This window comes from Flavobacterium sp. JAS (assembly GCF_020991455.1).
Classification (GTDB): Bacteria; Bacteroidota; Bacteroidia; order Flavobacteriales; family Flavobacteriaceae; genus Flavobacterium.
Window position 1 is genome coordinate 173,014 of sequence record NZ_JAJMOX010000008.1, and the last position, 57,671, is coordinate 230,684.

General features: G+C 32.8%; 48 protein-coding genes and 2 tRNA genes (2 of these 50 only partly in view). 25 read left to right on the top strand and 25 right to left on the bottom strand.

Features of this window, described 5'->3' with window-relative positions; all coding sequences use genetic code 11:
• Positions 1-201: the end of an AraC family transcriptional regulator gene (locus tag LPB88_RS13380; protein ID WP_230716218.1), read on the top strand. It extends 636 nt beyond the left edge of the window; 201 of the gene's 837 nt are visible here — the last part of the coding sequence; its start codon lies beyond the left edge, outside the window; the stop codon is at positions 199-201.
• Positions 202-289: 88 nt separating this feature from the next.
• Positions 290-835, top strand: coding sequence for a YbhB/YbcL family Raf kinase inhibitor-like protein (locus LPB88_RS13385; protein ID WP_230716219.1), 546 nt, complete (start codon positions 290-292; stop codon positions 833-835).
• Positions 836-981: 146 nt separating this feature from the next.
• Here LPB88_RS13385 and LPB88_RS13390 read toward each other — a convergent pair whose 3' ends face one another.
• Complete coding sequence (locus LPB88_RS13390) at positions 982-1,440, bottom strand: hypothetical protein (RefSeq protein WP_230716220.1); 459 nt, start codon at positions 1,438-1,440, stop codon at positions 982-984.
• 550 nt (positions 1,441-1,990) lie between these two features.
• On the opposite strand from LPB88_RS13390, the gene LPB88_RS13395 reads away from it, so the two are divergent.
• The 4 genes from LPB88_RS13395 to LPB88_RS13410 all read left to right on the top strand — a co-directional run bounded on the left by LPB88_RS13395 (position 1,991) and on the right by LPB88_RS13410 (position 5,170).
• Complete coding sequence (locus LPB88_RS13395) at positions 1,991-3,127, top strand: helix-turn-helix domain-containing protein (RefSeq protein ID WP_230716221.1); 1,137 nt, start codon at positions 1,991-1,993, stop codon at positions 3,125-3,127.
• 88 nt (positions 3,128-3,215) lie between these two features.
• Positions 3,216-3,767, top strand: coding sequence for a porin family protein (locus LPB88_RS13400; RefSeq protein ID WP_230716222.1), 552 nt, complete (start codon positions 3,216-3,218; stop codon positions 3,765-3,767).
• A 373-nt stretch (positions 3,768-4,140) separates the two neighbouring features.
• On the top strand, positions 4,141-4,995 hold the full coding sequence (locus LPB88_RS13405) for an SPFH domain-containing protein (protein ID WP_230716223.1): 855 nt from the start codon (positions 4,141-4,143) through the stop codon (positions 4,993-4,995).
• A 4-nt stretch (positions 4,996-4,999) separates the two neighbouring features.
• Entirely contained in the window at positions 5,000-5,170 is a 171-nt protein-coding gene (locus LPB88_RS13410; RefSeq protein ID WP_082564369.1) for an Arc family DNA binding domain-containing protein, read from the top strand.
• Between the two features lie 256 nt (positions 5,171-5,426).
• On the opposite strand, the gene LPB88_RS13415 is transcribed toward LPB88_RS13410, so the two are convergent.
• Positions 5,427-5,624: a hypothetical protein gene (locus tag LPB88_RS13415; RefSeq protein WP_230716224.1), complete on the bottom strand. Its 198-nt coding sequence runs from the start codon at positions 5,622-5,624 to the stop codon at positions 5,427-5,429.
• Between the two features lie 716 nt (positions 5,625-6,340).
• Here LPB88_RS13415 and LPB88_RS13420 point away from each other — a divergent pair.
• From LPB88_RS13420 to LPB88_RS13440, 5 genes are all read left to right on the top strand, one after another.
• Positions 6,341-6,412 (top strand) — tRNA-Glu (locus tag LPB88_RS13420).
• Positions 6,413-6,721: 309 nt separating this feature from the next.
• The gene (locus LPB88_RS13425; protein WP_230716225.1) at positions 6,722-7,222 is read left to right on the top strand and encodes a GNAT family N-acetyltransferase; all 501 of its coding nucleotides are present in this window, start codon (positions 6,722-6,724) and stop codon (positions 7,220-7,222) included.
• Positions 7,223-7,656: 434 nt separating this feature from the next.
• On the top strand, positions 7,657-8,751 hold the full coding sequence (locus tag LPB88_RS13430) for an exopolyphosphatase (protein ID WP_230716226.1): 1,095 nt from the start codon (positions 7,657-7,659) through the stop codon (positions 8,749-8,751).
• A gap of 167 nt (positions 8,752-8,918) precedes the next feature.
• A complete protein-coding gene (locus LPB88_RS13435) occupies positions 8,919-9,752 on the top strand; it encodes a helix-turn-helix domain-containing protein (protein ID WP_230716227.1) in 834 nt (277 codons plus the stop codon).
• A gap of 48 nt (positions 9,753-9,800) precedes the next feature.
• On the top strand, positions 9,801-10,931 hold the full coding sequence (locus LPB88_RS13440) for an NAD(P)/FAD-dependent oxidoreductase (RefSeq protein ID WP_230716228.1): 1,131 nt from the start codon (positions 9,801-9,803) through the stop codon (positions 10,929-10,931).
• Positions 10,932-11,029: 98 nt separating this feature from the next.
• On the opposite strand, the gene LPB88_RS13445 is transcribed toward LPB88_RS13440, so the two are convergent.
• The 11 genes from LPB88_RS13445 to LPB88_RS13495 form a co-directional block, all read right to left on the bottom strand.
• Positions 11,030-12,034 carry an isoaspartyl peptidase/L-asparaginase family protein gene (locus tag LPB88_RS13445; RefSeq protein ID WP_230716229.1) on the bottom strand — a complete coding sequence of 335 codons (1,005 nt, stop codon included), beginning with the start codon at positions 12,032-12,034 and terminating at the stop codon, positions 11,030-11,032.
• Between the two features lie 188 nt (positions 12,035-12,222).
• Positions 12,223-13,125: an ROK family protein gene (locus LPB88_RS13450; RefSeq protein ID WP_230716230.1), complete on the bottom strand. Its 903-nt coding sequence runs from the start codon at positions 13,123-13,125 to the stop codon at positions 12,223-12,225.
• A gap of 102 nt (positions 13,126-13,227) precedes the next feature.
• Positions 13,228-14,688, bottom strand: a complete 1,461-nt coding sequence (locus LPB88_RS13455) for a glycoside hydrolase family 125 protein (RefSeq protein ID WP_230716231.1) — start codon at positions 14,686-14,688, stop codon at positions 13,228-13,230.
• A 4-nt stretch (positions 14,689-14,692) separates the two neighbouring features.
• A complete protein-coding gene (locus tag LPB88_RS13460; protein WP_230716232.1) occupies positions 14,693-16,978 on the bottom strand; it encodes a GH92 family glycosyl hydrolase in 2,286 nt (761 codons plus the stop codon).
• A gap of 195 nt (positions 16,979-17,173) precedes the next feature.
• Positions 17,174-19,438 carry a GH92 family glycosyl hydrolase gene (locus tag LPB88_RS13465; RefSeq protein ID WP_230716233.1) on the bottom strand — a complete coding sequence of 755 codons (2,265 nt, stop codon included), beginning with the start codon at positions 19,436-19,438 and terminating at the stop codon, positions 17,174-17,176.
• A gap of 169 nt (positions 19,439-19,607) precedes the next feature.
• Positions 19,608-21,602 (bottom strand): glycoside hydrolase family 2 protein, encoded by a 1,995-nt coding sequence (locus LPB88_RS13470; RefSeq protein WP_230716234.1) that lies wholly within the window; start codon positions 21,600-21,602, stop codon positions 19,608-19,610.
• Between the two features lie 442 nt (positions 21,603-22,044).
• Positions 22,045-23,559, bottom strand: coding sequence for a SusD/RagB family nutrient-binding outer membrane lipoprotein (locus tag LPB88_RS13475; RefSeq protein ID WP_230716235.1), 1,515 nt, complete (start codon positions 23,557-23,559; stop codon positions 22,045-22,047).
• Between the two features lie 15 nt (positions 23,560-23,574).
• A complete protein-coding gene (locus tag LPB88_RS13480; RefSeq protein ID WP_230716236.1) occupies positions 23,575-26,664 on the bottom strand; it encodes a SusC/RagA family TonB-linked outer membrane protein in 3,090 nt (1,029 codons plus the stop codon).
• A gap of 305 nt (positions 26,665-26,969) precedes the next feature.
• Positions 26,970-27,980 (bottom strand): LacI family DNA-binding transcriptional regulator, encoded by a 1,011-nt coding sequence (locus tag LPB88_RS13485; RefSeq protein WP_230716237.1) that lies wholly within the window; start codon positions 27,978-27,980, stop codon positions 26,970-26,972.
• A gap of 326 nt (positions 27,981-28,306) precedes the next feature.
• Positions 28,307-29,275 (bottom strand): type I phosphomannose isomerase catalytic subunit, encoded by a 969-nt coding sequence (locus LPB88_RS13490; RefSeq protein ID WP_230716238.1) that lies wholly within the window; start codon positions 29,273-29,275, stop codon positions 28,307-28,309.
• A 232-nt stretch (positions 29,276-29,507) separates the two neighbouring features.
• On the bottom strand, positions 29,508-31,610 hold the full coding sequence (locus LPB88_RS13495) for a glycoside hydrolase family 97 protein (protein WP_230716239.1): 2,103 nt from the start codon (positions 31,608-31,610) through the stop codon (positions 29,508-29,510).
• A gap of 307 nt (positions 31,611-31,917) precedes the next feature.
• Here LPB88_RS13495 and LPB88_RS13500 point away from each other — a divergent pair, with 307 nt between their 5' ends.
• The 4 genes from LPB88_RS13500 (at position 31,918) to LPB88_RS13515 (ending at position 34,929) form a co-directional block, all read left to right on the top strand.
• Positions 31,918-32,466: a DUF4494 domain-containing protein gene (locus LPB88_RS13500; protein WP_089354716.1), complete on the top strand. Its 549-nt coding sequence runs from the start codon at positions 31,918-31,920 to the stop codon at positions 32,464-32,466.
• A 209-nt stretch (positions 32,467-32,675) separates the two neighbouring features.
• A complete protein-coding gene (locus tag LPB88_RS13505) occupies positions 32,676-34,202 on the top strand; it encodes a glycosyltransferase family 39 protein (RefSeq protein WP_230716240.1) in 1,527 nt (508 codons plus the stop codon).
• A gap of 2 nt (positions 34,203-34,204) precedes the next feature.
• Positions 34,205-34,729, top strand: a complete 525-nt coding sequence (locus tag LPB88_RS13510; protein WP_230716241.1) for a DUF4269 domain-containing protein — start codon at positions 34,205-34,207, stop codon at positions 34,727-34,729.
• Between the two features lie 127 nt (positions 34,730-34,856).
• Positions 34,857-34,929: transfer RNA gene (locus LPB88_RS13515), tRNA-Met, on the top strand.
• Positions 34,930-35,537: 608 nt separating this feature from the next.
• Here LPB88_RS13515 and LPB88_RS13520 read toward each other — a convergent pair.
• Entirely contained in the window at positions 35,538-37,148 is a 1,611-nt protein-coding gene (locus LPB88_RS13520) for a serine hydrolase (protein WP_230716242.1), read from the bottom strand.
• 605 nt (positions 37,149-37,753) lie between these two features.
• Positions 37,754-38,233 (bottom strand): group II truncated hemoglobin, encoded by a 480-nt coding sequence (locus tag LPB88_RS13525; RefSeq protein ID WP_230716243.1) that lies wholly within the window; start codon positions 38,231-38,233, stop codon positions 37,754-37,756.
• A 568-nt stretch (positions 38,234-38,801) separates the two neighbouring features.
• Between LPB88_RS13525 and LPB88_RS13530 the strand changes: the two genes are divergently transcribed.
• The 5 genes from LPB88_RS13530 (at position 38,802) to LPB88_RS13550 (ending at position 43,167) form a co-directional block, all read left to right on the top strand.
• The gene (locus LPB88_RS13530) at positions 38,802-39,326 is read left to right on the top strand and encodes a hypothetical protein (RefSeq protein ID WP_230716244.1); all 525 of its coding nucleotides are present in this window, start codon (positions 38,802-38,804) and stop codon (positions 39,324-39,326) included.
• On the top strand, positions 39,308-39,943 hold the full coding sequence (locus tag LPB88_RS13535) for an AraC family transcriptional regulator (RefSeq protein WP_230716245.1): 636 nt from the start codon (positions 39,308-39,310) through the stop codon (positions 39,941-39,943). Before LPB88_RS13530 ends, LPB88_RS13535 begins: the two co-directional genes overlap by 19 nt.
• Positions 39,944-40,069: 126 nt before the next feature.
• Complete coding sequence (locus tag LPB88_RS13540) at positions 40,070-40,960, top strand: alpha/beta fold hydrolase (protein ID WP_230716246.1); 891 nt, start codon at positions 40,070-40,072, stop codon at positions 40,958-40,960.
• Between the two features lie 514 nt (positions 40,961-41,474).
• Positions 41,475-42,074: a hypothetical protein gene (locus LPB88_RS13545; protein WP_230716247.1), complete on the top strand. Its 600-nt coding sequence runs from the start codon at positions 41,475-41,477 to the stop codon at positions 42,072-42,074.
• 394 nt (positions 42,075-42,468) lie between these two features.
• Positions 42,469-43,167, top strand: coding sequence for a pseudouridine synthase (locus LPB88_RS13550; RefSeq protein ID WP_230716248.1), 699 nt, complete (start codon positions 42,469-42,471; stop codon positions 43,165-43,167).
• A gap of 152 nt (positions 43,168-43,319) precedes the next feature.
• Here LPB88_RS13550 and LPB88_RS13555 read toward each other — a convergent pair whose 3' ends face one another.
• The 4 genes from LPB88_RS13555 to LPB88_RS13570 all read right to left on the bottom strand — a co-directional run bounded on the left by LPB88_RS13555 (position 43,320) and on the right by LPB88_RS13570 (position 46,061).
• Positions 43,320-43,625, bottom strand: a complete 306-nt coding sequence (locus tag LPB88_RS13555) for a hypothetical protein (RefSeq protein ID WP_230716249.1) — start codon at positions 43,623-43,625, stop codon at positions 43,320-43,322.
• Positions 43,626-43,812: 187 nt separating this feature from the next.
• Positions 43,813-44,343, bottom strand: coding sequence for a hypothetical protein (locus LPB88_RS13560; RefSeq protein WP_230716250.1), 531 nt, complete (start codon positions 44,341-44,343; stop codon positions 43,813-43,815).
• A 2-nt stretch (positions 44,344-44,345) separates the two neighbouring features.
• The gene (locus LPB88_RS13565; RefSeq protein ID WP_230716251.1) at positions 44,346-44,963 is read right to left on the bottom strand and encodes an isochorismatase family cysteine hydrolase; all 618 of its coding nucleotides are present in this window, start codon (positions 44,961-44,963) and stop codon (positions 44,346-44,348) included.
• Between the two features lie 240 nt (positions 44,964-45,203).
• Positions 45,204-46,061 carry a Two component regulator three Y domain protein gene (locus LPB88_RS13570; protein ID WP_230716252.1) on the bottom strand — a complete coding sequence of 286 codons (858 nt, stop codon included), beginning with the start codon at positions 46,059-46,061 and terminating at the stop codon, positions 45,204-45,206.
• A gap of 181 nt (positions 46,062-46,242) precedes the next feature.
• Here LPB88_RS13570 and LPB88_RS13575 point away from each other — a divergent pair, with 181 nt between their 5' ends.
• On the top strand, positions 46,243-46,731 hold the full coding sequence (locus LPB88_RS13575; protein WP_230716253.1) for a DUF1761 domain-containing protein: 489 nt from the start codon (positions 46,243-46,245) through the stop codon (positions 46,729-46,731).
• 119 nt (positions 46,732-46,850) lie between these two features.
• Complete coding sequence (locus LPB88_RS13580; RefSeq protein WP_230716254.1) at positions 46,851-47,996, top strand: GNAT family N-acetyltransferase; 1,146 nt, start codon at positions 46,851-46,853, stop codon at positions 47,994-47,996.
• A 36-nt stretch (positions 47,997-48,032) separates the two neighbouring features.
• On the opposite strand, the gene LPB88_RS13585 is transcribed toward LPB88_RS13580, so the two are convergent.
• A complete protein-coding gene (locus LPB88_RS13585) occupies positions 48,033-48,902 on the bottom strand; it encodes a diacylglycerol kinase family protein (RefSeq protein ID WP_230716255.1) in 870 nt (289 codons plus the stop codon).
• Between the two features lie 62 nt (positions 48,903-48,964).
• On the opposite strand from LPB88_RS13585, the gene LPB88_RS13590 reads away from it, so the two are divergent.
• Positions 48,965-49,927 carry an App1 family protein gene (locus LPB88_RS13590; protein ID WP_230716256.1) on the top strand — a complete coding sequence of 321 codons (963 nt, stop codon included), beginning with the start codon at positions 48,965-48,967 and terminating at the stop codon, positions 49,925-49,927.
• Between the two features lie 29 nt (positions 49,928-49,956).
• Positions 49,957-50,355: an NUDIX domain-containing protein gene (locus LPB88_RS13595; RefSeq protein WP_230716257.1), complete on the top strand. Its 399-nt coding sequence runs from the start codon at positions 49,957-49,959 to the stop codon at positions 50,353-50,355.
• A gap of 412 nt (positions 50,356-50,767) precedes the next feature.
• On the opposite strand, the gene LPB88_RS13600 is transcribed toward LPB88_RS13595, so the two are convergent.
• Positions 50,768-52,681 carry an ABC-F family ATP-binding cassette domain-containing protein gene (locus LPB88_RS13600; RefSeq protein WP_230716258.1) on the bottom strand — a complete coding sequence of 638 codons (1,914 nt, stop codon included), beginning with the start codon at positions 52,679-52,681 and terminating at the stop codon, positions 50,768-50,770.
• 75 nt (positions 52,682-52,756) lie between these two features.
• On the opposite strand from LPB88_RS13600, the gene LPB88_RS13605 reads away from it, so the two are divergent.
• Positions 52,757-53,140 carry a DUF983 domain-containing protein gene (locus LPB88_RS13605; RefSeq protein ID WP_230716259.1) on the top strand — a complete coding sequence of 128 codons (384 nt, stop codon included), beginning with the start codon at positions 52,757-52,759 and terminating at the stop codon, positions 53,138-53,140.
• A gap of 5 nt (positions 53,141-53,145) precedes the next feature.
• Here the strand turns inward: LPB88_RS13605 and LPB88_RS13610 are convergent, their stop codons facing one another.
• The 4 genes from LPB88_RS13610 to gldM form a co-directional block, all read right to left on the bottom strand.
• Complete coding sequence (locus tag LPB88_RS13610; RefSeq protein ID WP_230716260.1) at positions 53,146-54,195, bottom strand: FAD-binding oxidoreductase; 1,050 nt, start codon at positions 54,193-54,195, stop codon at positions 53,146-53,148.
• Between the two features lie 76 nt (positions 54,196-54,271).
• Complete coding sequence (gene gldN / locus LPB88_RS13615; protein WP_230716354.1) at positions 54,272-55,261, bottom strand: gliding motility protein GldN; 990 nt, start codon at positions 55,259-55,261, stop codon at positions 54,272-54,274.
• A 225-nt stretch (positions 55,262-55,486) separates the two neighbouring features.
• Positions 55,487-56,476: a gliding motility protein GldN gene (gene gldN / locus LPB88_RS13620; RefSeq protein ID WP_230716261.1), complete on the bottom strand. Its 990-nt coding sequence runs from the start codon at positions 56,474-56,476 to the stop codon at positions 55,487-55,489.
• Between the two features lie 39 nt (positions 56,477-56,515).
• Positions 56,516-57,671, bottom strand: the 3' portion of a protein-coding gene (gene gldM, locus LPB88_RS13625; RefSeq protein ID WP_230716262.1) for a gliding motility protein GldM. It continues 383 nt past the right edge of the window; 1,156 of the gene's 1,539 nt are visible here — the last part of the coding sequence; its start codon lies beyond the right edge, outside the window; the stop codon is at positions 56,516-56,518.

Consider the following 57,671-nt stretch of genomic DNA (forward strand, 5'->3'; position numbering starts at 1 on the left):
GAATTTGAAAAACATTATTCAGAATCGCCTATAAAATGGTTTCAAAATAAAAGACTTGAATTTGCACAATATTTACTGCAACAGGAACAAAAAAAGCCATCTGAAGTTTATTTCGAAGTAGGTTACGAAAATTTATCAAGCTTTACACAGGCTTACAAATTAAAGTATGGCGTAACGCCAAAACACCACCAGAGAATCTGAGCTTCTAGCTATACTTTTTGAACCTTTTTCAACAGTTTCTTTCGCCTTACTAAATCTAAATTTGCTTAAAATTTTAATTCAAAATAAAATGAAAAAAGTAAATCTAATTTTGGTACTATCCTTAATTTTTACCAGCACAATTTTTGGTCAAAAAACTTTTACATTAACCAGTAAAGCCCTAGGAGGTGAAGCATCTAAAATACAGGAATTCAACGGATTTGGTTGTTCAGGCGAAAATCAATCGCCGGAATTGCTATGGAAAAATGCTCCTGAGGGAACAAAAAGTTTTGCCATAACGATGTATGATCCTGATGCACCAACTGGTAGCGGATTTTGGCATTGGGTTGTATTTGATATTCCTGCAAACGTAAATGAATTGGTAACCAATGCAGGAACGAAAAGCAATTTAATTCCTAAAGGGGCTATTCAAAGTATTACAGATTATGGTATTAAAGGATTTGGCGGACCTTGCCCACCGGTAGGTCACGGATTTCATGAGTACATAATAACGGTTTATGCGCTTAAAACGGATAAACTTGGAACCAACGAAAATACAAATCCTGCTGTTGTAGGTTTTAATCTTTGGAACCAAACAATAGCAAAGGCAAGTATTGTTGCTTATTACAAACGATAAAAATTTAAATATTATAGTTTCAGCGTAAGACACCCCTACTCTCTGAAGTTTTCCTCGATTACGCTGCGCATTCTATGATAAAAAACAAATAATCATAGAATGCGCAGCTTTTTATAAAAACTCTTCAGAGAACGAGCGAAGATTTTCTAAGGATTTATTTCTCCTATTTTTGATCTGTCTATTCCCCAAGAATTAACTAAAGATTCTCGCATTGAATGAGCGAGGTTATATGTAGCCCTCTTACTTGGCGAAATAGAGTCATTTAAATTCATCGAATCAGCAACCTGGATCATTGCTTTTTCAATATTTTTTTCTTCGATTAAACTCAATTCTCCCCAGTATAATTCGGCAAAACGTTGCTTTGCTTTTCGAACTTCCTCTTCAGTATGAAAATCTTGAGAAGCTAAAATCGATGCATTAGTAAGAGCTTCGAGATATAACTTTTGACGCAATTCAAGAAATGGCTTTGCTGCTTCAATTTTTCTTGATTCTGCTTCTTTTTCTTTGGCGATACGAAAATTTAATACACTTAGCGTTATCCCGATAATAATACTTAAAGTCGAAATTGTGTTTCCCACTAGTTTAAACATTTCTGAATTTATCATTTTAATTATTTAAACATTATTACTTAAAATTGTCATTAATTTCAAAATAATTTTGAAGCCTTGCATATAACTTTTCACATGTTTAACTACATCAAACAAATACCAATAAAACAACAACACATTAACCAACAACTACTTACAATCAAATAAACGATTAATACATATATTAAACAATACGTATTTATACTGTTTTTTAAAATCTTTAACAGACTATATTTTAAGATAGATTATAACATTAAAATTTCCCTCGTTCCAGCAGGACAATAACTTCAGAGAAATCTGGAGCTTTTTTTGTTCATTTAGATTTACAAACAACAATGTCTGATTAAGATTACAGTTGCGAAGTCAGGAGACATTTGTCAAAGCTTGCATGAGAACTCTTCGGGAAGCGGGTTATTTTAGTTAATCATTTCTTAATCCCTTAAGAAAGTCATCAGTATTAATATAAATTCGCCTTACCAATTCGTATGAAATAAGCTATGTTTTAAAAAATGACTTATTACTATGATATCCCAAAACAAATCTTAAAAACAACTTTTAAAGTAAAAAATTGATTTATACCACACTTTTAAATATTGCGATTTTTCAGGGAATAGTCTTAGGCTTAATTATTTTAAAGTCTTCCTTATTCAATAGTAATTCAAATAAATATCTTGCATATTTAATATTTACACTTTCAATTATTTTACTGAATCATGTTTTTGAGGTTGAAGATGCATTTACTCCCTATCCCTTTCTTCGTTTTATTGACCACATCGAGTGGGTATTTCTCATTCCTGCTTTTCTATTCCTGTTTATTATAAACCGGATTGATGATACTGTAAAAAGCAAACAAAAACATTATTTGTGTTTTATTCCATTTGCGTATTCCGCTGTCCTTAATATTACACAAGATCTTGATCATGTAGCAGGAATTTATACTATTCCTGAGTCAGGCAATGATATAATCGGAATACTTGGTCTGATCCATCTTGCTTTAGCTGTTACATTCATCCCATTTCTGTCGCTTTACTCTTATTTTATGATAAGGCATTTAAAAGATTCACAGGAAAAAAAATGGATAATTACCTTATTAACAATTGTTACTTCATTGTTATTCGCTTTTCTTATTATCTATCTGGCGAGCTTATTTATTCCATTTGATCTTTCTTCTACGATGAGCATTCTGGCTTTATTTGCAGCATTTGCAATTCACTGGACAGCTTATATAGGTATATACAAATACAAACTGGCCAAAAATAAAGATGCTGTTTGCAATTTTCTAAATAATGATTTAGTTGTTTCCTATAGTAATCTGCAAATTGTAGACAATAGTACGTTACAAGAATATAGGGAATCTATCACGGCAGATAATCTTTATTTTCAAAAACTGGAAATACTTTGCAAAGATCAGCACATTTATACGGACAGTACATTAAACAGAGAAAAAGTCGCTGAAAAACTAGGCATAAGCGCGGGATATGTTTCACAAATTATAAACACGATTACAGGAGATAACTTTGCCAATTATATTAATCAATACCGAGTTGAAGCTGTTAAGGAAATGATCTCAAATTCTGAATATGAAAACTACAATTTGTTGACGATGGGATTAGAATCTGGATTTACTTCTAAAACAACTTTTTATAAAGCCTTTAAAAAAGTTACTGGTCAGACACCAAATGAATATAAAAACGCCTGCAAATAAGTACCATTTTATACAGTTTTAAGCTTTTGAAACCTTTTCTAATTTTTCTTATCCGAATTTTGGACTCAAATAATTCAAATCACATTTTATGAAAAATTTTTTATTACTAGCTGTTCTTACAGTTCTAGGATTTGCTAATGTTAATGCCCAAGAAATTAAATTTGGTGCTAAAGGAGGTTTAAATTTTGCATCTGTCAGCGGAGATACCAAAGGTACTGATGTTGTAACCGCATTTAATTTTGGTGTTATGTCAGAAATTCCAATTTCTGAAAAGTTTTCTTTCCAACCCGAAGTAATGTATTCTGGTCAGGGCTATAGTTTTAATGATAATACAGTTGCCTTAAGTTACCTGAACGTTCCTTTAATGGCAAAATATTATGTAATAAAAGGATTGAGTGTTGAAGCGGGACCGCAAATAGGTTTCTTGCTTTCTGCTAAAAATGAAAAGATAAATGTAAAAGATTCATTTAAGACTGTTGATCTTGGGGTTAATTTTGGTGTAGGTTATAAACTTGACAACGGACTTAATTTTGGTGCAAGATATAACCTGGGATTAACTGATATTAATAATGTAGAGAATTCTTCAAGTAAAGTTAAAAACGGAGTATTTCAATTATCTGTTGGCTATTTCTTTTTCTAAAACTTAATAATTCTGTAAAAACATTTTACAAATTGTATCATAAGTGTATTAATTCACCAATTCTTAGAAATCTAAAAATTTTAAATTAATCATTTGCCCTTTCAATATCTTTAAATCATCCGCAAAATGGTGCGAGAATTGTGCCTTTAGGGCTACTAGGATAAAAAGCTTCAGAGAAATCTGAAGCTTTTTTGTTATAAGTTCTTTTTAGATTTTCTTTTCAAATACAAATTACAAATCGGTATTATTTATACTTTAATCCCACCTCTTCTCTTATTTTTAAAATTATAAATTATATAAAAAAATTACTTTTGCTTTAAAATATTATATACCTTTATGATATCATTTTAATATCATTTAAATATTACTCATTATGAAAACAGAAAAAGTTTTAATACCCTTTAATGGCTATTTGGTTATTGTTATGCTATTACTATCAATCGCTGTGGCATTTTATGGCTTTATCTCAAACAACATGATATTAGCAGGAGCTTCACTTCTGCTATCTATTATTTTAATAAAGGGGTTTATTGTAATAGGTCCCAATAGCTCAAAAGTTTTATTACTGTTTGGCGATTACAAAGGAAGTATTAAACAAAGTGGTTTGTTTTGGGTAAACCCTCTTTATAGTACAACGAGTTTATCTTTGCGTGCAAGAAACTTTGAAAGCGAAAAAATTAAGGTTAATGATAAAATGGGGAACCCTATTTTGATTAGTGTTATATTAGTCTGGAAAGTTAAAGATACATTTAAGTCTACGTTTGAAGTTGATAACTATGAGGGATTCATTAGAATTCAAACAGATTCGGCTGTTAGAAAACTTGCAGGTTCTTTTCCTTATGATCATTTTGAAGATGAGAGAGCAACCGTAACATTAAGTACTAATTTTGATGATGTTAACATAGCACTTGAACACGAAGTTACGCAACGATTAGAAATTGCCGGAATAGAAGTAATAGAGTCAAGAATTGGATATCTGGCTTATGCTCCCGAAATTGCTCATTCGATGTTACGACGACAACAAGCATCGGCTGTTGTTGCCGCACGTCATAAAATTGTCGAAGGTGCAGTTGGTATGGTTGAAAGTGCTTTAAAACTATTAGCAGATAAAGAAATTATAGAATTTGATGAAGATAGAAAAGCTACAATGGTAAGTAATTTAATGGTAGTACTTTGTGGAGATAGTGAAACTAAACCTGTAATAAATACCGGTACTTTAAATCAATAAAAAGATGTCTGAAAAAAAGTCATTTGCATTAAGAATTGATTCAGAAACGATGAAAGCAATTGAAAAATGGGCTAGTGATGAATTTCGTAGTGTCAATGGTCAGATTGAGTGGATGCTTAATAATAGCCTCAAGAATGCGAAAAGATTAAAGGAAAAAAATGAACAAAAGAAATAAAACATATAGTGATTATGTAAACTAGAACTAGAGTCAAGTTTTTTTTAATCATTTACTAAATATTCCGTTACTAACTAAAGCTTCAGAGAAATCCGGAGCTTTTTTACTTTAAGCTAAAACGTAAAAAATCTAAGACTTTTATAAGGTTTATAATTTACTTGAACATCAAAAAAATTACGCAAAGTCAGTCCAGAAGGCTTTCGGGATTGCCAGCTTTTCATAAGAATTCTTCGGTGAGCCAGGCATTAAAAAACAATCAATCTATTTTTCTTGCTATAATCTTTTTTTGAACCTTAACTACATTTTCTTCTTTCTCTTTTATTTTAATAGATCCAAAATCGACGTTAAGCTCTGAAGGATTATTTTTAGTTTCAACAACTTTACCTTGTATTGTTATTTGCGCAAACAAGGAAGAGATACAAAACAGGATAGCGATAATTATTATTCTTGTCATTCTACAACCTATTAATTTTTTTCTGTCTATTTTTCTGAATTCAAAACTAGAGCAGTAAACTAGGTATGACAAACTATTACTATCGGGATTCAGGAATTCAGATATGTGTTTTCGGGAATTCCGACATCAAACCCAAACTAAATAACTAAATATCAAGTTTTTACACTTTATATTAAATGCAAAAAAAATTACGCAAAGTCGGTATCGAAGGCTTCCAGGATTGCGTAGCTTTTCATTACAACTCCTCGGAGAACGGAATTTCATCTAGCTTTACAGAATGTCTTTATCTTTGCATCTTGCCAAACAAATAAAATTTAAAATCAAAAAACTCATAAAGCCTCTAACTTTAAAAGTAATTTTTTTAGAATCTAAAGCGTGATTTCTTAATTATAATAAATTCAAAACAACATTAATTAAGAATTAACCTTAAAAAAAACAAAAGAATATTCTTTCAAAACAAATAATTTCTAATAAAACTTCAAATCTTTTTTTTAAATTATCACTTTAATAAAAGAAGAAAAAAATCTACTCTCCTTCTTTTTTCATGTAAAACAACCAATTATTAATCAAATAAATACATTTTAATTAACCAGTTTTTAGTTAAGATGGATTATTTCTAAATGCGATATTTTTACAATAACTTTAAAAAAATTATTTTAAAATCATTTTGTGTATTCCAAAATTAGTTGCATTTTTGCACCCGCATTAGCAAAACAGGCCCGTTCGTCTATCGGTTAGGACGCATGGTTTTCATCCATGTAAGAGCGGTTCGATTCCGCTACGGGCTACTAAGGCAAAGCTTCAGAGAAATCTGGAGCTTTTTTGTTTATAATACTTTATCTTTTTGTTATCCTGAATAAAGTAGAAGAAACACAACGTTTGGCAAATAAAGAATTTAGACAATCTTATCATTTTACAAAATCTCTTTTTACATTCTTTAGATAAATTACGCAAACTCATGGAACACTTTAGAGAGTGGGCGGTTTGCTCTGGTTAATTATTTTCTGTAAATTGGGCTGTATTTACAAAAGAAAAATTTGGCTATCAATTTTAGCAAAAAACTTCTAAATTATTTATCTTACTATTAATTATAATCAATGTCTACTCTTTACCAAAGCCCAAGAATAATTATTCGCGAATTTTTACCTCAGGAAAAACAAACCTTTTTAGATCTTTTTAAAGACAATCAAGTTACACAATACCTTCCTGATGCTTCACAGGAAAGATATGTGGAAATGTTTAATGAATTGCTTGAAAATTATGAAAAGAAAAATCTTAGTCGATGGGCGATATTCGATGCCACAAATAATAATTTTATAGGAATGTGTGTTGCTCGTATTTTTGTACACAATACAAGCCAAATAGAAATTGGGTATGTACTTAGTAGGGAATATTGGGGAAAAGGTATTGCGACAGAAGTTTGTAAGGCTTTAACTCAATATAGTTTTGCAAATACAAATACGAAAGAAGTTGTAGCTATAACAGATCTCAACAACAGCGGATCACAAAATGTTTTGCAAAAAGCCGGATTTGAACGATTAGATAATTTAATACGAAATCAAGAAGAACTGGCTTATTTTAAAATAGAAAGATTGTAATATCCATTATCTGTAAAATGTTCGTTGCGAATGTCTCTGCCTTTTATTGGATTTACGGTTTTTAAAAGCAAAAAAATGGCGCAATCCCGAAAGCTTTCGGGACTGACTTTGCGCCATTTTTTTATAAGAACACTCTAAAAACAAGGGAAATTAATACTTATTCCTTGGTAAATTATTTCGTTTATTATTCTTTTTCAATACGTTAGAGATAAAGAATTGAACATCATTAGCTTTAAAAACTATCTTAATAATTTAATCCCATGTTTTCTTAATAACTGCGTTTATGTTAGTAAATGTTTTTATAAATTTGCAATCCTATACGGAAACCCGTTATTTTCAATTTAAAATTATGACTTTCACATAAATACCACAACAAACTACCTTGAAGTCTTTATTCAAAAATAAATAATACCCCCTAACTACAATTAAATACAATGCTTAAAAAAAACAAATCCCAAATTTTATTTTTTATTCTTTTAAATTTATTTTTTTCCATTAATTCATTTTCCCAAAAAAATGTTTATGCCGGAATCGAAATCGGACGTAGAGCAATAAAAGTCTCTGTTCTGGAAGTAAATAACATCAAGAAAGCCGACTATGAGATTCTCTACTTCGCAAATGAGAGAATTAGTCTTGCTGATCATATTGCTTCTTTCGGTGAGCTTCCTCAGGAAGATATCAACAAAACTAGTATTATAGTTTCTGATCAATTGAAAAAAATAAGAGCCGAGTTTAAACTTCGCGAAGAAAATATCTTTATAGTAGCTTCTCCAGTTTTTGCAACTGCTCGCAACATTGATCTTTTGAAAAACAAGATTGCTACTCTAACCAATAAAAATTTTGATATTATTAATGTTAACGAAGAAGCTAAAATACTCGTTAAAGGTGCTATACCGCCTGTTGATTATTCTAATGCTTTATTGCTTGACATTGGTGCCCAAACTACTAAAGGCGGATACATTGATGAGCTTGAAGATAGTAAATTAGAGTTTATACCTTTAGAACTTGATTTTGGTACAATGACACTTACCGATGCCGTAAAAAAAACGGTTGCAAATCCAAACCAGGCTAATGATATGTCAACCTATCAGGAAAAATCTTTTGATTTTAACCCGGTTCTACGCAAGAAGATTAAAGAAATGCTTGATGCAAATCCTCTTTTATTAAAAAAAGAAAAAATCTACTTATCTGGAGGAGCTGTCTGGGCTTTTGCAACGTTATATTATGATGAAAACCTTAAAGATCACTATATTCCTTTAACTCTTGAAGACGTTATCAATTACGATGCAATCCTGAAAAATAATTTCGTCAAGTTTACTAATCTTGCTAAAACCAATAAAGAGATGGCGAGAGTTTTGAGCACATACGACCAGAAATACCTTATTTCGGCAAATAATATACTTCAGAACTTACTGGAAGGTATTCCAAATTTAGAAACAAAGAAAATATACTTTGTTAAGGACGGACAAGTAACATGGCTTATGTCATACATTGCAGATCGTTCTAAAAAAGTAAATACTAATTTTTAAAGGATCTTCTTTACAACATTACTAAACAAAGCTTCAGAGAAATCTGGAGCTTTGTTTAGTTATAATAAACTCCTACTTTCTCCCATCCTTAATTCTACAAAATAGTTTTTCATAACTTTGTTTTATAATCTTACAAAAAGCCTTTATCTTCATAACTAATACAAAACATGAGATCTTTCCACACTTTACACCAAGAATTTGAAGTTCCCGAAGAATTGCAGGGTATGATAAAATGCTTTTGGTATGACAAAAGTGGCTTTGGAGAAGTCGAATCCAGTTTTGAAATAATGCCCGATGGCTATGCCGAAATTGTTTTCCATTTTGGGAATCCTTGCAGTATTTCTATTCATGGGGATTTTCAGCCGTTGCCTTCGCCTTTTATAATGGGATTACTCAATCAGCCTGCGGTTTTAAGAACAAAAGGTTATTTAGAAATTATCGGAATCAGATGTTTTCCATGGACCGTTTTTGATTTGCTTGGTTTGCCTTCTGAGAAAAATGCTTCCTCTATATTAAAACATCCAATCGCTCAACTTCAATCTACTTTAAGTGAATGCATTCGTGCCAATAAAATTGATGAAGCAATTGCTCTTGTTCAACACTATTTTTTAAATTCACAATCGCAAATTCCTCTTGACAGTACATTATTCAAGGCAGGATTTGCAATGAGAGACGCAAATGGTAATATGCCTGTAAATAAAGTTGCCGCTGCAGCGCACGCAACAGTTCGTACACTGGAAAGAAAATTTAAACAATCCTCTGCCCATACCGTCAAAGATGTTTCGGCTTTGATGCGTTTTGAGCAGGTAAGAAACCAACTGTGGATTGATCCAAATTCTAATATCTCTGCCTTGGCTCAGGATCTTGGCTATACAGATCAATCTCACTTAAGCAGAGAATTCAAACGCTACAGCGGTACTACTCCGGCAGCATTTGCACGAAAAGCAAAAAAAGAGAAACAAGCCATAAACAGTGATTTTGTCGCATTTGTACAATCCTAACATAATAGTATTCCTGAATTTTGTATTTCAATATTACAATACAAAATCATGTTACTAAAAGATAAGAAAGTAGCCATTATTGGCGCTGGACCAGTTGGACTTACAATGGCAAAATTATTACAACAAAACGGAATTGATGTCGCAGTTTACGAAAGAGACAAAAATCCTAAAACCCGAATCTCAGGCGGAACTCTTGACCTTCATAAAGGCTCTGGACAAGATGCAATGAAAAAAACAGGATTGCTTGAAAACTATTATACAAAGGCAATAGCTATGGGAAGAATCGTAGCCAATGAACAAGGAGAAATATTATTTTCTAAAGAGCTTTCGCCCGAAGAACAATATGATAATCCCGAAATAAACAGAAATGATTTAAGACAATTATTACTAGATAGTTTAGCACCGGAAACTGTTTTCTGGGATAGAAAATTCACAGAACTTGAAGAACAAAACGGGAAATGGATTTTACATTTTGAAAACAATATAACCGCAACCGCAGATTTTATTATTGGTGCAAACGGCGGAATGTCTAAAGCCAGAAAATTTGTTACCGATGCTGAAATCGAACACACAGGAACTCTTATTATACAAGGAGAAGTACTTGAACCCAAAACATCATGTCCGGAATTCTACCAACTTTGCGACAATAAAATACTTATGTCTTCCAGTAATGGTAATTTATTAGTAGCCAATTCTAAAAATGGCGATTTATTAACCTATAATGTAATTTTCAAGACGCCCCAACAATGGTCTCAGAAAAACCAATTAAATTCTCATAATAGAGAAGAAATTGCCTCTTTTCTTGAAAACAAATTCTCAAATTGGCATGAATGTTACAAAGAACTATTTCGTGCCACATCTTCTTTTATTCCTGGACCAACAAGAAAAATAACATTAGAGATTCCATGGAAAACGAATCGTCTTTTGCCTATAACTCTTATTGGAGATGCTGCACATATAATGCCTCCCTTCGCAGGTCAGGGTGCAAATACGGGACTGAAAGATGCCTTGATTTTATCCGAAAATCTAACAAACGGAAAATTTGAAACTCTCGAATCTGCTATAAGTGATTATGAAAAACAAATGTTTGTTTATGCAAAAAAAGCGCAACTTGAAACCAGCAATAATGAAATAAAAATGCATGATCCCAATTTTTCTTTTCAGATATTCTATCAATAAGAAATACTCAGCTTTTAGAAGAAAAAATGCGCAAAGCCAAAGACTATTGCGCATTAAAAAACAATTAACCCTATCGACAGGATTAACTAAAAAAATCTTTATTTCAGGAAATAATCGGCGTCGATTAATTTGTTTCCTGTATCATCATATACTGCATAATTAAAACCACCCTGAACGCAATAAGAACCGTATTCTCCTGCTTTGTTCAAGGCTATAAAACCTACCTGAATATCTTTTAAATCTTTGTTTCTGTTCTTGGTTAATTTCACAATTCTTGCAACGGCTTCTTCACAAGCTTGTTGAGGTGATTTACCTTGTCGCATTAATTCCACAACCAAATGACATCCCGAAATTCTGATCACTTCTTCGCCGTGACCGGTTGCTGTTGCTGCGCCAATTTCATTATCAACATATAAACCTGCTCCAATAATTGGGGAATCTCCCACACGTCCGTGCATTTTAAAAGCCATTCCGCTTGTAGTACACGCACCCGAAAGATTTCCTTTAGCATCTAAAGCAATCATTCCAATGGTATCGTGATTTTCAATATTCGCAATTGGTTTGTATTTACTGTCTTTCAGCCATTCTTTCCATTCTTTTTCAGACTCTTCTGTTAATAGGTTTTCTTTTTTGAAACCTTGCGCTAATGCAAATTGCAAAGCTCCATCACCAACCAACATAACGTGAGGCGTTTTTTCCATTACCGCCCTCGCAACTGATATAGGATGCATTATATATTCTAAACAAGCAACAGAACCTATATTGGCATTTTCATCCATGATACAAGCGTCTAACGTTACTCGACCATCTCTATCAGGACGTCCGCCATACCCCACACTTCTTTCTTTTGGATCGCCTTCTGGAATTTTAACTCCGGCTTCGACAGCATCAAGAGCGCTTCCATTCTTTTTTAAAACTTCCCAGGCAGCTTCATTTGCTGGGATTCCAAATCGCCAGGTAGAAAGTACAATTGGCTTTTTTCCTTTTTTAGAAACTACAACTTTTTCTTCTTCAGATGATTCCGAATTAAAAGATTGCAATGCCACAGCTACTGAAGCTATTGCTGCCGTTTTTATAAAATTTCTGCGGTTTGAATTTGTCATATTAAATTTTTTTTAAACCATATAAGTTATATAAGATCATTTAAGCTGGCTGTTTATAGCTACTCAAAATTAAATCATATAAGTAATATTTAGAACATTTCCAGTTATCTATATCTGACTAAAAAATAAAACCAAGTTATCAAAAATTCTTTTTACATGAACTTATATAACTTATATGGTAAAATAATCTAAGCTGTATAAAGCAAACTTGTAGCGCCTAATAAAGCTGCAATTTCATTATCTGTCGAAATTGAAACATCTACATTGCTTCCTGCTTCTTTTATTTTTTTGTTGAAAACAGGCAAGAAAAACTCACTGGCATTTGCAATTTTTCCTCCAATAATAAAACTGTCGGCTGAGAAATTTTCTAACCAAGGAATCACAATTGCGGCTAAATCCTCTCCCATTTTCTCAAATACTTTTATTGCCATTTCATCTTCGGCTTTAGCCAGATTAAAAAGTTCTAATCCGTTGCTTAATTTTTTTCCGCTTAAAGCGAAATAACCCGCTATAAGTCCGCGTGCCGAAACGTAATCTTCAGCAATACCTTCTTTGTATGGAAGGTCGTATATTTCTCCATCTTTTGGTACTAAATCTCCAGTACTAATTGATTCTCCTTTATCTATAAAACAAGCGCCAAGTCCTGTGCCTAATGTGATCGCCATTACTTTTTTAGAAAGGTTTTTAGCGTCTTTAAAAACTTCGCCTTTACCAAAACAAACCGCATCATTTTCGAAAAGAATCGGAAAATCATTTGAAAGCTTCAATTTATCCTGAAACAAATCCCGAACATTTAATCCGTAAAAATGCTCGTATTTAGATTGTCCTTTTATCCAGCAAACTCCATTAGTATAATCAAACGGGCCCGGCATACAAACTGCCAAACCTGTTGTATTATCTACTTTAGAATTTTCGATAGAAATCCTGATTGCTTTTTCCCAAATAGTCATCACTTCTTCCACCGGCAAATTAGAATCAAATGACTCTTTATGCAGGGAGAAGTCAATCACTTTCATGTCTATTATATCTATAATCGCTGCGGTGATATGTGTGCCTCCAATATCCAATCCAACGGCATATTCTTTATTCATTCTTTTATATTTAGAATCTATTTTGAGCCATTAAAGGATTAAGTTTTTTAAGTCTAATTACTTCATTTTTCTTAATCTCTTACTGGTTTAATATTTTTTAGTTTAAATGTTTTTGTCTTTTAAAATTTGAGGATAATGAATACTCGTTTGAACAATCATTTCTCCAAATAAGGTATTTGCCCAAGCAAACCATTTTCTGGTGAACTTAGTCACATCATCTTTATGAAATGACTCGTGCATAAATCCGGTATCGGCATTTGTTTTGATCAAATTGCTAATACAATGTTTTATTTCATTTTCATCGACACTCGTAATGGCTCTCAAAACAATACTCATTGGCCAGATGGTGTCTGCTCCTGTGTGCGGGCCTCCAACACCTTCGCCTGCTTTTCCTTTATAGAAAAACGGATTATTTTCTGAAAGTACCACTTTTCTGGTATTTAAATAAAGTGGACTGTCCGGTTCGATTGCGCCTAAATATGGTAATGATAATAACGAAGGAACATTGGCATCATCCATCATATGGAAGCTTCCGTATCCGTTTACTTCAAAAGCAATGATTTTTCCGAATTTTGGATGATCTATTACCCCGTTTTCTTCTAATCCTTTCTGAACTTGTCCTTGTAATTCTTTGGCTTTAGCTACTAAATTATCATCTTTTAATGCTGGTAAAGAGAAAATTTCCTGGAGATATCCAAGTACTTCAATCGCAAACATATTACTCGGAATTAAATATCCGAACAATGTACTGTCATCACTTGGTCTGAAAGTCGAAACGATTAATCCGCATGGTTTTACCGGATATCCGTAACCGCTTAAAGGCACGCCATCTGTAGCCCAAGCCGTTACTCTCTGGAAATTATAAGGTCCTTTATCTGTCCAGCGTTGTTGCTCTTTGAATGTTTGTAAAACCAAAAGCATCGCTTCTTTCCACTTACTGTCAAACAAACTAATATCTCCGGTTTCTTTCCAATATCCGTGCGCCAATCGTATTGGATAACACAAACTGTCAATTTCCCATTTGCGTTCGTGGATTCCAGGTTGCATTTTGGTCATGTCATTTTTCCATTCGCTTACCTGATTAAAATCTTTATAGAAAGCATTCGCATAAGGATCTAACAAAATACATTTGGTCTGACGGTTGATTACTCCTTTTACCAATTCGGCAAGTTTTTTATCTTCTTTTACAAACGGAATATAAGGCCATATTTGTGCTGTACTATCACGCAACCACATCGCATCAATATCTCCTGTAATGACATAAGTATCCGGTTTTCCGTCGATGATTTCAAAATCTACCGTTGTGTCTAATGTATTAGGAAAACAGTTTTCGAATAACCACGCCAATTCCGGATTTGCGATTTGTTTTTTGATTCTAACAATTGCGGCTTCAACGGCTTTACTCGTAAATTTTCTTTCGGCTAATGGTGGTCTTTTGGTAATAAAATCTTTTAACGCAAAATTGAAAGCGTCAGATTGCATTCCGAAAACATCGGTTTGAAGTGCCAATAATCCTGCTGAAAATATCCCTGTATTTTTTATAAATTTTCTACGTGATTGCATAGTATTATTTTGAAGTTGAATAAGAATATGGATAGGCACTTGCCGAAGTTCCTCTTTGTAAATTAGGCTTGCTGCTCATGTCAAAGTTTAATTCACCGCCTTTTAATACATCAAAATGATTGATGAAATTTTTAGTGTGAGTTGCATTATTCCATTTTAATTCCTGAACATATTTGTTGGTTTCAGAATTATTTGGTGCATTTATAACAAACTCTTTTCCGTTTTCTAACTTTAAGGTAAGTTTCTTAAATAATGGTGCTCCAAGAACATATTCGTCTGTTCCGGGACAAACCGGATAGAATCCCATTGCTGAGAAAATATACCAGGCTGATGTTTGTCCATTATCTTCGTCTCCGCAATATCCATCAGGAGTTGGTTTGTACAAACGGTTCATCACTTCTCTTGACCAATATTGTGTTTTCCAAGGTTCGCCTGCATAATTGTACAAATAAATCATGTGCTGAATTGGCTGATTTCCGTGAGCATATTGTCCCATATTCATAATTTGCATTTCGCGGATTTCATGAATAACTGATCCGTAATAACTATCATCAAAAACTGGAGGTGTTGAAAAAACAGTATCTAATTTGGCTGTAAATTTTTTCTCTCCGCCCATTAAATCAATCAAACCTTGCACGTCATGAAAAACGCTCCAGCTGTAATGCAACGCATTTCCTTCGGTAAAAGCATCTCCCCATTTAAGCGGATTGAAATTCTTCGGAAAACTTCCGTCCTTATTTCTACCACTCATAAAACCAATTTCTGGATTATAAAGTTTTTTATAATTCATCATTCGTTTTTCGAATAAACTGATTTCTTTTTTCGGACGGTTTAAGGCTTTCGCTAATTTCCAAATTGCAAAATCATCATACGCATATTCTAATGTTCTGGCTGCATTTTCGTTGATTTTTACATCATAAGGAACATATCCTAAAGTGTTGTAATACTCCACTCCTTTTCTTCCCACAGCTTCTAATGGACCTTCGTTATTGGCTCCATGCAACAAGGCTTCGTATAATTTATTGATGTCATAACCTCGTAATCCCTTCATATAAGCATCAGAAACTACAGATGCTGAGTTATTCCCAACCATTACATCTCTAAATCCTGGGCTTGACCATTCCGGCAAGAAACCACCTTCTTTGTAATCGTTGATTAATCCTTCCTGCATTTCTTTGTTGATCGAAGGATAAACTAAATTTAACATAGGATATAAGGCACGAAATGTGTCCCAAAATCCTGTTCCGGCAAACATATAACCCGGCAAAACATTCCCGTTATACGGACTGTAATGCACTGTTTCTCCTTTTGCGTTTATTTCATATTGTTTCTGCGGAAAACAAACTGTTCTGTACAAACAAGAGTAAAATGTTTTTAGTTGTTCATCACTTCCACCTTCTGCAGTTAGTTTTCCCAGAACTTTATTCCATTCTTTTTTAGATTCGCCAACGGTTTCTTTGAACGAAGCTGTTCCTAATTCGCTCTTCAAATTCAATTCGGCTTGTTCCGGACTTATAAATGACGAAGCAACTTTTACATTTACGATTTCTCCTTTTTTAGTTTTAAAACCTACTACTGCACCAACATGATTGTCTTTTAGTTCTAGTTTGTCTTTTTCTAAAACTTTGTCATGCCACGTATAATTTGTTGCAAATGGCTTATCAAATTGCAATACAAAATAGTTCTTGAAATTTTGCGGAACTCCACCACTATTGCGGGTTGTGTAACCAATAATTTTATTTTCTGAAGGAATTATTTTAATGTAAGATCCTTTGTCAAATGCATCAATTACAATTGAAGATTGTTCGTTTTCCGGAAATGTAATCTGAAAATGCGCTGCTCTTTCTGTAGTTGTAATTTCTGTCGTAACATCATAATCGGCAAGATATACGCTGTAATAATACGGTTTAGAAACCTCCGCTTTATGGCTGAACCAACTTCCTCTTTCGTCTTCTGCAAAAGTCAATTTTCCGGTTACCGGCATGATTGAAAACTGTCCGTAATCGTTCATCCAAGGCGATGGCTGATGCGTTTGTTTGAATCCTCTAATTTTATCTGCGGTGTAAATGTATGCCCATCCGTCACCCATTTTTCCAGTTTGCGGCGTCCAGAAATTCATTCCCCAAGGTCTGCAAATTGCCGGATAGGTATTTCCGTTTGAAAGACTGTGCAAAGATTGTGTTCCCATTAATGGATTCACATATTCTACCGGATCTAAAGTTTTGACTTGTGCATTTACGAAAACGCAACATTGCATTATCCCTAAAAAAATTAAACTTTTTATTTTCATGTTCTATTTTATTATCCTGCAAGGTTTTTAAAACCTTGTAGGTATTATATTTTTATTGTGACTTGCCGACTTGCAGAGCTTTGTCAAAGTTTAAAACTTTGACAAAGCTTACGTAAACCTGAAAACTTAAAATATACCTACAAGGTTTTAAAAACCTTGCAGGAAACTTAACGTTCCTACTTCTTAAATCTAAAATCAAAGAGGCCTATCTTCTTTCTTCACTCCAAAAGTTGTTGATGGTTTACTTCCCATAAACAATTTCAACTCTCCTCCTTTTACAATCATATCATGCGTAATGTATGATTTTGTATAAGGTTTTCCGTTATACTCTGCTTTTTGAATATAGATATTTGTTTTGCTATTATCGATTGCATTCAATTTAAATGAAATTCCTTCTTTATGATGAATTGTCGCTGTATTTACCAACGGACTTCCTAAAACATAAATTCCGTTTGCAGGATTAACCGAATAGAATCCCATTGAAGATAAAACATACCAAGCCGACATTTGTCCTAAATCTTCGTTTCCGCATAATCCGTCCGGTTTTGTCGAATAGAATTTATCGTCGATTTCACGGATTAGTTTTGCGGTTTTCCAAGGTTGTCCCGCGTAGGCATAAAGATATGGGATATGGTGATTTGGTTCATTTCCTTGCGCATATTGACCAATTAATCCACTGATGTCCGGTGAAATTTCTTCTCCTTCTACTTTGTCTGTGATTAAGAAAAGTGAATCTAATTTGGCTAAAAATTTATCTTCGCTTCCAAATAATTCAATTAAACCATAAGGATCTTGTGGAACCAACCAAGTATATTGCCAAGCATTTCCTTCTACATAATCGTCTTTACGATGCGCTGATGAAAGAGGATTGAAAGGTGTTCTCCAGTTTCCATCCGTCAATTTACCTCTCATGAAAGTCGTTTCTTTATCGAAATACAATTTGTATAAATTGGCTCTTTTCGTGAAGTAATTATAATCATCTGTTTTGCCTAAAGATTTTGCCATTTGAGCTACGCAATAATCATCGATCGCATATTCTAAAGCATTTCCAACAGATTCTAACATTTTATCAGCAGGAATATATTCAAGTTTCTGAACATAATCCATTCCGTCGCGGGTTTGCATTGCTGTTTTTTTAATAGCTTCGTATGCCAATGCTGTATCGTAATCTCTATAACCTTTCATGTAAGCATCTACAATAACAGCAATCGAGTGATTTCCGTTCATGGTATTGGTTTCATTACCCATTAAATGCCAAACCGGCAATCGTACTTGTTGCTCGTAAATCGCCAAAAATGTTTTTACAATATCATTGATTTTATCCGGATGTGTGATCGTGTATAAAGGATGTAATCCACGGTAAGTATCCCAAAGTGAAAAAGTAGTGTAGTTTGTAAAATTTGCTTTTTCGTAAACTTTTTTATCTGTTCCTCTATAATCTCCATTTACATCGTTGAAGATTGAAGGCGCAAACATGGTGTGATACATCGCAGTATAAAAAACTTTCATGGTTTTATCGTCTGCTTTGATCTGAATTTTATTTAATTCTTTGTTCCATTTTGAAGTCGCTTCTTTTGCTACAGCATTAAAATCCCAACCCGGAATCTCCGCTTTTATATTTGCAGAAGCGTTATCATAACTTACTGGAGAAATCCCCACTTTTACTAAAACTTGTTTATTTTTTAAGTTTTTAAAATCCAAAACAGCTTTCATTCTTACTGCTTCGCCTTCACTTCCTGAAACTGCAGTTGCATTATCATATAAAGCTATATTCGAAATTGGCTCAGAAAATTCCATCGTAAAGAAAATACGCTGATCAGCAGCCCAGCCCGCAGAATATCTATAACCAACAAGAGTCGTTTCATTAATTTTTTTGATGAACGTTTTTACCGGTTTGTCCCAACCAATTCCGTCTGCAAGGTCTAATAAAACGTGATTATCTGTCGCAGCATTAAAAGTATATTTATGAAAACCTACTCTTTCGCTGGCTGTTAACTCGGCTTTGATTTTGTATTTATCTAATAAAACACTGTAATATCCTGCTTTACTTACTTCGTTTTTATGCGAGAAATAAGAACCATAACCAGTTATCATATCTTCTTTTGTCCCTTTGGTAAGTGGCACTTTTCCTGATACCGGTAATAATAGAATATCGTTTAGATCTCCAATTCCTGTTCCGCTTAAATGCGTGTGCGTGAATCCTAAAATGGTATTACTAGCGTAGTTGTATCCGCTGCACCAATCCCAACCTTCAAAAACATTTACAGGCCCTAATTGTACGGCTCCAAACGGAACATTAGCTCCAACGAAAACGTGACCGTGACCTGCTGAACCGATATACGGATTTACATATTGAGTGTAATCTAAATTGGTTTGTTTTGCTTTCTTTTCCTGTGCGATTGCAGGCAAATTAATTAGCATAATTATGGAGAAAACAATGTGCTTGTATTTTGTAATCATTTTATTCATTTTTTATTTTATTTGCGTGATGGCACACGGATTTTTTTTAATCGCAAAGTTCGCAATCCCGATAGCTATTGGGATACGCAAAGGTCGCAAAGTAGACGCCTGCTTGCTGTGCGTCTCTACGAAAAAACCTTTATCACTTTGTTCCTTTGAACCTCTGCACCTAGTAATTGTACCTTTTAAGAACATCATAAAGAGAATAAATTCTCACTTCTGGCTTTGTTATTTTTCCTTCAAATGTAATTGTTCTTTCTTCGCCTGCTTTTAAACTGAAGTAATTATCGCTCCATTTTCCAGTATATCCTTTTATGGAAACATTGACATATTTTGCATCTTTTAAAGCTTTCAGCGTCAGTTTATTTCCTTTTAATACCCAGGTGATTTTTGGATCATCGAGTTTTAAACTTATCGGACGTGTTAAATCAATTTCCGGAGTTTTATCATCCCGATATGCTTCTTTCATGGCGTACCAAGCCGCTTTGGGCTGGCGATCATAATAATCGGTTACACTCCAACTTGCTACCGGCCAGCAATCGTTCAATTGCCAAACTAATGTTCCCATATTATATGGCGCTTTTGAACGGTGAATTCCGATAATATTTTTAAGGGAATAATATTGTAAACATTGTGTCAGATACGTATAATCCTCAACATTCATTTTCTTTATTTTGGTCGAATCAATGAAATATCGGTTCAAATACGAATCTAATTTCAGAAATCCTTTTCCGGCTTTTTGATGCGCCTGCAAAATATCCGAATATAAATATCGGTCTTCAGGTTGCGTAAATCTTTCGATGGACGAATAATTTGGCATTGCCTGCATTCCATATTCACTCACAAAACGACCTGTTTTATTCTGTACGGCTTCAACGTCTTCTAGTCCCCACCAAGTTCCCCAATAATGGCTATCTCCCTCGGTAAGGCTTTTTGCTTTTGACCAGTGAAATGAAGGTGATGAACTAATGTAAGGTCTTTTAGTATCGACTTCTTTTACCCATTTTGGGATACTATCCTGAAACAAACGAACATAATCTTTCCATAAACGAATTGAATCTTGTTTGGGCATTTTCATGCTTTTTTGCCATCCCCAATCTTTAAAGGCTTCATCGATTTCATTATTTCCGCACCATAAAACAATACTTTTATGATGACGTAAACGCTTCACCTGATACTGAACTTCTTTTTTTACATTGGCAAAAAAAGCATCATCTCCCGGTACCATTGTTCCGGCAAACATAAAATCCTGCCAAACGTAGATTCCGTTTTTATCGCACAAATCATAAAAATAATCGTCTTCATAAATACCTCCGCCCCAAACGCGCAGCATGTTCATGTTGGCATCTTTGGCCATTCCAATTACTTTTTCGTATTCTTTTTTGGTTACTCGAGATAAAAATGCATCTGACGGAATGTAATTGGCTCCCTTCATATAAACCGGTTTTCCATCTATTTTAAAATAGAATGTTTTTCCAACATTATCCGGTTCTTGTACCAATTCGATTTTTCGATCTAATACATAAGGTTTCTCTGGAGTTTTTTTATCGTAAGCTTCTAATCGTGGTGTCTTCCAAATTCCGCAAGTGGTGAATTTTGGTCCCCAATCCCATCCAAAATGATATTGCGCTTTACGCACATAAGCACGAGGATTATCCGGAATTACAAATGGTAAATCTTTTTTGGCCAATGAATCCACAACGTTTTGTGCCGATTTAAATACAATTACCAAATCGTTGTTTCCTGATTTCAAGATCTTTTTTACATCTACACGCCATTGCAAGAACATATTATCGGCTTTAAGAACCAATTGATTGTTCAAATAAACGGATGCATAGGTATCTAATCCGTCAAAAACAAGATCTGTATTTTTCTTTTTTAATGTTTCCGGAGTTACTTTAAAAGTGGTTTTATATTCCCAGTCTTTCTTTTCGATCCATTCTAATTTTTTCTCATTATCACGGTAAAATGGATCTGGAATTGCTTTGTTATTCAATAAATCGGTATGTATTTCTCCAGGAACTGTTGCAGGGTTCCACTTTTCAGTTTTTGTTTCCCGATACTGCCAACCCGTTTTTATATCTATATTTTGAGCATTTGCCGCCAATGAAAAACTGGCAATACAAATACCTACAAACCAATAAAAGCTTTTTTTACATTCCATTTTTACTGAATAATAAATTATATCAATTTTAAACTAATCGCCGGCAGTTAGAGAAGGATAATTGCTATTTCACAACTATTTCCTTCTCTTTTAGGTTTATATCATGAATAATAGGTAACTAACAAAATATTCTGAAAATCATTCCTTTTTACGGCTGCCAAGCTTAATATTAAATTTTAGATTGTTGATTTTAGATTTCTGATTGTGATTTCCTAAATCTTAAAAAAGTATCAATCATTTTATGTTCTTTCGAAAATAATTCCATCTTTTTCAGCAGAAGCAACTTTGTCTTTTGCGAAAAAAAGGGCTTAAAAACTATTGAACTCTTTTTGATAAACTCCTCTAATTTAATGAAAATCAAAATAGAAATTAAAAAATAAGCCGGGAGGTACAGGTATTCCTACCCGGCTTAATTCAACTAACTTAACCAAAAATTTAAAAATTATTTATCCCACCAAATTCTGGTTGTCATTAAATCCAACCCTTGACGAGCTACTGCTGCTTTATAATTAGCCTCATTTGTTATCAATTCTGACTGATCATAAATTAATCTTCTTGGTATTGTTCCTTTTGTTTCTCCAGTAGGATCATTAACAGGAACTAAAACCGGATATCCTGTTCTTCTGTATTCTGAGAATGCTTCAAAACCGTTGAACAACAATACAATCCATTTTTGAGTTATAATTTGTTCGATTTTTTGAGCCTCAGTTCCAGCAGCATTAAAAGGATGAGCAGTGATGTAAGTATTGTATTCAGCAAGTGAAACTGCAGGTACTTTATCACCAAAAATAACCAGAACTTCCATTGCAGCTCTTACTCCATCTTCATAGTACTTTTGAGCTGTTCCTCCAACATTCCAGCCTTTTACAGCTGCTTCTGCCAATATAAACTGAACCTCAGCATAAGACATAATCAAAGTTGGTGCATCTAAACGCAATACTGTAGAAGTATTAGGATCTGAGAACAATTTTTTGTCTCCTCCTGGGAACTCTTTTGCATCATTTGCAAGACCTTGTTGGTTTGCAGGATTGTTATCTCCAGAAGCTTCTAATTTTGCATAGATTCTTAAACGTGGATCGTTATTGTTTTTCAATTGATCAATAAACGTTTTACTGAATTTTGTATTAGCGTCTCCTCCGTTTAAGTCATTTCTAACCCAAGATGAAGTAATTGGATTTGTTTTAACTCCTTGTGGTCCTGCATCATGTTTTAAAACAAGACTGTCATCATTTGAAGTAAAAACACCTTTAGCCATAGCTTTCTCAACATATTGCTGAGCTTTTGCAGGGTTTACTTTAGACAAACGCATTGCAACTCTCAACATTAATGAGTTTGCCAATTTTTTCCATTTGGCAACATTCCCCTGATAATATAAATCGGCATTACCAACAAATGTTTTGTTAGCATCTAATGCATCACCAGCTTCGTCTAATTCTTTTAAAAGATCATTGTAGATAGCTTCTTGTGTGTCATATTTTGGAGCAAAAACATTTCCGTTATATCCTTTTCCAGCTTCGAAATAAGGAATTTCACCATAAGTATCTGTCAATTTTTGAAACATGAATACTTTCATGATTCTACAAGCCTGAATCATATTACTATTTTCAGGAGAGTCTTTTACAACAGACATTAATTGGAAAATCTGATTCAATCCTTTACCGTAAGTTTCTCCAAAAAGTGATCCTGAATATTCAGAAGAATAGGTGTATTTTGAACCTGGTCCTCCTAATGAAGAAAATTGCTGAACGATTTGTGCTGCATAAGCATTGTTTCCTCTTGTATTTGAATAATCTTGTCCGTCTACATAAATCTCAGCAAGCGTAAACATTGATTTTACAGCTGGATCTGTCAATGCATTTGGATTCGTATTCATTTCCTCGAATCCTTTATCGCATGAAGTTAATGTCATTGCACCAACAATTGCGATACAGAATATTTTGATATATTTATTTTTCATCTTTCAATTTTATTATTAAAATTTGACATTAAGACTTACACCGTAGTTTCTTGTCAAAGGCATAGATGCTCTTTCAAGTCCTTGTGCATTACTATTAGAATAGTTTGATTCTGGATCGATGTTTGGCACTTTGTCATAAATTGTCCATAAATTATGAGCAGAAAATGCTAAGCTTACCGATTGAAATGGTGTTTTTGACAAAGTTGTTTTTGGGAAATTATAACTAAAAGAAATCGCTCTTAGTTTAACAAAATCAGCATCGTATACAAAGTTTGAGGTTACATCACTATAACTTCTCCAGTAATCGTATGCAGAAACTGTTGTGTTTACAGGATTTCCGTTAACATCTTTTCCAGATACCTGAACTCCTCCTTCACGACCCGGAAGTGTTTGCTCTGACAATCCGTAACGAGTTCCTAACTGGTTTGTAGCCGAGTAGATTTCTCCTCCAAATTTAGCATCTACAAAAACTGAAAGTGTGAAATTTTTATAAGAGAAATCATTTGAAAGTCCCATTGAAGTTGGTGCAACACCTTGTCCTGCAATGATTAAATTTCCTCTCATGAATTTACCATTTGTATCAATTACAACATTTCCGTCTTTATCTCTTAAATAATCATAAGCTTTAATAACTCCAAAAGGCTGTCCTTTTTCTAAAACTACAGAAGCTCTTGAATCTCTGTTTCCTTCTAATGATTTGGTTGTAATTTTGTCTGAAAGACTAACTACTTCACTATTATTGTAAGCAAAATTATATCCTACGCTCCAAGAAAAACTTGGTGTTTTTATAGCTTTCACATTCACCGCAAATTCCACCCCTTTATTCAGGATTTCTCCCACGTTGATTTTTGTAGTTCTGTAACCAGAAGCCTGAGAAATATCAGCATCAGCAATATCGTTTGTTGTTCTTTTTTGGTAAAAAGTCAAATCTGTACTTACTCTGTTATTGAAGAATGTATTCTCAAAACCAAATTCGATTGTACTTACATTATAAGGTTTTAAAAATTTATTTGGAACCGTTTCTCCATTAACACCTAAAATTGGCTGTCCTTGAGAATCTGTTTGTCCGTCTGGTGAAGTATAAGTCAATGACAAAGCATAAGCGTCTGGCAAAGCTCCTCCTACGTTACCCCAACCTGCTCTCAATTTTCCGTAAGACATCCATTCTGGTAAATCGATGATTTGAGAATAAATGAAACTTGAACTTACAGATGGATAAAAAGTACTGTTGTTTGATGGATCTAAAGTAGAGAACCAATCTTCACGACCTGTTAAACTTAAGTATAGGAAATCTTTGTAACCTAAATCAGCTGAGTAGAAAAGAGAATTTACTTCGCTTTCTGAAAACAATTTTTCTGTTTTGTCCGGTTGTGTATTTCCGTAGAAATATTTGAACGGAACGATAAAATTGTTTCCTTTCATTTTAATACCGCTGTATCTGTTGTGTTGACGGTTAGCTCCAATGAAAGCATCTAAAGAAAAGTTTTTGGCGATATCACCTTTATACCCTAAATAAGCAGAAGCATTATATTCTGAACGGCCTTCAACTCTGTTTTCATAAGATCCTCCAGGATTGTAGTTGATTCCTGTAGGCTCAATTTCAGTGTATTCATAATTAATATCATCAATACCAATAACACCTTTAGCATAAATTTTCTCTGTAATGTTGTAGTTTACTTTTGCAGAACCAATAAAACGCTTTCTAAGGTCATCATTTAATGGAGATTGTGTAGCAAAATACGGATTAGTGTGGTACGTGTTTGCGCCAAAATAATCTGCTTCACCACCGTTTTCATCGTATCCGTTATTGATCCATCTAATGTCTGTTCCCGGTGTCAGGAAAGTAGTTGGAAAAGAAGGATTTCTAGGTGAATCATTCAAATAGGGTCTGTTATGACTTTTCTCTGTAATATATTGTGCATTAGTTTCTACACTAATTTTTTTGTTTGGTGCGGAATTCAAACTCAAAGACACGTTATTTCTTGCGAAATTTGTTCCCGGCAAAATAGACTCATCTTTAGTATTCCCGAAAGATAATCTGAAATTAGTAGTTTCATTTCCACCAGAAATTGCTAACGTATTACTGAAAGAATATCCTGTTCTGTAGAAATTCTCAACATTGTCTTTTCCGTAAGCTTGATATGGTCTGGTTTTTCCATCTAAAGAAAGAGAAGGCGTTCCGTCGTATTTATCTCCCCATGCAAAATAGTAAGAATCTCTAAGTTCTTGTAAATCTGAGAATCTTGTTGCAACACCATTTACAGGCGCTCCCGCTCCGTATTGATCTTGCCAGTGCAAAAGACTTACCGGTGTATTAAAAGTAGAATTTGTATTAAAATCTACTCCAATTCCAGTTCCGTTTTTACCTTTTTTAGTAGTAATCAAGATAACACCATTTGATCCTCTGTACCCGTAAAGAGCAGAAGCAGCACTACCTTTTAATACAGACATAGAAGCAATATCGTCTGGATTGAAAGAAGACATACCATCTCCTTTATCAGCTCCACCCCACATATTTGCATTTCCTTGTTGACTGTTATCAATCGGAATTCCGTCTACCACATATAAAGGCTGGTTAAGTCCTGAAGCTGAAGTTGCCCCACGAATTACCACACGGCTTGAACCAGAAGGTCCTGTAACCGGTGCAGAAACATTAACTCCGGCAATTTTTCCCTGAAGGGCATTTCCTAAGTTAATTTCTTTGTTTTTCGTAAGGTCCTCTCCTTTTATTTCTCCGACAGCATAACCTAAAGCTTTCTTTTGTTTTTTAACTCCAAATGAAGTTACAACAACATCCTTTAACTCCTGTGTACTTTCTATTAATACAACCGAAATTCTATTTTCATTTTCCTGAAGTACTACTGATTTTGATCCAAAACCTATTGAAGATACATTTAAAGTTACCTTCCCTGCAGGAACATTCATCCTGAATCTACCTTCAGCGTCTGTAATTGCGCTAAATGGTTTTCCTTGAACCTCAATTGATGCAGCAACAATTCCCTTGTTCTCTGCATCTGCCACTATGCCTGTTATTAATCGATTTTGCGCAACAGCACCTAAGCTGCTCAACAATACCATTCCTAACACTGCTAATATTCGTTTCATAAGCATTTTTTTTGGTTTATTTGTTTTGATTTTTGTTGATTTAACGTGATTGTTTTTAATAATTAGTAATAATTTTTGAACTCAATTTTAATATGATATCCTAAGGTCTCCACCTGTCGAATACTATGACTTAATAGCGATGTAAACATTTTCTTAATTTTAAGAAATCGATATAGTAAACAGATCAAAAAAAATAACTAAATATTACTTTTTAATCTTCTAAAACTTACTAAAACGATTTAGTAAAATGACTAAAAAAAAACGAAACGTTTCTTTTTTTAATTTTTAAATATTATCCTTTAAAATCAAACGGATTCCCGGATGATTAATTTACCCTTTTTAAGGCTTTTTTCTACTTCAAATTTTTCCATATCAGTCATCTGACTCATTAGCAACTGTATCGATTTAACCGCAATATCCTCAATAGGCTGTGCAATAACACTAATTGTTGGCGTATGCAATTTAAAACTGTCGTGATCATCAAAACTAATAACTGAAATATCTTCAGGAATTCTTATTTTCATTCTTCTAAAAGCCTGAAGACCTGCAAGTCCCATATAATTGGTTAAAAATAAAACAGCATCAATACCTTTGTTTTTTTCGAAAAAACTTAAAATATTAGCTATTTTACTTTCTTCATTGCTATTATAATCCAAATGAAGAACAAGTGATTCGTTATAAACTCCATTTTCTTTTAAAGCGTCACGATAGCCATCTTCTCTTAATTTCATCTGAACCATTTCAGACGTATTATTTACAACGGCAATTTTTTGACACCCTTTATTGATCAGAAATTTTGTAGCCGTATTAGAAGCTTCATAATTATCCATCACTACATGACTCACTCTTTGCCCCGGAAAATACCTATCGACTAATACAACAGGTTTTTTTAATTTTAAAAGAAGATCAATTTTCTCTTCAAGATTTTGCGTAGGAGTAATAATAAAACCATCTACGTTTGCCTGCAAAAGACTATTAATCAACTCTTCAGAACGTTCATTATCTCCACCGGTACTACAATAAAAAACCCGGTAATCAATGCTTTTAGCTTCATCTTCTATGACTCTGGCAAGATCCGCAAAGAACTGATTCGAAATATCTTCAACAATAAGTCCGATAGATCTTGTCTTTCCGGTTCTAAGACTCGTTGCAATCATGCTGGGCCTGTAGTGAAGCTTTTCAGCAACTTCCTGCACTTTTTTGATTACTGCAGGGCTGATCCCCATTTTTTCGCCTTTATCATTAATGACAAAAGATACAGTAGATATAGACACTTGCGCCTCTGTGGCAATATCCTTAATAGTAATCTTTTTCATCTAGCGAATTAATTTTTTATTAAGTTGTTGTTAATTGTATCACAAATATATATAAAAATAGTTACTAAAACGATTTTGTAATTATTATTTTTAAACAAATCATTATTTTAGAGTTAATTAAACATAGAATCATTAGTATTTACAGGTATTCTACGCATTAATCATTTTATTGCCCCAAAAATAAGAGTTATTCTTTTAATATGAATAATCTGCAATTAAAAAAATTTAGCAGAGTCACAAAGCTTTCATTTTTACAACTTATTTTCCTTGCGACTCTTCTATTTTATGAAAATAAACAAACTCAAAAGTTTTCTTCGATTCTATTTTTACGAAATGAATATTTCTAAAATTGATGCTGAACCATTTAAGCTATAAGTACGCATATCTGCAGGTATTAACACTGTATCACCCTTCTTATATTTATATGTTACATTCTCAAATCTAATTTCAAAAGAACCTTCAATACACATATAAACTGTAAAAGTATCTCCGTTTTTACTCACTTCAATTGTTCCGTCAAGCGGAAGGAAGTTCGTTGTAAAATAAGGACAATCTACCACTACATTTGATTGATTTGGAGTCGTTTCGTATTTCTTGTGTGTATCAACTTTATTGTAATTAATCGCATCAAGCGCCAGATCAACATGTAATTCTCTTTTATTTCCCTCAGCATCTATTCGGTCAAAATCATACAATCGATAAGTAATATCTGATGTTTGCTGAATCTCAGCTACAACCAATCCTGCTCCTATTGCATGAACTGTTCCTGTTTCCAGAAAAAATACATCACCAGCTTTGGCTTTTACATCATCTAAAATAGAAACTAGTGTATTATTGCGCAAATACTCTAAATATTCTTCTTTACTGGAATCTTCTTTAAATCCTACAATAATCCTGGCATTGGCATCAGCCTGCATAACGTACCACATTTCGGTTTTACCAAAAGAGTTATGACGTTCTTTTGCCAATTTATCATTCGGGTGAACTTGTATCGACAAATCTTCTCTTGCGTCGAGATATTTAAACAATAAAGGAAATTGATTTCCGAATCTTGTATAAACTGCTGTTCCTAAAATTTCGTTTGGTGAATCATCAATTAATTCTGTTAATGATTTTCCTTTTAATATTCCGTTTGCAACTACGCTTACATCGCCTTCAACGGTAGACAATTCCCAACTTTCTCCAGTAATTGAAGATTCAATTGTTTTATTAAGAACTGTTTTTAATTTTTCTCCGCCCCAAATTCTGTCTTTTAAAATTGGTTCAAATTGCAAAGGATAAATTTTTATGCTCATTTTTATGTTTTTAAAATTAATATCGATTTTCTTTTTTTTGCCGCGAATTACACGAATTTTCACTAATTACTTTGACTCATTTAAATAACAAACGTGCTTAATCTGTTCTCTCGCAGATTTGGCAGATTAAGCAGATTCTTTTAGGCAAATACTAGAAGAAAAAAATCCGTGTTTATCCGTGTTTTCGCGATAGCGAATCCGTGTCATCCGCGTGCTATTTCTCAAACAATATTTACTTTATAGAAATAGCAACTCCGCCACTTGCGGCAAGTTTTTGTTTCAGTTTAGTTTTATTATTTACTGTTACTTTACGAATAGAATATGATTGCGGATTAGTTTTATAATCGGCCGTTTTTCCGTCTTCGTAAATTGTTGCCGTATATGATTTTCCTGTTGGAAGAAAACTAAAATCAATTAAAGTCGTACGTGAATTTTCGTCTGTAATTCCGCCAACAAACCATTCTTGTTTTCCTTTTGTTTTTCTGGCAATTGTGATGTAATCACCTGGTTCTGCTTCGAGAATATAAGTTTCATCCCAATCCAGAGCAACATCTTTTATAAACTGAAATGCATCTGGAAAACGCATATAATTTTCCGGTAAATCGGCAGCCATTTGCAACGGACTGTACATCGTAACATAAAGCGCCAATTGCTTAACAAGTGTTGTACTTAGCTTATTCTTTTTAGCTCCGTAAACCGACAAATCTCCCTGAAAAATTCCTGGTGTATAATCCATCGGACCTCCCATTAATCGTGTAAAAGGCAAAATTGTAGTATGATCCGGATGAATTCCTTCCATAGATTCAAACTCCGTTCCACGTGCCGATTCCTGGGCAAACCAATTTGGATATGTACGATGCAAACCCGTTGGACGCACCGCTTCGTGAGAATCTACCATGATCTTGTGTTTTGCTGCTTCTTTTGCAACATACGTATAATGATTGACCATTTGCTGTCCGTCATGATGTTCGCCTCTTGGAATAATTGGTCCAACATAACCCGTTTTTACAGCATTGTAATTATTATCAACCATAAAATTTAAAGCATCGTTTAATTGTCGCTCATACTCAGCAGTTGAAGAAGTCGTTTCATGATGCATGATAATTTTCACGTTCTTCTTTGCGGCATAATCGCTTAATTCTTTTACATCAAAGTCCGGATATGCTTTTGTAAAACTATAAATACGCTCTTTCTTAAAAGCCGTATTATCCTCCCAACCTTCATTCCATCCTTCGACCAAAACAGCATCAAAACCATTTGTTGCCGCAAAGTCAATATATTCTTTTACATGTTTTGTGTTTGCGCCGTGTGTATTATTCGGTTTTAATTTAAAGAAATCAGTAGCTCCAATAACAACATCCTGATTATCTGAATAAGCCCAAGTCGAACCTCCGCCTGTAAAATATTCCCACCAAACTCCAATATATTTAGTTGGTTTAATCCATGAAGTATCTTCAAATTTGCAAGGTTCATTTAGATTCAAAATCATTTTTGACGCCAGAATATTTCTTGCATCATCACTCACGACAATCGTTCGCCAAGGTGTAAAACTTCCGGTTTGAATGTATCCTTTATTTCCAACAGCATCAGGAACAAGATGTGAACTTAGCGAAAAAGTTTTATCGTCGACATTAAGACACATTGCCGGATAATTTTTTAAAGCTGCTTCGTGAATATTAATATAAAGTCCGTCATTGGTCTTCATCATTAAAGGCGTTTGTGTTGCCAGATTTTTGATCGTGGTTTGCGCCGCTAAAGAAACATGAGTTGCATTATATACCAGAGATTGCATCTCAGATATTTTAGAAGTCGTATAACTATATTCATTGGTATCGTAATCTCCCGGAATCCAAAAAAGTTTATGATCTCCCGTTAAATTAAACTCGGTAGTTTCTTCCTGAATAATAAAATGACGCAGATCATCCTGCACCGGAAACTCGTATCTAAAACCTAAACCATCATTAAACAATCGGAAATAAATCGAAATTTTTCGTTTGCTTTTATTTTGAACAAGATCAGCTTTCAATTCATTGTATTGATTTCTAATTTCTTTTTGTTCCCCTAACACTGGTTTCCAAGTACTGTTTTCCGATTGAAATTTTGTATCTGTAATCTGAAAATCTTTATTCAGCATAATATCCGATTTCAAAATAAAGCCTAGTTTGCTTTCTTTGATCACTTCTTTTTTCTTGAAATTCAGAGTATAAACCGGCGTTCCTTCTTTGTTTATATTGAAAGTTAAAATGAGATTTCCATCAGGAGATTTTAGTTCCTGAGCATTTAGAAATACACTAGAGGTAATAACAAAAAAACAGATAAGAAATATATTTTTCATAACAGAAGGTGGTTTCAATAGTTGCTAAATCGATTTAGCAAACATAATAAAATTTATGAAACAGATGCACTTGCAAGAAAAAAAATGTGCAATTATGAAATTATCACATCCTTTCAAATGATTTATCCGAATAAAAATGCAGTGACTTTTAAATAAAATTCTGAACAAAGAAGAAGAATAACAAAATACTTAATTAATATTCAACATTATACAAAAGCACTTTTAAATTTGTGAATATCTATTTCAGGAATTAAGAGTTTTTTTTTCTGTAAAATCTATCTTTGGCATCCTTAAAAATTAAAAGAAGATGAGCGCAACTTGGTACGAATGCAAAGTAAAATATAGAAAGACAGACGAAACCGGAGGACAAAAAGTTTTAACAGAACCTTATTTGGTAGATGCTTTGTCTTATACCGAAGCCGAAAAAAGAATTAATGAAGAGATGGCGGCTTATATTAGTGAAGAATTTAAAATCACAAATATAAAAGTGGCAAACTATGCTGAGATCCATCCTTTTGAAAATGCAGATCGCTGGTTTAAATCGAAAGTTTCTTTAATGGCTTATGACGAGGAAAGCGGTAAAGAAAGAAAATCGAATATGTATTTGTTAGTTCAGGCAAATGATGTAAGAGAAGCTTATGACAATACACTTCATGTAATGCAAAGCACGATGGGAGAATATTCGATTCCAGCTGTTTCTGAATCTCCAATTATGGATGTTTTCCCTTATTTCAGCGGTGAAGAAGGAGAAACGGAACAATTAGAAAGATTCAATGCACTGAAAGCTTCTAAACCTGCACAACCTGCAGTAGAAACAATCGATCACATGGAATTTGAAACTGCTTTGGAAGAATAAATTTTCTTAAATTCCAAGAGGGAACTTTAATTCTCAATATCAAACTTTAATAAATAGCTTCAGAGAAATCTGGAGCTATTTTATTTTATAACATTTCTTAAAACTTTCATTTCCTCCAAAATCAAAATAAATTATATATTAGCTATAGATTTTAAGAACTGATATAAAATCATTTAACCAAGACCAACAACTTACCAAACCAAACCTCCATGAATAAAAAAACTTTAATTTTAATTGGGTTTATTATTTTAAAATTTGCTTTACAATATATCCTCATAAGTCCTGAATATGATTTGCAGCGTGATGAATATTTACATCTTGATCAGGCGCATCATTTGGCTTGGGGTTATTTGTCTGTTCCTCCGGTAACATCCTGGTTTTCGTATCTCATATATCTACTTGGTAATTCGGTCTTCTGGATAAAGTTTTTCCCTGCTCTTTTTGGTGCATTAACTATTTTAATTGTCTGGAAAACTATTGAAACTCTCAGAGGCAATCTCTATGCTTTGACTTTAGGTGCAACTTGTGTTCTATTTTCTGCGCTATTACGTCTCAACACACTTTATCAGCCTAATTCATTGGATGTCTTGTGTTGGACAGGATTTTATTATGTTATCATTCAATACTTCGCAACCAAAAAAACAAAATGGCTTTATATAGGAGCAATAGTTTTTGCGTTTGGTTTTCTGAATAAATACAATATTCTTTTTCTACTAATTGGTCTCTTGCCTGCTCTTTTACTTTCTAAGCAAAGACAAGTATTAGCAAAAAAGGAGCTCTATTTTGCCTTGCTTTTAGGATTAATATTGATTCTTCCGAATCTTTTGTGGCAATATAATAATCAGTTTCCAATAGTACATCACATGAAGGAATTGGCAGAAACACAATTGGTCAATGTTGATCGCATTGGATTTCTAAAAGAACAATTACTGTTTTTCATTGGTGCCTTTTTTGTTATTCTGGCTAGTTTGTATGCTTTACTATTTTACAAAGCTTTCAATAAATTCAAATTCTTTTTTGCTACTCTATTTTTCACACTTCTTGTCTTTATTTATTTCAAAGCCAAAGCTTATTATGCAATTGGTCTTTATCCTATTTATATTGCTTTTGGAGCTGTTTTTTTATCTCATATTTTAAAAACGGGCTGGAAACGTTTTCTACAACCAGTTTTCATTATCATTCCGCTTTTATTTTTTATTCCGATGTACAATTTAGCATTCCCAAACAAAAGCCCTGAATACATTGTAAAACATCATGAGAAATATAAAAAGTTTGACATGCTTCGTTGGGAAGATGGAAAAGATCATGCTTTACCACAAGATTTTGCCGATATGCTGGGATGGAAAGAACTTGCCCGCAAAACCGATTCTGCTTACGCCTCACTTCCAAACCAAGATAAAACACTTGTTCTTTGTGACAATTACGGACAAGCCGGAGCTATTAATTATTACACCAAAAAAGGCATCAAAGCAGTTTCTTTTAATGCCGATTATGTCAACTGGTTCAATCTAAATATTCAATACCAAAACCTTATCAGAGTTAAGGATTATGAAAAAGATAGTGATGAGCTAAAAGAAACAGGTCCTTATTTTAGTAATGCCAAAATTTCGGGTGAAGTCAGCAATCAATATGCCCGTGAATACGGAACTACCATCTTTGTTTTTACTGGTGCAAAAGTCAATATCAATAAAAAAATTGAGAGCGAAATAAAATCTGAAAAGGATTATAGCAAATAAAAATGATCGATTTTAGTACTATCTATTATTTAAAAACCGGAACCCCAAAACAGATCCTAGCTTTTGAAGTTTTGACTCAGAATGAGATTCTAACAAATCTCGTTGACTTTGATCCAATTTTGGTTGGCACCATTCCGATTAATATTGATATTGAAAACAGCGATCTTGATATTATCTGTTACTGGAAAAACAAATCCGATTTCGCAGAAAAACTCAATACCTTTTTTGGAAAAGAAAATGATTTTAAAATTAAAGAAACTCTTATTGACAACAAGGAAACTATTGTCGCTAATTTTAAAATAAACAATTTTGAAATTGAAATTTTCGGTCAGAACATCCCAACCAAAAATCAAAATGGTTACAAACACATGATTATAGAATACGGAATTCTGAAAGCAAAAGGAGAAAACTTTAGATTAGAAATCATCAAACTCAAACAAAACGGCTACAAAACAGAACCCGCTTTTGCTTATTTATTAGGCTTAAATGGAAATCCATATTCAGAATTATTAGAATATAAAATCTAAATCACATATTCTTAAAAACTAAACACCTAGCTATTAATTAATTACCATAAAAATAATCTTATTTTAAAATAATTCCGAAATTTCTTTGCATAACCGTATTTACTGCGTATCTTTGCACCCGAAACATCGCGGGATAGAGCAGTAGGCAGCTCGTCGGGCTCATAACCCGAAGGTCACAGGTTCGAGTCCTGTTCCCGCTACTAGTAAAAATTAAAAGCCTGATAGATTTAGATTTATCAGGCTTTTTTGTGGTTCGAAAAATCTTGTTTAATTTCAAAAAAAACACAAACTATCAGTGTTTTCAAGGAAAATTGGTTCGAATCCCGTTAGGCTATTTAGAGTGGGATTGTGCATAACGTCTTGGTAGGACAGCGGGTTTGGGACTAAATTAATCCCCTTCTTAGGATTTGCCCAATCATCCTAATTACAAAACCATTTTTCGATTAAGCCAATTGCCCAAATCCGTTGTAGCTGTTAGCAAACGATCATATAATTAGTGCCAATCATTTCCACAAAATCGGCATTATTTAGCTTTAGGTTTTCTGGCTATTTTTCCACACTTTGGGCATAAATTCAACTTGTAAAATTTAATTTTATGGTTAAGGGTAGCGGTCTAAAACTGAAGAAAAACACGGGCAAGCCAAGCAGAAACTACTTCCAAAACAAAAAGAGGCGGAATAGCCTCTTGACATTCTTATAATCATTTATCAAAAAAACCATAGTTGCGGTCTCAGCAGTTCCGTTCAACACGGGCTTCATTGTTCGTGCTACGCACGGCAACGAATCCCTAGCTGTTGTAGGCTGTTTTTTAACTTTTCTTGAAAATTTTGTATTTTGGTTTTTCGTAATCAGTTATGTCCAAAATAATATCATAAACGCCTGTTAAAATTTCAATATTATCTCCTTTTGGCATTATTCCGTCTCTCATATCTTTTCCAAAATTTAAAGTCCAATCGTCATTAAAACGAAATTTAAGCTCTCCTGTTTTTAAAGTCACATTTTTAATTGTCCAAATTCCTTTTGTTTCAGTTTCAAAAAGTTTTGCATCAGGACCTTCCCAGCCTTTTTCTGTGGCAGTTCCTACAATTCCCCAAGAAGGAAATATTTTTGTTGCTTTTTTTACTTGATTTCCTACATGAAAACTTAATGACTCTATTTGGGAAGTCTTGTCTCTTTCAAAAATTACATCACCCATTAATTCTTCAGCGAAAAATAAATTTTCTTTTACAGGATATATAATAGTTGTGGGTCCGTTTCCACTTTGCAATTTTAATTTATTGTTTTCAACTGTAAGGTAAATTACAAAATTGTTTTCAACTTGATAAGTTCCCTCATATTGCTTTAAAGCTTCTGAGCTTATGTTGGTTACAACTGGAATTTTATAATCTTTATTGTATAAATTATACAAAGTTTTCATAATAGCATAAGTGGCAGTGTCTAAACCTCTTTCTGTATTTGTAAGCAGTATAATGCAGATATCATCTTCGGGAATTTGAACAAAATTGCTACAAAAACCAGCTCCATAACCACTATGACCAACTGTCATTTTTTTAAACATTGGCATTGTAATCCAACCATAACCATAATTTTTTTTGAAAGGTGTATATGCTTTTTCTAAACTTTGTTTGGAGATAATCTTGTAATTTTTTAGTCCATTATAATATTTGTTTAAATCTTCAACAGTTGAGTATATTCCACCAGCTGCAAAAGGCATAGGTGGATCATAAACAATCGATGGTTTTTGTTCCTTTTCAGAAAAAATCTCATAGCCAATGGCTTTATTTTCACTTTTTAGATTTTTAAAAGCAAAACCACTTTGCTTCATTTTCAATGGTTTAAATATGTATTTTTCAACTGCTTTTTCGTAACTTATTCCAGTAACTTTTTGAATTACATATCCTAGAAAATAATATCCTGAGTTAGAATAACTCCAATCAGTTCCAACTGGAAAATCCAAAGGTTTTGTTTTTTGAAATTCAATAAATGATTTTTCCGTTTGGTCTTTCATATCATTTCCTCTGGTATAGTCATAAACTCCAGAGGTATGGGTTAACAAACTTTCAATTGAAATAGAACTTGCATCGGGATAATCTGGATAGAACTTTGAAAGTTTATCCTGTAATGAAAGTTTTTTTTCTTCTACTAATTTTAAAATTACCGTTGCTGTAAAAGTTTTTGTAATGGAATATATTTGAAAAATGCTGTTAGCGTTATTTTCCTTCTTTAAATCTACATTTGATAATCCATAACCTTTATTTAGTAAAGTTTCTCCTTTTTCAGAAATAAAAACAGAACCGTTAAATAGATTTTGTTGATTGTAAAATTCAAAAAGTTGTTCTAATTTTTCTTTCTTATTTTGTGCAAAACCCAATTGTGTTATAAATAATAAAATAAAAGTGATTGATTGAATTGATTTCATTTTTTTGATTTTTTATTGAATTCTAACTAACGGTTTGCCCTTTGTGACAGTTGCGTAAATTTATAATAAAAGATTACAAATAAAAATTCCTAGCTGAATTTTCAAGCAAAATCAGAGCACAAGCTAAGCTAACAAAATAACCACATGGAATTTGAAAAGTAAAAGCCAGTTCCCAACAATTATCAGATTGAGAAAATAAAACCACAAAAGTTTATTCTAAAGTGCATTTAAATATTATAAAACTTTATGTCAACCTAATTCTTGTTTAAACTCTAATTAATTCTACTTTCTGAGAATAAAAATAAGAACTAAATAATCAGACTTGTATTCCACTAATTCAATATTATAAATGACTAAGATCAAATTTAAACATGGAAATCAATATAAAATAATATTTATTTTTTTTAAGTCATCCACAAAATGGTTCGAAAATTGTCCCGTTAGGGCTACTAAGACAAAAAGCTTCAGAGAAATCTGGAGCTTTTTGTTTATATTAAAACTCTACTTGATACAGATTGCGCTTGCGAAGTCAGAGACGTTCGCCTTTACAGTCAATTAAATAAGAAACTGCATAGGCGATGGTGAAAAATTTTAGATGTTTTATATTAGTTTTCATTTGAAATGTAAGGTCCGCCTGTTTCTCCCCAACCCCATTTAGGCATAGGCTCATTTGATGCCATTGAATTTTCTGTAAGTTGTGAGTTGATAACTGCAAGCCGTGTTCCCCATTCAATGTAACCTACAAATGCAGAACGAAACTCTGGGTCGCTTTTTAAACCTACTTCATCTGCTGTTTGCAATAAAAGATGTACCCAACGCTGGCGTTTTTCTTCGGTCAGCATTTTGCCAATATGTTTGCCAATCATAATAGAATGACTTCCTTTATCTTCGGTTGTATAAAGTTTGTCACCACCAAATACTTCTGCGACAAAATGTGAAACCTGTTTTATATGCTCTTGTGACATATTCATAAAAACTTCGCCTAATAAATCATCTTTCAAGACCTTGTCATAAAACTTTGTAAACAAAGTTTCAAAGGTTTTCATATCACCTGCCCATTCATAAAGTGTCGGTATATTTTTCATTTCTTTAAAATTTTAGAGTGTCTCACTAACAATGAACGTTAACGTTCTCACGCTTTGCCATGCTTGGGAATTTTGAAACCGTGTATTTTCAACTAAACAAAAATACAAATTAAAACGATAATTCTGGCAAAACCCAAATACGGCAAAACGTATGTTATAGGCTAAAAAACAGCTCTCTATCTCATAATTTTTTTTATAGTAACCTTGATGGGATTTGAACCAAATACTTAATATTAAAATTATAAGCTTTTTTTCTTCAAGCAAAATATTACAAATCTGTAAAATCAAATTTTACGATGCACATGCTATAATTCTAATATAATCTTCGATAAACTGATTAGATATTTCAATCCTTCCCGTCAAGATTAAAGTCAAAGTTTGAAAAAAGATGGTGCTTTTTCGTTTTTAGTATTTTATATTATGGAAGAATTTGTTGTTTATATACTCTTTTTTTAGGCTACTTTTTTATTAGAATACCAATTCAAAAGAAAACACTTTGATTTGTATATATTTGTTTATTTTATCATTCTCAAAAAATATCAAACACCTATATGTATTATTTTTTTTAATGGATCAACTAATCAGCTTCTTTGTTGCGGGAACGACTTTATTACTGGCATTTTTAATTTTTACTAATGTTAATCAAGTAAACAGTAAGGTTAATCGATGGTTTGGTTCTTTTATTTTGTGTATATTCCTTATTCAGTTTAATGATTTATTAGAAAAAACTGAGTTTTTAAAAACACGAATGCCCATAAATGACTTTTTAGCATTAACAGATTATATAATAGCCCCGATTTTTTATTTTACTGTTGCTTATTTTGTTGATCCTGACAGAAAATGGCGAACGAAAGATAATTTGCATTTTGCATTTGCTTTTATAATGCTATTTTTACTTTTAGTTTCAGCCCTCATTAATGTAGAGCAACCTTCGACTGATGCCGATAAAAAAAATGCTGTTGTAATCATTACAGCTTTTAATTTAATTTTTTGTTTTCAGGTTATTACTTATGCTATTATGGCGTACAGAGAAATAACTACTTATCAAAAAAATTATTTCTGTACACTTCTAACATGGATGCTATCAACTTAAAATGGCTACAAAAAGTAGTAATATGTGTGTTGATAATTACTGGTCTGTGGTTAATTGATATATTTTTTAAATTAGCAAAAACGAGTGTTTTATTTGATAATTTTGCTGGTCTGGTTTATCTTGTCGGCGTTTTTTTTATAGCCTATTTTTCTTTAAAACAAAAAGAAATTATACCGCTTAATAAAGAAGAAAAAAAAGAAATTGACATCCTCATAAATGAAACTTCTGGATTGAAAAGCAATCAGAAAAAGTTGATTTCTGATGATGAATTAAAAGGAATGAAATCAATTTTAATTCAGGTAATGGATCATAAAAAACCTTTTTTGGATCCGAAATTAAGCTTATTTAAATTGGCTTCACAATTGAATATTTCAACTCATCTGCTGTCTTATATAATAAATAAGGGTTGTAATGAAAATTTTTATCAATTTATTAATACGTATCGAATCGAGGAAGCAAAAAAAATGATTCAGGATTCTAATATGGAGCATTTGAGTTTAATGGGAATTGCATTTGAAGTTGGTTTTAATTCTAAAACAGTCTTTAATACTACTTTTAAGAAAATGACGAATCAAACTCCATCTGAATTTAAAAAAGCAATCCTCGCTATGATGTGATTTTTTGCAAACAGGAAATTTCTAGTTGTTTTAAATAGGTTCGGATTCATAAATCAGAACTTTTTGATGGTAAATAATACTAATATTTGTATCGATTTTACTTTCAACAAAAACTAAAAATTACAAATGACCTTAAGAAAAACACACCGCGAATCAAAGCTACACAAAGCTATTATTAGATTATTATGTCTTTTAACTTTTATAATCTATACACTCTCTTTTGTCTCTTGCTCGGATGATGATAAAAAAGTTTCTCCCGAATATCCGGGAACTGTAATCGATTTAGGAACACATAAACTGATGAGCTACATTGTATCAAAAAAATCAAAATATTTAGTTGTTTTTGAATCTGGTCATGGAAACGATCATACGTCGTGGTACAGCACCGGAAAATCTTCAGAGATCTTATCCATATCTGAATTTTTAGATTCTGATGTTTTATTATATGATAGAGCTGGTTACGGAAAATCAGAATCTAACACTGAACCTAGAAATATCAGTAAATTAACAAGTGAGCTTGAAAAGGTCATAGATAAATTTGCAAACAACAGAAAGGTACTCCTGGTAGGACATTCATTAGGAGGATTGATTATTAGAGATTTTGCTATAAAAAATCCTAAAAAAGTTGCCAGCTTAGTATTTGTTGATGCTTCTCACGAAAAGTACAACCATTTTTCACAGAGTCAGATAGACTCATTTTATAATACTTATAAAGCTGATTATGGTGAAAATTCGGGAATAGCATTAGAATCTCTGCAATTAATAGAAGATTTTAAATATATGGAAGGATTCCCTAATTTGCCTGACGTTCCGGTTATCGCAATAACAAGTGTAAAAATTGATGCTGAACATGATTCAGCCGATAGACAATTATGGTACGACTCTAAGGAATCACTTAAGACAGAAGTAAAAGATTTTACACATATAAAAACAATAAAGTCAGGACATTTTATTCAACTTGATGAACCTAAACTTGTTTTAGATAACATCAGGCTATTGTTATCAAAACTACCTTAAGATCCCGTTCGACATCAAATCCTTATCCCTTTGAATCCTATTATTCAGCCTGAATATGATAACAAAAAAGACAGTGAGTTAAGAAAAGTCAAAACTTGACCTAGTTTTTTTTCTTAAACAGCTATATGATAATGTTGCTTACTTTTAAAAATTATTCAAGTCGTTGGAATTTTACGATAGTAAACCTAAGACACAAATGCAGTAATCCTGTAATAGTCTTCAAAAAACTGGTTAGATATTTCAATGCTTCCCGTCACTACAAAGAAAAAGCTTCAGAGAAATCTGAAGCTTTTTTCGTTTAATTTACACTTTGTTTAAACAAAATTACGTAAAGTTAGAGAAACTAGCTCCAGTATATAACAATATATACTTCGAGAGGGGGATTTGGTTAAACCGAAAATTAACGTTAATTTAGCTCAAACCTATTGTGTTAGAGACCCTTACTTTCAACTGCTACGTTAGACTAAAAGCACAGATCATTTTTTGAATGTCACGAACATAAATTTAAAAAAATATGATACTAGCAAAAAATCCCATCCAACTGAAATTTAACTTTATACTTAGCTGCTTTGTTTTGACTTTGTTACCAGCTTTTGTAATTGCACAACAAAACTATAATTCCACGACGGAAAGTTTTTTAAGTCAAAATGGACAAAAAGATTTTGATTTTGAACTTGGGAAGTGGAAAACAAAACTTAAAGTTCTTAAAAATCCTCTCTCCAATTCTACAACTTGGAATGAATACGAGGGGACCACTAATGTTATAGGAATTTGTGACAATCGTTCTAATGTAGTAGAACTAAACGTTAAAGGTTTAACGGGACAAATCGTAGGTATAAGTTTGCGTCTTTTCAATCCAAAAACAAACCAATGGAGCCTCAATTTTGCAAATATCAGAGACGGAAATTTAGTCACGCCATCAATTGGCAGTTTTAAAGAGGGTCGTGGAGAATTTTTTAATGAAGACACTTTTAATGGTAAGAAAATTCTTGTTCGTTTTATTATTTCAGTAATTACTCCTAATTCCTGCCATTTTGAACAAGCATTTTCGACTGATGATGGAAAAACATGGGAAATAAATTGGATTGCTGATGACACAAGAATAAAATCTTAAAAGTACTAACATATAGTCCCTGAGGACAACAGCTTGGTAAAACAACAAATTGAATTCCATTTAAAATATAAGTATATTCAATTTCTTCAAATCATCCAACAAAACGGTTCGAGAATTGTCCCGTTAGGCTCCTTAATACAAAACTTCATAGAAATCTATATTTTTTTGGTTTAAACCATCTTGTCAACCTCTCGTTGTGTTCACAAGCGGGACGCTCGCCTCAGCAGGATAATACAATCAATAGTATAAAAGAATATTGGGATGCAATTTTAATAACAGTTTTTGCAATGGCAATCTTTTATTTTATTTTTCGATCTAGAATAAAAAAAGAAAAATATAGAAACAAATAAGTCCTAAAAGTGATTTTAACCGAAATCTCTTCTATTTTTGCCAAATGTTAGAAATTCTTTACCAAGACGAATATATTATAGCAATTAATAAACCAAGTGGATTGTTGGTTCACAAATCATTTTATGCACGTGATGCAAAAGTTTATGCTATTCAAGAATTGAGAAATCAAATAGGAGGACAACACGTTTATCCTATTCATCGCTTAGATCGCAAAACATCTGGCGTCTTATTATTTGCGTTGGATAAAGAGGTTTTGAAAATTATGAATGATCGTTTTGCCACACGCGAAGTCGAAAAAAAATATTTAGCAATTTTACGTGGTTGGTCACCTGAAGAACTAACGATTGACTACGATTTAACCAATGATGATGACATTACACAAAATGCAATAACATACTTTCATCGTTTACAAAATGCCGAAGTTGAATTAGAATTTAACAATAAACCAACATCGCGATACTGTTTGGTAGAAGCGATTCCTGAAACTGGACGTATGCATCAATTACGAAAACATTTCAAACATATTTTTCATCCCATTTTAGGAAGTCGTCCACATGGCTGTAACAAACAAAATAAATTATGGTTGGAGAATTATGACCTGAAAGGAATGATGCTTCATGCACATCAATTAATTTTTAATCATCCAATAAAAAATAAACAACTAATTTTGAATGCAAAGATTAATGAAGAATTTAGTAGAGTAGGTAATATTCTTAATCTAGATTTAAGTAAGTATAAATAGAATAATAATTTCAAAATTATTATTCTATTTTGAAATTTAAAATGCGCATACCAAAATAATCCTCAAACTAAAATGGTCCGTTTAAAATAATCCATAAAAAAAGACTGTTCAGGACAACCGAACAATCTTTTTTTATTTTCTAGTATAATCGTTTAGGCCATAAACAATGCGTACTTATTGTAGTTATATAAAACTTGATCATAAGGTACCAAAAGTGGTGCAACTTTCTCTGAAGAAGCATCGAATTTGATCCCGTTGTGTTTTCTGAACAAGTAGATTTCTTTCAAACAATTTGACAAACTCTGATGAATTGATGTTGTAAAAGTTGGTAACTGTTTATCTCCTACCAACAAATCAATTTGATAATTAGAACTACTTTTCGATAGATTGTTCCCTATTATTCTTATTGTAAATTTTGTCTTTTTTCCGTATTGTTCACCTTGATATTGTACTACCATAATCTTATAATTAAAAAGGTTAAATTATTTTTTTAGAATATCAACATGCTTATAGAGTTGAATTCAAAATTAAAGTTATGAAAAAAAAGTAAGTCCTTTTAAAAACTTACCTTAAATTATTAGTTCGTTACAAAGTTAGTATAAATTATATTTTCGAAACCTTTTTATTTTCTTCCAAAAAATTAGCTTAACCCCATCTCTCAGCTAATACTTTATTATGAATATCGGCAGCAAACAATGGTGTTTCTTCGGCATTATGTTCTTCCACATTTTGAAGCATCTGGCTTTTTACAGGAGTCAAATCGGTAATATTCATGGCTTTTAATACCGCTAAAAATTCATTGGTCGCAGATACCACTACTCTATTTTCTAACTCACAAGTATCGACTGTCAAAACATTGATTTTAAGTTCCCAGGTAATTCCCAATTTAGTGTTTCCCAAACCAAAAAAAGAGTCTGAAATCGAGTTTACTCTGCAATGATCTTTATTTCCAATTTCCTCAACATAATGTTGAACCAATAGATTATCAGCTACTCTTTCAACATTTATAGACATTCTTTTTCCTTCTTTCGAAATAGAAACCCCTCCTGCTATATGACCAACCGAACAAGATTGATACTCTTGATCTTTTAGTGTAAAAAGCCAATCTGTGATATCTATTTTTTCTGCAGCACAATGAATCATTGCCTTTGCAGTACATTCAGCAAGAACTTCCATTTTTACGATTCTAAAGTTTTTACAAATTCCTCGGCAGAGAGAAGCGAATGTCCATAATTAGGAAAATTAGTTTCTACAGTCGCTCTAATCTCTTCCTGATTAAAAGCACCAATTCCGTCTTTGATTAATGTTACATGATATCCTAATTCTACACCATATCTTGCAGTCGAATCTACACAAGTATTGGCTCGCATTCCGGCAATAACAATATGATCGATATCGTGCATTTTTAGAAGAAAATCCAAATCGGTGTTGGCGAAACCGCTTGCCGTCCAATGGTTCTGAGCAATCAAATCCCCATCTATAGGCAAAAGTTCCGGATGAAACTCTGCTCCCCAACTTCCTTTTTCAAAAAGGGTCAAATTTTTACTTCCATTATGAGAAGGTGAAAAAAACTTCCAATTCAAATAATCTCCTTTTTGCGTATGTCTGTGTGGCGCATATACAACCTGAATATTATTTTTTCTGGCTGCTGCCAAAACCTTTTTCATGTTCTGAACGACATTTCCGCTTTTGACCGTTTCTTTTACAAAGGGCCAAAGTTTTCCTTTATCCGAAAGAAAATCATTAAAGGGATCGATCAATACTAATGCAGTCCTGCTATTTTGATAAATACTCATGGTTTCAATTTTTAATGGTTAAAATACTTCTATTTTTTACTTCAAATTTCAAACCTAAAAAACAAACCACTGATTATCAATAATTTAAACAAATCCATCCCTTGATATACCGCTAATAACCTGATCTTCATCGAAATATCAAGACATAAAAAAACCGCAACGAATTACGGTTTTCACAATTAACTAAATATATTTAATCAACTTTTTTTCAGCGATTGTATAATTCATTCATAAGCACAATTAATTTTCGGTAATTACTGTACTATCTTTTTCAGCATTTAGTTCTAACAAAAACAGATTTCCATTTTCATCAAACATTGTCATATTTAAACTATCTAACAGAGCCAGATTTTTCGAAACAGCTCCCGCAAATTTATTATATGAAAGATTCATCTCAGACAAATTATGCAATTTTTCAAGCTCTTTAGGAATTTCACCTTCAAAACTATTATTGAACAAACTAAGATTTTGTAAAACGTTAAAATTCAGTATTTCAGAACTTAAACTTCCAGATAATTTATTACTGTTTAAAAGTAAAACCTTTAATGTAGGAATGTTATAAATTGAATTTGGCAATTGTCCTTCAATCTCATTATCAGATAACGAAAGAACCTCTAACTGATTTAATTTTCCAATTTCTAAAGGCAATTCTCCTGAAATTTTATTCTTAAAAAGCTCTAAATCTTTTAGTTTTTGCAACTCACAAATCGTTTCTGGTATCGCTCCTGAAAGCTGATTAACTGAAACATCCAAAACTTCAAGTTCCTTAAAATTATTAATTGCTTTTGACAATTGACCTTGCAGTTTATTTTTATGCAAATCAACATTGGTTAAATTCACCAAATCAAAAAACTCACTCGGCAATTCACCTTGCAAATTATTGTCGGCTAAATTAAGCGCTGTTACTTTTCCATTTTCGATCTGAACGCCGTACCACGTTGACACAGATAGCGATAAATCCCATTTATTTTTCCATTGTGATCCGTTTGTCGCATGGTATAATTTTATGAGGGCATCTTTTTCTTTATCTGAAACAGTATCGGCAAAAATATTCACCGAAAAAGTGAATATTAATAATAGGGTTGTTAGGCATTTCATAACAGATTTGGGGCTTTTGTTATAGATGCTAAAATTATGTATTTCATAGATATAAAGCATATAATGTCGATAAAGTGTTAATAAGTAATTAATTAACACGTATTGCATTACTTTCATCAAAAACTGTATAATTATTTTTTTTTGATTAAATTTGACTAACTAATTATAAAAACCTCATATTATGGAAATTAACCCTATTGCATTGCTCTTAGCAGCTGTTGTAACACTTGCCGTTGGTTTTATTTGGTACAACCCAAAAGTGTTCGGAACGATCTGGATGAGAGAAAATAATCTTACACAAGAAGAACTTCAAACAGGAAACATGCTTAAAATCTTCGGTTTGACTTATGTTTTTTCTTTAATGATCACTGTAATCCTGATGGCATTAACTATTCATCAAACAGGTGCCCTTGGAATGGTAGGCGGACCACCTTTAGTTGATAGTGCAAAACCATCATTTGCAGCTTTTATGGCAGATTACGGAACAGCTTATCGCACATTTAAACACGGAGCACTTCATGGATTCATGTCAGGTTTATTCTTTGCTTTTCCAGTAATTGGAATCAATAGTTTGTTTGAGAGAAAATCATGGAAATATATATTCATTCACGCAGGGTTCTGGATTGTTTGCCTTACTTTAATGGGTGGAATTATTTGCGGATTTGCGTAAATCATAAAAAAACAAAACCCGTTTGAGTCCTAAACTTAAACGGGTTTTTCTTAATAATAACTTAAAGAAAATGAGTTATTATAAATATTATCTAATTTTGAAGAAATTAGCTCACACTTTTGACTACAACTTATACTTTCCAGATTTACAACAGCACCTCATTAATGCCATTAGAATGGAATTCGTTGGCTGTAAATAATATTTTTCTGACCAGAGAATATCTCGAAGTACTGGAAAACTCTTGTCCAGTAAATATGATTTGTCATTTTATTGGATTTTTTAACGGAGACAAACTAATAGGGATTGCCCTAACTCAGTTTTTATTTACAGAAAAACTGGAATCATTTGGAGAACGTGATCAATGTTTAAAAACCTCTCTACGTAATTTTGCTTTTAAAAATTTTGCCTCGCATGTCTTGTTTGTTGGCAATAATATGCTTACAGGACAAAATGCTTTTGCGTTTGATAAAGAAGCCATTTCATCTAAATTAATAAAAACCCTTCATAAAGCAATTAATCAGCTTAAGAAAGACCTGAAAGCAAGCGGAAAAAAAGTTCATATTACCAGTATAAAAGATTTTACTGCAAAAGAAATTGAGCCGCTACAAGCCGAATTTAAAAATAACTATACGTTTTCGACCCAACCAAATATGATTTTTGAAATCAATAAAAACTGGAAGTCTGAACAAGATTATATTGATGCTTTATCGAAAAAATACAGGGATCAATACAAACGTGCGCGAAAAAAAGCAGACGGAATAGTGAAGCAAAAAATGTCTCTGGCTGACATTAAACAATATGAAGATATTATTTATGATTTATATTTTCATGTAGCCAAAAATGCCCCTTTCAATACTTTTTTCCTGGCTCGAAATCACTTTAGTTTTTTCAAAGAAATCATGAAAGATATTTTTTTGTTTTACGGCTATTTTTTAGAGGATAAACTAATTGGTTTCAACACATTGATTAAAAACGGAAATGTAATGGATACTTATTTTCTAGGGTATGACGAAACGATTCAGCGCGAAAAAATGCTGTATTTAAACATGTTATACGACATGATCGCTTACTCGATTAATCAGGGATTTTCAGAAATTGTTTTTGCACGTACTGCTCTTGAAATTAAAAGTTCTGTTGGAGCAAAACCATTAAAAATGTACGGATTAATTACGCATAGCAATACTCTGATCAATCATAATATTGCCAAACTATTCAATTATCTCGAACCTAAAACCGACTGGCAGGAACGAAATCCTTTTAAATAGTTATGAAACAACTTTGTCAAAGTTTAATTTTAAACTTTAAGGAATCGCAATTTTCATTTGCTTATGCAGAATATGAATTTCTAATGCTGTTTGTGCTCCACAATACTCTCCGTCAATTTGAAAGTTTACAGGATAATCAGTTTCTATCGTAGCTTTATCTGTTGAAATAATTACAATATCATCAGAATCAATTGGCATATTTCCGGTAATAATTTTTCCAATTAATAACAGATCAAGGTTTTTCAATATTACCAATTCAAATTTCCCGTCATTCATTGCACCATTTGGATTGATGATAACACCGGTTCCATATTTTTGAGAATTGGCAATTACAATCATTCGCGCTGTATGTTCGACGGTTTCATTATTAGCCGAAATTGTAGCCACAAAAGGTTCTTCTGATTCTTTTAATGCGGAATAGGCCTGCAATGCATAGCCCCAAAAGCCACGTAAATCACTTTCTTCATAATTCTTTACCAAATTAGCATTGACTCCAATATCGCTTAAATGAATGCTTTTTTTGCCGTTGATGCAAATCATATCCATTTCGATAAAATGATGCAGGAAAGCTATTTTTAGGTTCTCCTCGATTGTTGCGGGTAAATTCAAATCGACAGACAATCCGTTTGCTGAACCTGCGGGCAAAATGCCAATAATTACATCATATTGCTCCATTGCTTCGGCAACCATTTTTATAGTTCCATCACCACCAGCAACTACAATTCGTTCCGGTAAATATTGATTATAAAGTGTAAGTATTCTTTTTTGATCGTTTTTTCCGGTAGTTTCATAAACTTCCAAATCAAAATAATTAGTAGTTGCAAACTCTTGTACAGCCTCAATTAAATCTGATTTGTCTAGATCACCAGAGATAGGGTTTACAACAAATATGATATTCTTTTTCAATTTTTTATTTTTAAAACCAATTAAAATAATTAATTTACAGCATATATAAATATACGTAATTAATGAAACCAATTTTACAATTATATCGAGGTTATGCCAACGAGGAGGAACTAATTGTAATGGGGCACGTTTTTAAAAGAACGTATGATTATGATTTTCAAAAGAAAAATTTTAAAAATGCTACTTCGATCATCAATCAGTTCAGAATAAAAACTCTTGAAAATTTTGATATTTATTTAAAATGTGACGATAAGGAAATTCACACTAAAACCTTGGATGATGGGTATTTTAAGTTTTGTATTCCACTGGAAAAAGAGACCCATTTTGGGTGGATCGAATATGAAGTCAGTATCAAATACAAAGAAGAAACAATAACCGAAAAAGGTAGTTTTATAAGACCTCATAAAGGAAAACTTGGAATTATATCTGATATTGATGACACTTTTTTGATTTCACATACTCAAAATTTCTTTAGAAAATTTTACATTATTTTATTTAAGAATGTCAATGACCGTAAGGTTTTCAAAGATGTTGTACCACATTATCAAGCTTTAAGCTCAGCGGGGCGACATAATAAAGAGGAAGAAAATGCCTTTTTTTATATTTCGAGCAGCGAATGGAATTTGTATCGTTTTATTGTAAAATTTACTAAAATACATCATTTACCCAGAGCCGTTATTTTATTGAAAGATATCAAAAGAGGTGTTGCAGACTTTTTTATGAGTGGGAATGGAAATCACGATCATAAATTCGAAAAAATAAAGCATGTTTTAGAATTTTATCCAAATCTAAAATATGTTTTATTAGGAGATGATTCACAACACGATCCGTATTTATATGAGCGTATTTGTAAAATATTTCCCGTAACTGTAAAGGCCGTTTATATTAGACAAACCGGACGATATCCTAAAGGATCTACTACAGCTATTTTGAAAAACTTAGAAAATTTAGACGTATCAGTTTGCTATTTCAAAGATAGCAGCGAAGCAATTATTCACTCAAAATCTATTGGCATTATTAAATAATTAGGCATCAGTCAAAAAGAAAAAAAACGATGAAAGAAATTGACAAAATAGCATTAATAAAAATTGAAAATGGTCAAATTTTAAGTACAAAATCAAAAGGTAAAAACAAATATTATATTCCAGGAGGTAAAAGAGAAAATAATGAAACTAACCAACAAACTTTAATCAGAGAAATCCAAGAAGAATTAAGTGTTGAAATAATAAATGAATCTATTGAATATGTTGGAACGTTTAAAGCCCAATCAGATGGAGCTATTGAAGGAGTAATTGTAAAAATGACGTGTTATAAAGCTAATTACATTGGAAAACTGAAAGAGAATAATGAAATAGAAGAAATTAAATGGTTAAATTATAAAGATTTAGATATAATATCGGAAGTTGATAAAATTATATTTAAACATCTGAAAGAAAAAGGATTATTAATTTGAGTGGAAATGGAAAATTAGCTTAAAAAATGACCGAACGCCTAACACACGTCTTTAGCCATTTGCAAATTTAGCGGAATTGCCGTTTTTAATCGTATTTTCGTTTAGCCCAAAATACTCGTTTTCATAAATTGCAAACAGGCTAGAGGCGCGAGAACGTTTGTTTCAGGTTACGATTAGAACCTGAAACCTGACAAGAGGCTTTAGCCGAACTGGCGAAGCAAACAAAAAGAACTTGAAACTTCTTTTTCTAGCCCAGATTGCAGTGGAAAGCCCGGAGCAAAAAAAAATGCATTTCTTGTTGAAAAAAAGCAACTGAAAGAAGCTCTTTTTGCAACATTAGAAATGCATTTTTTTTGTGTCCCGATAGCTATCGGGATGAAACGAAAAGCTGGAATAGCTACTGAATCAAATATTAAGCATTAAAATTATCAATCTCTTCCTGAACGATTTCCCAGTCCAGAAGTAATTGATCTAAATCTTTTTTCTTTTTCTTGTAAGCAGTAAAAAATGAAGCGTCTTCGATATGTTTGTCATAACTGGAAGCCAACAATTTATCGTCGTGCTGAATGTCTTTTTCTAATTGCTTGATCTGACTTTCTACTTTGCTCAATCGATTTTGAAGTGCTTTTCCTTTTTTCTGATCTTCGTATGAAGTTTTATTACTTTCTTTTGGTGCAGCTGCTTTTGCAACGTCTTTTTTCTCAACTTCACGCATGTTTTCAAGATTGCGCTGTTCTAAGAAATAATTGATATCTCCTAAATATTCTTTGATCTTTTGATCTTTGAATTCGTAAACAATATTCGACATTCCTTGCAAGAAATCTCTATCGTGGGAAACTAATAATAAAGTCCCTCCAAATTTTTGAAGTGCCGCTTTTAGAACGTTTTTAGATTTAATATCTAAGTGATTCGTAGGCTCATCCATTAGCAAAACATTGATAGGCTGCAACAACAACTTACAAAGTGCCAAACGGTTACGCTCACCTCCAGAAAGTACTTTTACTTTTTTCTCAACATCATCTCCACGGAATAAAAATGATCCTAACATGTCACGAACCTTAGAACGGTTTGTGTCCATTGCAGCATCTTCCATAGTTTGAAGCAAGGTGATTTCTCCATCAAGATATTCGGCCTGATTCTGCGCAAAATATCCTAATTGTACGTTATGCCCTAATTTGATATTTCCCTTATATTCAAACTCGTTTACAATAGCTTTAATGAAAGTTGATTTTCCCTGGCCGTTTTGACCAACAAAAGCAATTTTGCTTCCGCGTTCTACCAATAAATCAATATCTTTTAAAATAACTTTATCCCCGTAAGCTTTAGTGACATTTTCAGCCTCAACCACAACTCTCCCTGGTTCTTTTGAAACTGGAAACGAAATATTCATTACAGAATTGTCGTCTTCATCAACTTCAATTCGTTCTACTTTATCTAATTTTTTAATCAACGATTGCGCCATTGAAGCTTTTGAAGCTTTTGCACGGAATTTCTCGATTAATTTTTCTGTTTCTTCAATTTTCTTTGCCTGATTCTTTTGAGTCGCTAGTTGTTTTTCACGAATTTCATGACGCAATTCTAAATACTGTGAATAAGGTTTATTAAAATCGTATGCTTTTCCTAATGAAATTTCGATCGTACGATTGGTAACATTATCCAAAAACATTTTATCGTGCGATACAATCACTACAACGCCAGGGTAATTACGAAGGAAACTTTCTAACCAAATGATACTTTCGATATCTAAGTGGTTGGTTGGCTCATCCAGAAGCAATACATCATTGGACTGCAATAATAGTTTAGCCAACTCAATACGCATTCTCCAACCTCCCGAAAATGTTTCGGTTTGGTTATTGAAAACTTCTCTTTTGAAACCTAATCCTAAAAGAATTTTCTCTGTATCTCCCACATAATTATAACCTCCTAAAAGATCAAAACGATGGGTATAATCAGATAAATCTTCGATGATCTGGCTGTATTCTTCACTCTCATAATCGGTTCTGGTAACCAACTGATGATTGATTTGTTCTAATTTTTTTTCTACAATCTTAATTTCTGTAAAAGCTTCATACGCTTCTTCTAATACAGTTCTTCCTTGTTCAAAATCGATATCCTGACGTAAAAATCCCATTCGCATATCTTTCTCCTGAGAAATAACTCCAGAGTCAGGAGCAAAATCTCCCGCTAACATTTTTAGCATAGTCGATTTTCCTGCACCATTTTTTCCGACAAGTCCAACTCGATCTCCGGCACCTAAACGAAAAGTAACTTCTTCGAATAAATATGTACCTCCAAAAGAAACCGATAAATTATGTATATTAAGCATGTATTGTTATTTTATAACTAATTGATTGTGTAAATTTACACTCCCAAATCAATGGGTAATTTTAATTTTTTGCAAATGTTAAAAAAAGGATCGAAACTAAATAGTATTTTAACAGGAAGTTGTCCAAAATGTCAAAATGAAAGCATGTATTCGGACAAAAATCCGCTTCATTTATCTAAAGTTCTCAAAATGAACGAAAATTGTAGCCATTGCGGATTAAAATATCAAATTGAACCTTCGTTCTTTTATGGCGCAATGTATGTGAGTTACGGATTAAATGTTGCCGTAGGAATTGCTGCATTTATTGTTTCGTTTGTCTTTTTTAAAACTACTATTGAAGAATCGTTTATAGCAATCGTGATCACTTTAATTGTATTGTTTCCGTTTGTTTTACGTCTTTCGAGAAATTTATACATCAATATGTTTGTTTCTTATGATCCGCAAGCCGGAAAGAAATAGCAAAACTATTTTCTTTTTTTATAAAATCTGTTAATATCGATTGTTGGATCTAATGCCATTTGATTTTCAATAAAATTAAACAAATCTTTTGCCATAGCTGGTCCAAGCATTACACCACGAGTACCTAATCCGTTTAATAAATGCAGTGATTTATGCTGATTGTGCGTTCCAATTATTGGTCGTCTGTCACGAACCGTAGGACGAACACCTCCAAAATGAGAAACAATTTCGAAATCGCAATTGATAATTTCTTTAATACGATCTACTAATTCCGTTTTCCCTTCTTCTGTTGGCAAATCGGTTTTATCTTTCCAATTATACGTTGCACCTACTTTAAACAAATCATTCCCCAGTGGCAGAATAAAGACACTAGTGTTCACAATTACATCTAAATTAAGTTCTGGTGCTTTTATAATCAAAAGTTCACCTTTAGTACCATCAAGAGGTAAATCCTGAAAAAATGGATTTGCATGCAGTCCAAAGCCTTCTGCAAAGATTATATTTTTAGCCTTGTAATCTTTATATTGAACATATTCCCCCTGAATATTAAGTTTAGTGTAATCAAATGATTCCTGAAGCAACAGGTCACCATCAATTAAATATTGCTGATATTTATCCAGCAAAAGATTTGTATCTACATAACCAGTATGCAAAACTTCTCCATAATCAAAAGGAGAATCTATTCCGTAATATTTTTTGAAAACTAATTTAGTAGAGAGAAACGGAGCCAGAAGAGGTTTATCTGAAGCCGAGAACCAATTGTTCTGCTCTTCAATTGAAAAGAACTTTCTCAAAATTGGGAGCTTAAAATTAACTTTGGTTTGTAATTTATCCTCAATTGTATTATAGAATTCTTCCATCAAAGCCAATTGTTCCTGGGCTTTCCACACTTCGCTAAAGCGCTTTAAAATTACCGGATTGTACAACCCTCCTGCAACTCTGGATGAATTTTGAGTTTTATCATCTATAACTAAGATAGATTTATTGTTCATAAGGGCTATTTCAGCAAATGAAATCCCAGCTAATCCAGATCCGATAATTAAATAATCAAGCATGAAGTAAAATAGATAAAATAAAAAAACTCTGACTACAAAGGTAGTGAGAGTTTTTGTTATAATGTAATTAAGACACTTAGTAGTTCCACATATCCTCTTCGAAGTTGCGAATCTTCTCTTTCACTCTTTCAGACTCTAACAACTGATTTTGCGCATTATCTTTCATATAATCTTTAATCTCACGATCTCCATACATATTTTCTTCTTTATAAATAATAGAATTAAATCGTCTAGAATTTAGAATCTGATCAAATGAAATTGGGAGCGCAGAATTACTGTCATTAAAAGCTTTTGCTTGATTTAATACTTCGCGGGCATTTGGGAAGAAAACCCAAAATAATTCAATATAATCCTTCTCATCACTATTCATAGTATAAACATCCGGAGTTACAGGGCAAATTCCAAGTAAACGATATTTCAATTCACTTTGACGTTTATCAAAGTACCAGTAACCTTTTATTTTATACTGCGTAACATCAGCTGCCGTCAAGTCTTGCTTTAGGATATATTCCGCAGGAACCGTTCTTGTAGCCCCTACAGTTTGATCAACATAAGTAACAACTTTCTTTTTACCTGTACCAGTAACAACCTTTTTCTTCACAACATGTGTTCTATAGTCATCTGGATATTGGTTAATTAATTCTCTACCCGCATCTGTTGTATCAATACGAGACAAAGCACCTTGAATGTCTTTTAAAGTTTTCTTTGTATTGAAATAACTATCGCTATACACCTCAGTTATTTTGCCGTTTCTAATAGCCTTCGTCAAAACGTCATATAATGAACGCCTATCAGAACCAATATTAGCACTATCTACCGGAAAATATAAAGGAAAGTTGATTTTTTCATTTAAATCAATTATTTCCCAGACCGTCTTCCCCATCAAAACATCCCTGTCATCAATATAACCGTAGGACAATGGCATATCGTTGTCTGCAATAAGCTGAGCAGCGTTCTTTTGCCCTATTTGGTCAGCTGTTTTTGCATTAAGTAAATTAGATTGTGCACTAGAAGCAAAACTTCCGATGGCCCAAACAATAGCGATTAAAAAATTTCTTACTCTCATCATATATATTATTAAAACATATTGAACGCAAACTTATAAAATATATTGCTATTTTTCCTACATTAAGTAAGAAAAATTAGAATTGTACAAATTACCGGAGTAGGTTACAGAAGAAAAGCAGTAAATCCCGCTTCAACAACTGATCTCGTTTATTAAATGAATGGACAAAAAAAAACTCTTACTACAAAGATAGTAAGAGTTTTTATAATATTGTAATTTAGATACTTAGTAATTCCACATATCTTGTTCGAAGTTACGAATCTTCTCTTTTACTCTCTCAGATTCTAACAACTGATTTTGAGCATTATCTTTCATGTAATCACTAATTGCTCTGTCTCCGTACAAATTCTCTTCTTTGTAGATCTCTGCATTGAAACGTCTTGAGTTTAATATTTGATCAAATGAAATAGGAAGTGCCGAGTTACTATCGTTAAATGCTTTTGCTTCATGTAATGCTTCTCTCGCATTAGGGAAGAAAACCCAAAATAACTCTATATAATCTTTTTCGTCACTATTCATAGTATATACGTCTGGAGTTACAGGACAAATTCCAAGTAAACGATATTTCAATTCACTTTGACGTTTGTCAAAATACCAGTATCCTTTAATTTTATATTGTGTAACATCTGCTGCAGTAAGATCTTGTTTCAAGACATACTCAGAAGGAACTGTTCTTGTTGCACCAACTGTTTCATCAACATAAGTAACAACTTTCTTTTTACCAGTACCCGTAACTACTTTTTTCTTCACAACGTGAGTTTTGTAGTCATCCGGATATTGGTTGATCAATTCTCTACCAGCATCTGTTGTATCAATACGTGATAACGCACCTTCGATGTCTTTCATAGATTTTTTAGTATTGAAATAACTGTCGCTATATATTTCAGTTATTTTACCGTTTTTAACAGCTTTCGTCAAAACATCATATAATGAACGTCTGTCAGAACCAATATTAGCAGTATCTACCGGAAAATATAATGGAAAGTTGATTTTTTCATTCAAATCAATGATCTCCCAAGTAGTTTTTCCCATCAAGACATCTCTATCATCTACATAACCGTAAGCCAATGGCTTATCGTTGTCTGAGATAAGTTGTGCAGGAGTCTTAAGTCCTATTTGTTCAGGTGTTTTTGCATTCAGCAAATTCGATTGCGCATTAGAAGCAAAACCTCCTGCGATAGAAACAATAGCTATTAAAAAATTTCTTACTTTCATCGTGGTATTATTAATTGAACGTAGTTTTAACTACTTATATTATTGTATTTCAAAAATTACCGGAGCAGTTCTTGGTAATAAATAACTACCAGCTCCAACAAGTTTAGTTTTAATTTCAGAAATAGTAACCTGATCTCCTTTTCCAGCTCTTGAAAGAATTTGTTTACACTGTGCATTTAATTTATTACCATTAACAACAACTGTAGGCTGTCCAGCAATTTTTAAATTAAATCCAACAACATCTAAACCAACTTCAAAATCAAAATCAAGTAATTTAGCACCAATAGTAGCAATCTCTAAGTTAGATTTAGGTCCTTTAACAACACCCATCTCACCTCTAATTGTTCCTGTTGGCCCAGGAATACCTTTAATTCTAAATGTTTTCTTATCTGTAACTTTATCTCCGTTTGGTAATGTACCAGTTACAGAAATCGTAGCTTCAGTACCTGAACCTGGGTTCATGTTGTATTTTCCTGCTTTACCAGCTGAAGATAATCCTGGAGCACTTGCAACAACTTTATTGTCAGCAACACCTGCGAATGATACAGAGATTGGGTTAACAACACCTCTATAAACAACATTCATTTTGTCTGCAGAAATTGTAGCTGAATTTGGTCTTGGTACTACAACATATTTTCCAGCAAATTTAAGTGGGATGTTTTTACCGTCTTCTAAGAAACTAAATTGTCCGTTAATGTTTTGCTCTCCAACACCTCCAGCAGTTAATGAGATAACAGCTTGTCCATTAACAATTTGTCCAGGACCTTGGAATGAAGTTGGTTTTGTGTTTTCGTCATAACGACCTAAAACTACCTTACCTGTAACTTTTTCTCCTTGGAAGTAAGCATTTTTATCTAAAACAACAATTGCCTGATAATTACTATAAGAAGCAGCAGCAACCGCAGCTTTTCCTAAAGCAGCACTGTAAACATCAGATTCTGCTTTTTGAACGTCATTTTGCCAAGCAGAAAGTTTAGCCAATGAAGCAACAGCTGGGAAACCTTTAAAGTGGTAAGCTAAATATTTATCTTTTAAACCTTCTTTATTTTTTACATCAGAAACATCAAATTTCTTCTCAACTTCAGATAAAATAGCAGCATATTTTTTATCTGCTAAAGCAGATTTCATAGATGCTTTGTATTTTTCGATATGAGAAATGATGTCATTACCTTTAGCAGTATATCCTTCTCCTGTA

Excerpts from the sequence above, each read along its gene's own strand:
- LPB88_RS13550 (WP_230716248.1), top strand. The coding sequence starts at position 42,469 with ATGTTAGAAATTCTTTACCAAGACGAATATATTATAGCAATTAATAAA.
- LPB88_RS13605 (WP_230716259.1), top strand. The coding sequence starts at position 52,757 with ATGTTAAAAAAAGGATCGAAACTAAATAGTATTTTAACAGGAAGTTGT.
- LPB88_RS13575 (WP_230716253.1), top strand. The coding sequence starts at position 46,243 with ATGGAAATTAACCCTATTGCATTGCTCTTAGCAGCTGTTGTAACACTT.
- LPB88_RS13600 (WP_230716258.1), bottom strand. The coding sequence starts at position 52,681 with ATGCTTAATATACATAATTTATCGGTTTCTTTTGGAGGTACATATTTA.
- LPB88_RS13500 (WP_089354716.1), top strand. The coding sequence starts at position 31,918 with ATGAGCGCAACTTGGTACGAATGCAAAGTAAAATATAGAAAGACAGAC.
- LPB88_RS13545 (WP_230716247.1), top strand. The coding sequence starts at position 41,475 with ATGATACTAGCAAAAAATCCCATCCAACTGAAATTTAACTTTATACTT.
- LPB88_RS13570 (WP_230716252.1), bottom strand. The coding sequence starts at position 46,061 with ATGAAATGCCTAACAACCCTATTATTAATATTCACTTTTTCGGTGAAT.
- LPB88_RS13440 (WP_230716228.1), top strand. The coding sequence starts at position 9,801 with ATGTTACTAAAAGATAAGAAAGTAGCCATTATTGGCGCTGGACCAGTT.
- LPB88_RS13455 (WP_230716231.1), bottom strand. The coding sequence starts at position 14,688 with ATGCAATCACGTAGAAAATTTATAAAAAATACAGGGATATTTTCAGCA.
- LPB88_RS13530 (WP_230716244.1), top strand. The coding sequence starts at position 38,802 with ATGGATCAACTAATCAGCTTCTTTGTTGCGGGAACGACTTTATTACTG.
- LPB88_RS13555 (WP_230716249.1), bottom strand. The coding sequence starts at position 43,625 with ATGGTAGTACAATATCAAGGTGAACAATACGGAAAAAAGACAAAATTT.
- LPB88_RS13540 (WP_230716246.1), top strand. The coding sequence starts at position 40,070 with ATGACCTTAAGAAAAACACACCGCGAATCAAAGCTACACAAAGCTATT.
- LPB88_RS13450 (WP_230716230.1), bottom strand. The coding sequence starts at position 13,125 with ATGAATAAAGAATATGCCGTTGGATTGGATATTGGAGGCACACATATC.
- LPB88_RS13435 (WP_230716227.1), top strand. The coding sequence starts at position 8,919 with ATGAGATCTTTCCACACTTTACACCAAGAATTTGAAGTTCCCGAAGAA.
- LPB88_RS13610 (WP_230716260.1), bottom strand. The coding sequence starts at position 54,195 with ATGCTTGATTATTTAATTATCGGATCTGGATTAGCTGGGATTTCATTT.
- LPB88_RS13470 (WP_230716234.1), bottom strand. The coding sequence starts at position 21,602 with ATGGAATGTAAAAAAAGCTTTTATTGGTTTGTAGGTATTTGTATTGCC.
- gldN (WP_230716261.1), bottom strand. The coding sequence starts at position 56,476 with ATGAAAGTAAGAAATTTTTTAATAGCTATTGTTTCTATCGCAGGAGGT.
- LPB88_RS13405 (WP_230716223.1), top strand. The coding sequence starts at position 4,141 with ATGAAAACAGAAAAAGTTTTAATACCCTTTAATGGCTATTTGGTTATT.
- LPB88_RS13445 (WP_230716229.1), bottom strand. The coding sequence starts at position 12,034 with ATGACAAATTCAAACCGCAGAAATTTTATAAAAACGGCAGCAATAGCT.
- LPB88_RS13525 (WP_230716243.1), bottom strand. The coding sequence starts at position 38,233 with ATGAAAAATATACCGACACTTTATGAATGGGCAGGTGATATGAAAACC.
- LPB88_RS13465 (WP_230716233.1), bottom strand. The coding sequence starts at position 19,438 with ATGATTACAAAATACAAGCACATTGTTTTCTCCATAATTATGCTAATT.
- LPB88_RS13520 (WP_230716242.1), bottom strand. The coding sequence starts at position 37,148 with ATGAAATCAATTCAATCAATCACTTTTATTTTATTATTTATAACACAA.
- gldN (WP_230716354.1), bottom strand. The coding sequence starts at position 55,261 with ATGAGAGTAAGAAATTTTTTAATCGCTATTGTTTGGGCCATCGGAAGT.
- LPB88_RS13510 (WP_230716241.1), top strand. The coding sequence starts at position 34,205 with ATGATCGATTTTAGTACTATCTATTATTTAAAAACCGGAACCCCAAAA.
- LPB88_RS13595 (WP_230716257.1), top strand. The coding sequence starts at position 49,957 with ATGAAAGAAATTGACAAAATAGCATTAATAAAAATTGAAAATGGTCAA.
- LPB88_RS13425 (WP_230716225.1), top strand. The coding sequence starts at position 6,722 with ATGTCTACTCTTTACCAAAGCCCAAGAATAATTATTCGCGAATTTTTA.
- LPB88_RS13430 (WP_230716226.1), top strand. The coding sequence starts at position 7,657 with ATGCTTAAAAAAAACAAATCCCAAATTTTATTTTTTATTCTTTTAAAT.
- LPB88_RS13385 (WP_230716219.1), top strand. The coding sequence starts at position 290 with ATGAAAAAAGTAAATCTAATTTTGGTACTATCCTTAATTTTTACCAGC.
- LPB88_RS13410 (WP_082564369.1), top strand. The coding sequence starts at position 5,000 with ATGTCTGAAAAAAAGTCATTTGCATTAAGAATTGATTCAGAAACGATG.
- LPB88_RS13415 (WP_230716224.1), bottom strand. The coding sequence starts at position 5,624 with ATGACAAGAATAATAATTATCGCTATCCTGTTTTGTATCTCTTCCTTG.
- LPB88_RS13560 (WP_230716250.1), bottom strand. The coding sequence starts at position 44,343 with ATGGAAGTTCTTGCTGAATGTACTGCAAAGGCAATGATTCATTGTGCT.
- LPB88_RS13480 (WP_230716236.1), bottom strand. The coding sequence starts at position 26,664 with ATGAAACGAATATTAGCAGTGTTAGGAATGGTATTGTTGAGCAGCTTA.
- LPB88_RS13485 (WP_230716237.1), bottom strand. The coding sequence starts at position 27,980 with ATGAAAAAGATTACTATTAAGGATATTGCCACAGAGGCGCAAGTGTCT.
- LPB88_RS13565 (WP_230716251.1), bottom strand. The coding sequence starts at position 44,963 with ATGAGTATTTATCAAAATAGCAGGACTGCATTAGTATTGATCGATCCC.
- LPB88_RS13590 (WP_230716256.1), top strand. The coding sequence starts at position 48,965 with ATGAAACCAATTTTACAATTATATCGAGGTTATGCCAACGAGGAGGAA.
- LPB88_RS13490 (WP_230716238.1), bottom strand. The coding sequence starts at position 29,275 with ATGAGCATAAAAATTTATCCTTTGCAATTTGAACCAATTTTAAAAGAC.
- LPB88_RS13475 (WP_230716235.1), bottom strand. The coding sequence starts at position 23,559 with ATGAAAAATAAATATATCAAAATATTCTGTATCGCAATTGTTGGTGCA.
- LPB88_RS13535 (WP_230716245.1), top strand. The coding sequence starts at position 39,308 with ATGGATGCTATCAACTTAAAATGGCTACAAAAAGTAGTAATATGTGTG.
- LPB88_RS13505 (WP_230716240.1), top strand. The coding sequence starts at position 32,676 with ATGAATAAAAAAACTTTAATTTTAATTGGGTTTATTATTTTAAAATTT.
- LPB88_RS13495 (WP_230716239.1), bottom strand. The coding sequence starts at position 31,610 with ATGAAAAATATATTTCTTATCTGTTTTTTTGTTATTACCTCTAGTGTA.
- LPB88_RS13400 (WP_230716222.1), top strand. The coding sequence starts at position 3,216 with ATGAAAAATTTTTTATTACTAGCTGTTCTTACAGTTCTAGGATTTGCT.
- LPB88_RS13460 (WP_230716232.1), bottom strand. The coding sequence starts at position 16,978 with ATGAAAATAAAAAGTTTAATTTTTTTAGGGATAATGCAATGTTGCGTT.
- LPB88_RS13390 (WP_230716220.1), bottom strand. The coding sequence starts at position 1,440 with ATGATAAATTCAGAAATGTTTAAACTAGTGGGAAACACAATTTCGACT.